Raw genomic sequence first — 41,195 nt, 5'->3', positions numbered from 1 at the left:
GAAGTTTGAAAAATCAGCGCGAACATGCTTCACACTTCACCCTTCCAACTTCTTTTGTCCCACCGAAGTGAACCTTGTGTTCGCTTCGTAGCTCAGTTGGTAGAGCATCGAAATGTCTGATTAACAAACTTCGTCGATCGTTTTTCAAACAACCCGTGGGATAGGCATCCTGCCTGTCATCAAGCATTCGACAAGCTGGAAGCTTATCCCACATCCAATACACGACTAACTGCCGCATCGGAGTACACGGATGAAGTTTGAAGTAAGGAAGGTGAAGTGTGAAGAATGCAGACACCCGACTTCAAACTTCTAACTTCTCACTTCAAACTTCCAAACGTCGTCTCGAGAGACTGAACTATGCGTGTTTTCCATTCCTGTTTCGCCATTGCGACCGGCCACGAGTAATCCAAGCTCGCGGTCGGGCAGAGAACACACATGCACAATTCGATCTTTCAACGATTACGGAAATATGAAAACCACAACCGAATCCCGATCCCAAACCGTGACGACCGTCGCGGCCAGGATCGCTGGCGAAGACATCAAATGAAGTTTGAAGGGTGAAATGTGAAGAGTGAAGGAAGTATGGTGTTCGTCTTTCAAACTTCACCCTTCACTATTCAAACTTCAAAAAATTGCTTTCGACACACGACAGCAACAACTCGTCCGGCTCGACCGAGACAACGGCCGTTCCCTTTGGAAACAAATGGGAAAAACAAAGAAGAAGTGAGAAGAGTGAAGAGTGAAGTTCGAACAAAGCCGCGAACCTGTTTCAAGCGTCACTCCTCTTACTTCGGACTTCCAAATGACTCGTGGGTGTGCTGGACAGCATGGCAGTCTTCGAAACTGTCGGACCAGGTTCGATTCCTGGGCGGGTTACTAATGAGAAGTGAGTCCTGAGGGACCAGTTTTGAGGAAGAACGCTCAGGACTCAGGACTCGAGACTCACACCTGGCTTCTGTTCTCGAAGTGTGCCGGAATAGCACGCGACGTCGATCTCATGGATCGCTCTGCGACGGGGCGAAGGTCGTAGACCAGGTTCGATTCCTGGCGAGAGCACTTGCTACACCTTGATGAGGGAGCAAACTGATGAAAGACGCGCCCAACGAAACTCTGGCTGCAGCAACCGGCCCCGGTTCTCTATCCAGCCGAGAACGACGCAACTGGGGAAGCGGACGAGTTAAGTCAGTCAAGATTTAATGATCTCCAATCGCCAGAGAGCTGAAAGACAGCCCAATGAATCGGTGACTTATAATCATTTCTGAGCAATGATAATTGAGATGATCGAATCGCCTCCGATCGTGACTGCCCGTTTTGCAGATTCTTATAGAACTGTTGCATCAACACAGACGTTGATTGATCATCGATATTCCACAAGCTGATTACCTGGGTGCGAGCGCCCGCCAGAACTAAGGCTCGTCGCAAACCGAATACGCCTTCTCCGTCGTATACTTCACCAACCGCCGTTTGGCACGCCGACAATACCGCAAGTTCGGTCCCAGAGAGATCGACATTAGACAGTTCTAACGCTGTCAGGATTCCGTCATCCCCATGACCACCACAGAAATGATCAGCGCCGGCCATCACTAGACCGCTACGTACCAACGGGTTTTCGTTCAACAAAGGTTCAGGCAACAAAAGCTTCATAGTTTTCCCTCCACCGTAGTCAAAAAACACTTCGCGTCGAATTCGAGGCAGGAAGAATCCGTGGGAGGCAACATGAACCATTTGCGGCGATTTTAGTGACTTGACAATGTACTCTGAAGCTTCTTTGCCGGAAACGAGACTGGCTGCTGGAAACATCCGCTTGATTGCTTTGCCTTCCGCTTCTGCACCAGGAAGGCTCGTAAATTCTCTCGTTTCATGATGACGCGAACGACGTGCAGTGCTTTCTTCACCCAATTCGGCGTCAGTTGCAGGATTCGCGACAATGAACATCGGCGAGACTGCCTCTCGCTTGGTAGGCTCACTCGATAAACGAATTAAGTCGCGTCCACACCCCAGATAGGTCAACTCGAAGTCTTCAATCAAGAATCTGTCGCGATCGTCAATCAGTGCGCAGAAAGGCAGCAGATTGAGAAAACTGTCTGGTGAAATCAAAATCTGCCGTTTGTCGGCAAGGTGCCGGTGCAATGGAAAAACAAGTAGCTCGTACAGTTCCTTTCCTAAACGACGGGTTTCAGCCTCAGACCGATCTGCGATGGCCTTGCGAAACTCAATGATCTTCGAGTCAATTCGATCGGCTTTACCGAGTAAGGCGAACTCGAATGTCTGATCCGACCGTAGTAAATAGACTCCATAACGACGTGGAATGGATGCTCGAGCGCCTTGCGGAACACTCAGATCTTCGTCCCAATACTTCACGTATTCCAACAGAACCCCCTTTGTCGGCAGCCCCTGCGCGACTGATGCTAGCGAAGGCTCCTGGTAGTCAACCCCCAGAGATCCCAGACTTGAAACTAACTGTCTCTCAAGCTGATCTTGTTTGTCCTTCAAGCTATGAATGCGAAGCTTGGCTTCATGCGAAACACCGCCAGTTTGGAGCAGTGACTTCGAAAGCTCTGCTTTTACCGTTCCAAGTTGCTCGACTAGCCCTTCGTCAACATGTTTGGTACGACTGAGATGTCGACGACGATCTCGAAGTACCTCCATTACCCGTCCTTTTCTTTGCAAGATTGTTTCTAGAGCCAGTCGGGCCGCGTTTTGATTGTTCGGTGCGAATTGGAAGTGCAAACAGTAGGCGAGATTCGTTTTGCCCTCCAAGCTTCTGAGAAAGTTTAACTTCGCTTTGTCCGAACCAACGTCTAGCGTTAGGCGAATGATGCGTTCGTAGATCTTCGTTGCTTGTTTCAAGTCAGCGATTGCACCATCTAGTTTGCCCGCATGCGCCTTTAGAACAGAGCGAGTCGAGAGAGCGTTTGCAGTTTCGGAATGCTCGCTACCATGAATCTCCAAATAGAGCTTCAAGGCTCGATCGAGCTGCTTCTCGCCTTCCCCAAAATTGCCCTCTCGTAAATGACTCCAAGCCAAATTGTTTAACAGTGTCGCCATAAACGGTGTTTTGCCAGCATTGACATTCTCATACAGCTCAATCGCTTTGAGATCGCAATCAATCGCGGCTTTGTTTTCTCCAGAAGCCGCCATGACGCCCCCAAGCATGTGCCAATCGAAAGCGATGTTTGGGTTCGTCTTTCCCAAACGATCTTCTTCGATCGCAAGTACCCTACGGTAGTGAATCTGGGCCTCGTGCAGTTGTCCCCGCTTCTTCAACAAAAACGCGTACTCTTTCAAAGCATCGGCAAAGGGAATGCTAGAACTACCGTGCAATTGTTCGGACTGCTTTACCGATTGCAGTAGATACTTTGATGCCTTGTCATAGTCTCCAATATCACGATAGAAGGCCCCGACACTGGTTAAAATCATTGAATACACAATGGGCTGGTCGATGGGGTTGGGGTTCACTTTGGCATCAAAGTGATGAAGAGCTTCCATGAAGTGCGTTTCGGCCTGTGGGATATTACCAATGGCATCGTACATCGCGGCTAGCGAACTCGTACTCATCGCGATGTCAACTCGGCTTTCGGACCCAGCGTCTTCAAATACACAGATTGCACGATTCAGCGATTCAATCGCCGATGTTTGATCTCCTAGTTGACTTTCAATCATCGCAAGCGTGTAGAGAAGGTGGCCCCGTTCGGTAGAGTCGTCGTCAAGCACCAAATCAGCAAGACTTATTGCGCGTTTTGCGTACTTGAGAGCGTCTTCTAATCGACCGAAAACGCGTTCAAGAATTGCAAGTTCACCGAGGACCTGGACCATCGCCGGATCGCCAGCTTCATTGGCATTCTGGAGGATCTGTTCGGCCTTAACGACAGCGTTTCGAGCCTCTTGCATACGGGAATGTCCCCTTAACCAACGAGCCCGATTCACATATTTAACTGCTTCGTTTGCGGCACTCTCTTGGGCTGTGCAAACAGCGTTCGGGAGTGACGCTAGCAGTAGGATCGTTAGGACAATACGCATTGCAATTGGATCAATCTCAATTTTCTGATGGAGCCGCCGAATGTTGGCGATTATAGCTGAAGCGATAGCCGTTTGCTCGTAGGTGGGCGAGTGTCAAAGTCAGTAGAAGGGGGAACGAAGCCTCGTAAACATATCTTTGGCGTTCTCGGTATCCTGGCCTGTATAACGGGTCATCTTGCCAGCGGGTCGTGGATGAACAGCGTGAAGTCTTACGAGATTATCCCTTCTTCTGGTTTCTAACGAGACGTTTTTTTTCTAACGAGACGTTTTTCGTGCGAGGCGCGATTCGTGGTTGGGCTACATTGAAAACCACGCCGACGTGGCTCGACTGAGAAAGGCACCGCTCTTGGCAGTGTTTCTTTTTTGGCTCGCTTATGCGGGTGCCCAGTCGTCGGCTCTGATTTTCTTGTCCTTGGAGTGTGCCGGATTCGCACGCGACGTCGATCTTGTGGATCGCTCTGCGACGGGGCGAAGGTCGTAGACCAGGTTCGATTCCTGGCGAGAGCACTTGCAGGCAGTTGTCACAAAACTTGCATGTCAGAAAAACCGATGGCCGTTCGTTTACTGTAGAATCAAAATTCGGTCTGGGAGCGAATGTCTGAAACTGTAAATTGGCTTGGGAGCTGATAGGTATGAATGAGAATTCTCACGACGAAGAACGCGTTGATTTTTCTGTCGGCGAGGATCCCGATTTAATCTGCATCGCTGATGCATGCCACCAAGCAAACCTGAGATCGGTAAAGGACCGCATCGAGGCCGCCTTGCGCGGCGACGCGTTTATGCTCTCACTTCCAGAGGACTTCGGAATCACAGGGCGACTCGTTGTCGGTGAACTGGACTGCCTCGAACAAGAAACCTGGGTCGCGCGAGCAAGTCGTTCTATTCAATTAGAGACTGGCAAACTCGTCGTCGATGGCGGCGGGTTCTTTGGACGTCAAACCGACCCGCAGGTCACGCAATCGGTCGATTATTCGATCTTTCAATTTCCGCCAGGTCGCTACACATTGACATGCTATGCCTATCTCTGCTCGGACGTGGCGACCGACTTGTTTCGCCGTCGCAAACTGTCCTACATCGAACTGTTCCGGCGCAGCCATCCCAGCGAGCCGATTCCGGTGTGGTTGTTCGAACTGGCGGCGGATCGTGATAATGATCTCGAGGAAGAAGAGCTCGAAACGGTAGACGAAGCGACGCTCGACGATTCACAAGTCGAAGTCATGATCGAATACGTACTTCAGCTGCAACCGGCTGAAAGTGGTACGCAAGAATCTGGGTTATCAGCGAAGGGAAAACTCAGATGGGAAAAGCGATGGCCGAAGACTTTTCCGCGTCCGCTGCTCTCAGCGGAGCATCCACGCGCCGCAGGAACCAAGGATCTAACCAAAACGTTGATCAACTCGTTTGCTCAGGGGGATTTCGAAGCGTCGAGTGACATTTTTACAAGATTCCTACGGGGGCAAGTGGGCGAGTTTCTGGCGACGCAATTCGCAGCGATCACCAAGAAGATGTCGATCCCAACGAGAATCCGGCGGCAGGAATCGCTCGCGCTTGCCAGCGACTGGCTAGAGAAGACAGGGCTCCCTAATGCTCTTGTCGATACAAGGGCGATTGAAAAAGAGCGGTTCATCGGAAGCACCTTTTTTCAATTAGTTGGCGACGGACGCCATCGACACGAAGAAGTATCGGTCAGTTTCAACTTGGCGTTCGTCAAGACCGACGCGGGCATACGTGCTGCGGGCATCAAGATGGAATGGTGTGCCCCGAGACCAGCCAAGCGTCGGAAGCGAGTGCTCACGGGACCTCCCTGCCCGAAGTGTGGTGAGCGTCTTGCGTCGGAGCATGCAAAGCAGTGCATCCATTGCGGTGCGGATTCGCACTAGGCTTTCCTGCCGCCATGGATTTGGGTGTAGGGTTTAAAAAATTGGAAGCTGAGTTTTGCAGGACTACTTTTGTCACCAGGGTTGATACTTCGGCTTGGCAAGAAATTCATGCGAACCCCAGCGTCGGCAATGAGGTCTGTTCTAGGATGACAAAAAAACGCTGGATCCAGATGGCCAGGTAATCCGCTTTCAGCGGATCGAAGTGGGTTCGACTCCCACCGGCGTTTCTGACCGATCGACTGCCTGCTTGGATTACATCTTTTTGTGAAAAGGAAACGGTATCTGAGTGACCCTTTCGCCGATTGGTCATTTCTCGATTCAACACTCTTACTCTCAAACCCGAGCAGAACGATGCGATACGAACACATGTATGACGACGACAACGCCCAATGCTTTCAAGCCGATGAGCAAACGTCGTAGGGGCTTCCCGTCGGAGACGAAAGTCAAACGCGGAGTCCGAATCATCCAAGGCAAGCAACTCGAGGAAAAGCTCGGCCGCAACGACCTATGCCCATGTGGCAGCGGCCAGCGGTTCAAACGTTGCTGCCTCCGATCGGGACGTCTGTGATGGCGTCAATCGTGACGACTACTTTTAGAGAATGAGTCCTGAGGGATGAGTCTTGAGCAGTGAGGGAATCAGGAAGACGAGCGAAGTGAGCGGATGAGTCCAGCGAGCACCCTTGCTGTTTCATCCGCTTGGCTTGCAAGTCGTTCGGCGGTCTCGCCGCTTGTGTACTCGAACCGCCTTGCGATGGTCAATTGATATTCAACTTCACGTATTGAGCCGAACGCCATATCGAGAAAGCGAACGAAGTCGGCCTGCGAATTGCGGGCACAGCCTTCGACAATGTTTGACGCAACTGAAACGGAAGCACGACGAAGTTGCGACGTCAGCCCGAACATTTCGTCCTTCGGAAATGTCCTCGTTGCTGAGTAGACCGACATAACAAGCTGATCGGCCAACTCGAACGCTCGTAGTTTTCGATGATCCCGCATGCTTTCCTCTTTCTTTTCTCAGGACTCACAACTCAAGACTCACCCCTATCTTAACGCTGGAGCCAGATGGCTAGGCGGCCGGCTGCAACCCGGTTCAAGTGGGTTCGACTCCCACCAGCGTTTCTTGATCGACCAACTGACGAATCGGACTACATCTTTGCCAAAGGCCCGTCTGATTCAAAAGGTTCGCTGGTCGATCTTTTGAAGTTTGAATGGTGAAGTTGGAAGTTTGAAAAATCAGCGCGAACATGCTTCACACTTCACCCTTCCAACTTCTTTTGTCCCACCGAAGTGAACCTTGTGTCCGCTTCGTAGCTCAGTTGGTAGAGCATCGAAATGTCTGATTAACAAACTTCGTCAATCGTTTTTCAAACAACCCGTGGGATAGGCATCCTGCCTGTCATCAAGCACTCGACAAGCTGGAAGCTTATCCCACATCCAATACACGACTAACTTCCGCATCGGAGTGCACGGATGAAGTTTGAAGTAAGAAAGGTGAAGTGTGAGGAATGCAGACACCCGACTTCAAACTTCTCACTTCAAACTTCCAAACGTCGTCTCGAGAGACTGAACTATGCGTGTTTTACATTCCTGTTTCGCCATTACGACCGGCCGCGAGTAATTCAAGCTCGCGGTCGGGCAGAGAACACACATGCACAAATCATACTTTCAACGATTACGGAAACATGAAAACCACAACCGAAACCCGATCCAAAACCGTGACCACCGTCGCGGCCAGGATCGCTGGCGAAGACATCGCCAAAGGTGACTATGTCACCATCCTCAGCGAGATCATCGAGCTTCCGTCCTACTTATGGAACTGCTCGGGCATCTCGCAACCCATCGACGAACTCGTTCGACTTCGCCACTTGCCAAACGCGGCCGGCGAACCGCACAAAGTCGTTGCCGTTTGCTTGCCGTTTGTTTACGCGAAGCGACCCAAGGGAAACCTGATCGCTTTCGACACACGACAGCAACAACTTGTCCGGCTGGACCGAGACAACGGCCGTTCCCTTTGGAAACAAATGGGAGAGACCACCAAGAAGAAAACGAAATAGAAAACGCACACGACCTTTGGAAGTTTGAAGTGAGAAGGGTGAAGTTTGAAGGGATCTGATTCCTACTTTTCACACTTCTAAGTTCTTACTTCACCCTTCCGCCGCTTCGTCGATCGCGTTTTTTGCATCACTACCCGTGGGATAGGCATCCTGCCTGTCATTCAAGCTAGTCTGCATCGACATTCAACCCTACGGAACCAGCCAGGCACCCGAGCGAGACGACATTCTGAACATCGGCGGCTTCAGTGACGCCGTGTTCAACGTTGTCTCATCGTTCCTAGAAAACGACGCATCCCGCTTCGTCCGCGAAGTCGAATCCGTCGAACTGTAACGTGGGATAGGCATCTTGCCTGTCGAAATGACAAGCTGGAAGCTTATCCCACTTCAAACGCCCGCGGCGGAGCAATCTCCCGCGGGCGTTTTCGATTTCTGCTCTGCATTCGCCCTTATTCGGTCTCTATTTCGCTTCGGCGTGGTGCAGGTATAATCGGAGGCGAGGGAAATGATGAACACAGCACAAAAGGTCTACATGATGCTTGGCAACGAATCGCTTTGGGATGTCGCTGCGCGTTGCCATGAATTGCTCACCGAAGCCGGAATCGCTTATTCTGTGTGTGGAGGCGTTGCAGTTTGCTTGCACGGTTACCAACGAAACACAACGGACCTGGATCTGGTGATTCGATCCGAAGACAGCGATTCAGTACGAAGCGTCTTGACCGAGGCCGGATTTGCGTGGGATTCAGAGAAAGCGGAGTTTCGCACCGAAGACGGGATCGCGATTCAGTTTCTAATCGCGGGTCACAAGGCTGGCAAGGGAACCGAGGTCTCGGTGTCCGAACCGATTGGCGACCTGAATGTCGAGCAGATCGAAGGGCTATCTGTGGTTCGCCTGTCACGTTTAATCGAAATGAAGATCGCATGTGGGATGAGTAACCTGCGTCGGACCCATAAAGACTTCGCTGACGTGGTGGAACTAATCGCGATCCGCAACCTGGACGGATCGTTCGCTCGTTTCTTGCACAAGTCACTGCGACCAACGTTTCGCGAACTTGTTCGCAATGCTGCTGGATCAGACGAAGCATGATTGCCGGAATCGACATCCGATCCCACTGAACTAGGCTGACGAGTAGTGAGCGTCACTGCAATCGCATATTTTCGCACTTCACCCGTCACCCTTCAAACTTCATTGACGCATCCCGCTTCGTCCGCGAAGTCGAATCCGTCGAACTGTAAGTCGAAAGGCGAACTACAATCCGAAACGCCCGCGGAGGAGAAATCCCCCGCGGGCGTTTTTATGTAGCGTGAAGCCATGTGCTGCTGATCTTTTGTGCCTTTTCGAGGTTTTCCTGGAAAGCTGCGCCCCGAATCCAGCGGTTTAACGCCTAGTATTATCAGTGCGAGTCAGTGTGGCTTGCCCTTTTTAAACATGAAGAGTAGGGCTCACGCCCTTGCCAACCTGCCCGGTCCGGGCAAGGTGGACTCGGTTTCTATACCGACATGCGGCTGTCAATCGGCAATCAAGCGGACCGATCAAGCAGAGTCGTCGATGCGTGAGTCTTCGTGCCTTTCCGCTGGAGACATTTCCGATGACTCAACGACCGACTGCCCACTGTCCACTCGGTGATCTTAGAAAAGCATTTGACATTGCAGCCGAAAGCCATCGCCGTAAAGATGACTCCCCAGATCCAGATCGCAGCCAAACCGCCTGGGGCGATGGACCGCATCCAGGCATCGATGAGCTGCGAAAGATCGAACAAAATGAGTTGCCTCTATTGACAGTTGGCGACATCACATGGCAACGAATTCCGATCCCCAACCACGTCTGGTCGCCTGCCTATGATGACGCAAATGTGCTCAACCCATCTTACGTTGGGCGTATCCAGCAACCGCAACATTTGCACACAACATTGGTGATCAATCAATCCAAGGTCATTCACGTTGACGTGATTAAGCATCGCAGTTACGGCCCGATGAGCGAACTGCAAGACTTCATTTTCTTTGTGAGCAAAGAGTTCGTCTCACGCGGTGGAGTGAAAGTGATGCCGCCAGGAGCATGGCACAACGGATGGCCACCGGCTGCCCGCTTCGGCAAACACCTGATACTCGCGTGCAAAACCTTCCCCAGCGGTGTGCTCCCCCAATACGACGGGTTGTCGCTATGGAAGCAACAAGGAGATCAAAACAATAATCAATAATTTCGAAACGCAATATCGCTTCACTGCCCAGAAGTTCAAAAAACGCTAGGTCGATACGGCATCGCCGATCCGAAGCTGGTTTGCATCGACCATCAGTTTTACGGAACAAGCCAGGCACCAGAGCGAAGTGACATTCTAAACATCGGCGGCTTCAGTGACGCCGTGTTCAACGTCTGCCAATCGTTCCTAGAAAACGACGCATCCCGCTTCGTCCGCGAAGTCGAATTCGTGGAACTGTAAGTCGAAAGACGAACTGAAAACCGAAACGCCCGCAGAGGAGCAATCCCCCGCGGGCGTTCTTTGCATTTTCGGTTACAATTCGATCACAAACCCATTGTTCTTCAACTTCGCTGCGAGATTGCAGCATGAACAATTGATGTACTGCGTTGCACCGCGAGTGAACATCCCGTAGTTGCTGATACCTTTTTCGTCGTGCAAATGACCGAAGGCGTGTATCTTCGGCTTGATCCGTTCTTCGACGTGTCGTCGCAGAGCAGCACAGCCGACCTGAACGAGTTCCTTTGACTCGATGTCGTGCGTGATATCCAAAACACCCTTTGGCGGACCATGCGTAATGAAAATGTCCACATCATCGGGAACTGATTGCCAAACGAGATCAAGTTGCCCACGCTTCTTCATGTACGCCCAATCGTGAAAACGAGGCGTGTATGGCGAACCGAACAACTTCAGCCCATTCCTTTTCCGCATGGTACGACCACGAGGATGCGATTCACACGGGACTTGTCGGCTGACATTTACGCTTCCTGATGCTGGATGAAATCTCTCAGCGAGAAATAACGCTCAGTTCCTTCGACGGGACGCCAGAGGAAACCATTCTTGCCGTCAAAGCGAACTCGGTCGCCAGATTCAAAGTGAAACCAAGCTCGGCCCCTTGGGTTTTGAGCATCTTGGCTTCTTGCCGAAGCGAGACGAATCGAAAACGTTTTCTTGGTCGCATGCAGCCATTCCAACAATCGCCATTCCGGCTCGGTCTCCAACGCGACTTCAGAAACGGACCTTGCTCGTTCCAGTCCCAAACGCGTGGTCCAGCGTCCCTGAGGTGGCATGTAGTCCTGAGAGGTGAACTTAATCTCACGATTCATTGGACGGATGGGACTCAACCGATACAGCACCATGGGTTCGTTGCGTCGTGGTTGCCATGGGGTCGCAATCTCGGTGCGATCCACGAACTCGAACGATCGAACATCGGCCACATGTCGGATGCCCGGGTTGCCTAAGCTGGCCGGCGTGTAGATCGCCACTTGGTTGACGTGATGTTGGCGCGGCTGGGTTTTGGCGTAGGGCTGGTAATACACTCGCTCCGACATTATCCAATCGAGATGCTCCTGCGTGCCAGGCGAACGCAGCGTTCCGATCAAAACCGCTTCGCTTGCCGCGATTCGCCAGTCCCTTGATCGCTCATCCGCGGAGTTCGCAATCGCACGGTCCGCCATCGACCAACCGCCTTGGCGAACGGCCGAAAGCAACCATTCTTTCAAGAACGCAGTGTTGCTGGGCAGCACCGGGATCGCCCCCACACCAAGTCGCTCCAGCGATTGCCACAAGCGGCTATCACGAAAGTCGGAGTCGGGCGAGAGGTTCATCGGAAACAAAGCCGCTGCTTGAACGACAGATCGCTTCAACCCGAGTGCATCTGATTCCGTCTGGTCGATCTCCAAGATTGCATCGCGGTACCGGTGCAAGACATTGATCGCATCCGCGGGTGGGCCAAACGACTTGAATTGCTGACGGTACTTATCGGTCGCGTCGATTCGGTATTTGGCATCCGCCACCAATTGGATAATGGGCCAACCGTCCTCTTCAAAGCGAATCAAGATATCAGGCTTCTGCGGGATCAGTGTGGTGTCTTGGTTGGCAAACTGCGGGTTGTACTTGACTCGAATTTTTCGATGCTTACCAGCCGCGAACGCGACCTGCTGCGTCTCGCCCTGCTTCAACTGAACCGACAGGCCCGACGAGCGAACGCGGAACAGCGATTCGAGATTCTGCGGAGGACCATGTTCGTCTTGGATGATGCGAACGACAGTCAAGTAAGTCCAGTACTCGTACAGCACCTCCAGATCCTTGACAGCCAACTGAATCAAATCACCTTCGAGCCGCAAACCCATCTTCAGAAACATCAGCAGCCGATAGGCCTCTCGGTAACCCGGTGCCGACACTAGTTGCAGTGAAGCAAACCCCATCGGCGGATCGCCTTCCGCTTCTTTGATCGGTTCCAAGTTCAATAGCCGCGAAACTCGACTCTTCAAACGGGTGATACCTTCGGACGTTCGCTTGCGGCGCGAGGACAATTCGGCTTCGCAGTCGTAGATGTTCGCGATCTGCCCGAGAGTTCGCTGAATGTCGACAAGTTGATTCCGGAGCCAACGGTGTTCCATCGTGTCCAGCGTCAACTCCGCGGGCCGCTCGGTGATCTGCTCGCGCAACGAGAACCCATCAAGTCGAACCAACGCCCCCTTTCCCCGACCGCGTCGAACCTGGGACCTCACACGTGAATCCACTCTGCGGATCCGTTCCAGCTGCGTCGTTCGCTCGCGTCGAACCAGACCTCGGGTCGGTCGCTGGGCAATGTGGTTCATTGCCTCGTCGAGATCGTCGAATATATGTTCGATCAAGATCAGCCACTCAAGCTGCGATGGCGGGCGATCACGCGATCGTTTGCCCATCTGGTGAGTCGACCGCAGGTATTCGTAAGCGAGGTTTGTCAGAATCGACTGTACATCGGCGACGATTTCCTGGTAGTCCGATTCGTAGTCGATCTTCGTTGGAAAGACTTCGACCTCAAAGTCGAGTGTTCGATTTCCGTTGACGTAGATCGAGAACAGGCTGCGCCCTATCTGCCCACGGAAGTTCACGCTTCCGTGAACCACGCGTCCGTTCTCTTGCGAGTTCAACGCCCGAGTGATAACGGGATCGCGATGCCGTATCTCGACCGTGTCACCGTCATTCGCGCCGCGAAGGTAAAGCTGGTATTCGGTCTGTTCATAAAGTGGCGGTCCATTCGGATCGCTGGCATCCGATGCGAGTGCATCCGGTACACCGTTTCGCATCATCAGGTCACGCCACTGAAGACCGTCGTCGTGCGGCACCAACCGTAACCGTCCCATGACCGGCATCGACTGTGCCAGCACAGCGTGTTCGTTCTCGCGGACACGATGCCAGTCGAGAGTGAAACGATTCGTTGCGATGCGGAACAAGTGCTTCATGGCTACAACCAGAACGAGGTGTAGCCTTCGGACTTCAATCGCTCCCACATCAGGCAAAGCCGCGAAGCTGTTCGTGGAAAGGCGACACCCTCGATTGCGTCCGGTCGGTCTGCGTCGGCCCAGCTCTTAACCGCGGTTTCAGCATCATCCGATTCGTTCATGGACTGCCCATGTGCCAGCCCCAACAGCCCGATCATTGTTCGGTGAATCGCATTGCTGCCGCCAACTAGCCGCGGCAACACCTTCATCATGAGGGCAAGGTCGAGCGGATCGACCTGCTTACCGTCGCGTGTGCGAAATGAATCTTTCACCTTTTCTGAATTCAGCAGAAAGAGGATGACCTCGTCACGGGTCCGGTATCCCACTTGCAACTGACTATGCACCAAGCATTTGTTCGCCTGTTGAAGAACTTCAGTGGCTCGTTCGGCTGGTGCGCGGAACGCTGGCGAGTCTTGGTCACACTCGGACAGTCGTGTTGCGTTGCAGTGCCAGAACGCAGCCGGCCAATAGACGGGATCCATTGATCCAACCGATGAGGTTGACTGATCCAAGTCGAGATCGACTTCAGACAGTTCCAATGTGAAAGCGCGGTCAAGTACTTTCCGGCTGAACCCGTGAGAGCTCTCGTCCATGTTCACAGTACCAACGATCCCAAAGTTCGCTGGCATTATTTGCTCTTGCCATTCCCTGTACTCTGCGGGCAGCGTTTGAGCGACTAACTTCGTCGTCTGAAATCCGCCAGTCGTCGCTTTTCGACGATCTTCAACTGAACTCAGCACTTCGGCGAAGTAATGCTCCACACGGGCCAAGTTCATTTCGTCCAGCAAGCAAACGTGATATCGCTCAAGATCGGTCGATGCTATCCGCGCGGCCTTCAACACGACACCGGGACGGAAACGATCCTGCAGGTCAACGTAGCCGAGAACGTCGGAACTGTCCGTCCAATCGGGCCGCACAGAGACTCGATCCATCTTTCCTGTGGTCAAATCAGCAACTAACGCTGGTAACTTTGATTTTCCTGTCCCCGACACACCAGCCAGGATGACAAAGGGCTTGGTGCGCAGCGCAGTGATATACGTTGCAATCTGCCACGGATGAAAAATGAACCCTTCAGCTTCGATCGCGTCGATCAGGTTTTCGGTTGCCTCTGCCAAATTGGTTTCGGCGATCAGCTCAATTTCGTCGTCATCATCATCTTCCTCGTCGCAGTCGATCGCATCTAAACCAGGGATGCCGTCGTACGCACCCTTCATCTCACAAAGGAACGGGATGTTCGTATCCATTGGAGTCAGGGTTTGCATCGGCAGCAACATCGTTGACGGCATTGGATGCTCGTCAACACCCTTCCAATCAATCGTACGCGATGACGGATGCGGTTCTTGATCTTCGTCGTATTCATATTCTCCCGTGACGATCCCCCAACCACAGATCGCGCTGCGGCCGACTTTCGCAAAAACGACGTCGCCAGTTTTCATCGTCTTGTAGAACAGCCATAGCATCCTCGCCGCCGCTTTGCTCTCGGCGTACTCTTCCAGCTCAGCCTGCGACGAATACTCCGACAGGTCACCCGTGTCACGCCATCCGATTGTACCGACGCCTCGTTCTTGCCAGTCTTCCCAAAGAGTAGCCTTCTGGCCTGGCGCTAATATCCAATACTTCGGCATATCAATCTCCACCGGCTCGGCCGGCCACCATTTAGATTCAATTGCATCCAAAACCCTCGACTGGCAATCTACGTCCTGCAGCATTTCCCAATACGCTTCCTGTAACCTCGCGTGTGAGACTCGTTCTCTGATTTTCGCTGGCGTGGGCGCGGACACGTCAAGCAATTCGCTCGGGTCGTGATGAGCATGCATCCAAAATAAATCGCTCGCCAAACGACCGAATCCCTCCGCTAATTGCTGCTCGCCGATTTCCTTGCCATGTTCTCGCATTCGCGACACAAATCGGGGCAGCAACCAGTCAAACGAAATGCGATTATCATCCAGCTCCCCATCACGAATCGCTTCAATCACCAGTGTCAGGATCACGGGTTTGTAAAGCGTCACCGCGTGCATGGATTGAATCAGCGAGATCAAGTTGTCAGCACGCTGTTGATCGTTCTCAAAGATGAGTGCTGTTCGCCGATCTGCCTTCAGCCCTAACTCGGGCATCAGCAAGTAGCAAATCTGTACTGCAGTCGTGTTATCAATCTCTTTCCTTGGAGCCTGTCCGCCTTGCTCCTTCAGCCAAGCCAATTTCGACTGATAGGCCGACAGAGTCACGCGAGCCGGACTCTCCGAATCCAGACGCTGAACCGTACAGCCGCGGTCATCAACGTCAGTGATGATGAATCGTCGGTCACGCTTCGGACTTAGAAATACGACTCGTTCGTCAGCGTACTCTCGCATCAGGGTCAGAAAGTCAATGCCGACGTCGTCGGTAGGCTCTGACGATTCGATATCAACCCAATGCCGATAGCTGGTCAGCAGTACTTTCAGAGCCTTGGTCAACTCCGCGGGCGATCGTTTCAACTCTTCGAGATTGACGAACCTCTCGAACACCATGCCTTTGTCGTAACGCCGTGCCAAACCGCCCGAACCGATTGGTGTTCGCTGTGACGAACCGCTGACCACATCCACGAACCCGACATCAATCAGTTCCTGTCGGCGATCGCTGCCAAGTTCGTCCCAAACCGCTGCCGCCTTTTCGTCCTCTCGACCTCGATAAGCCTTCGCAGCAATCCCAAGTCCAATGCGAATCCCAACGGGAGCTTCCGGCGAAAGATGGATCACGGGGTAAACGCCTTTTTGTGCGCTGGTCGTCTCGCGGCTATCAAAGAACGCCACCCAGGGAACTGCAGCCCAGTTGCCCTTTCCGACCGACGCATCGCCAACCCAGTGATCGCCCTCGCAGAGCGCCGGCAGCATTTCTTCGGCAACCGACTTGAGTTGTCGCTCCAGTTGCTTCACCTCTGCATCTCGGTCCACCGTCGCAGGACGGTCCGGATAAATCGTCAGTAAACGCGCGCAAGAGTCCCAGAATTCGGGCCATAGAGTCGACTCGCCGCCATTACTTGATTCCGAATTCATGCGTCTGCGTTCTCTGTTGCTTTTTACTCAATCCAAGTTGGTTGATTTGTTCTCTCGCACCACTTCACTCCACGACAAATCCTCTACGAAAGATGAAGTCACGCATCACGTCGCCTTCACACTGGTTTTACAAATTCTAACAGCAGTAGATCGCGCAGACTATCCGTGAGCTGCAGGGTTTGGTACCCTAAACGAATTCAACAAGATGGGGCGAAACCAGCACACGAAGTTTCGATGACTGGAATTCGACAATGACCAAACTATCCGACTATGCGTTGACGTCCGAGGCAGCGGAAATACTTGGCGTTTCTCAGAACACCATTCGGACTTGGGCCAAGGATGGAAAAATCCCTGTGCATCGGAATCCGGCCAACGGCTACCGATTGTTCAAACGGAGTGACTTAGACAAGTTTCTCAAGAGCATTGAACGCTCCGCATCAAAGCCCAAACGATCGAAATAGGACGACCACAAACCGGATTGCAACGAAGCATGACGACCACCATCGAAACACTTCAGCCCGGACAGATCGCTCGGATTCGGCAACGAACCTACCTGGTCGAGCAGATCGTCAAACCCAAGCGAGTCGCGGACAGCACGCTAGTAAAGTTGTCCTGTGTTGATGACGACAACCAAGGCGCTCCACTGGAGGTGCTTTGGGAAAAGGAACTGGATCCCCATGTCTTGACCAGTGAAGCGTGGGAAACGATCGCCGCGAAGGGCTTTGATGAGTCGAAAGTGTTCGCCGCGTATTTAAACACACTCAAATGGAACTGCGTCACGTCGACCGACCCGAAACTATTTCAGTCGCCGTTTCGTGCCGGCATCCGTTTGGACGCCTATCAATTGGAGCCACTTCGCAAAGCGTTGTTGCTTCCTCGAGTCAATCTATTCATTGCAGATGACGTGGGCCTGGGCAAGACGATCGAAGCCGGTTTGATCGCTCGGGAGCTTCTGCTTCGCAAAAAGGTCCGCGAGATATTCGTTTCCTGCCCGCCGTCGATGCTTTTGCAATGGAAAGAAGAACTAGAAGCTCGATTCGGCTTGACGTTTGAGATCCTCGATAAGGATTACATGAAGCGAGTTCGGCGTGAACGCGGATTCAGCGTCAATCCTTGGAGCACGCACACGCGATTTTTGATCTCCCATCGGTTGTTGATCGACGAAGCTTATGCTGGCCCACTGCGGGACCACCTTGGCACGTTCCGTAGCGGATCGTTATTCATTCTTGACGAAGCACACCACGCCGCACCTTCTAGCGGTCAGAAGTACGCGATCGACTCTCAAATCACGCGGTCGGTACGTGACTTGGCTCCGAGGTTTGAGCATCGGCTGTTCTTATCGGCGACGCCACATAACGGCCACTCCAATAGCTTCTCCGCGTTGCTCGAAATCCTTGATCCCCAACGCTTCTGTCGTGGCGTCCCCGTAGCGGCCAAGCATCGCGACGAAACGATCGTTCGCCGAATCAAAGAAGACATTCGCGAGATTCAGGGAGGCTTCCCAAAACGCCGCGTCGTTCAGGTGACGATCGACGGGCTGCCGGAAGACGCACCGGAACTGAAGCTTTCTCGTTTGCTGAATGAGTACCGACAAACAAGGGAAGAGCGTCTAAGCAACGAAACCAAGCGGAAACAGGCCGCCTCGGGTTTGCTCATCACCGGACTACAGCAACGATTGCTTTCATCCATCGAAGCTTTCGCTAAAACGTTGAAAGTCCACCGTAAAACCGTCAAGCGTCAATGGGAAAAGATGCAGGCCGAAGCGATTGCCGAGGCGGAAGCACCGCGTCACGCCGACCTCCTGGCCGGCAGCGTCGGCAGCGATGACGATCGCGCATCGCTTTCCGAAGAAGAAATGGACAACGAAGTCGCTTCACAGGTGGAAGCGGTGTCAGCGAGCACCCTGGGGCCGACCATCGATGCGGGCTCCAAAGGACTCTTTTCTCGCGAGCAACTACTGCTCGAAGAGATGACCAACATTGCCGAGCAATCGCGCGGCAAGACGGATACGCGAACGGAGAAACTGATTCAGTGGATTCGCGACAACATGTGTCCTGACCTTGGAAAGAATGATGCACAGTGGAACGACACTCGCGTATTGATCTTCACCGAGTACGACGACACCAAACGCTATCTGGTCGGTCGCCTAGAAGCAGCCATCGCGGGCAGCGATCGAGCTGACTCTCGTATCAACATTTTTCACGGACCCACGCCACCGCCCAAACGCGAAGAGATCAAACAGGCATTTAACACCGACCCCAAGAAGCATCCGGTTCGGATTTTGATCGCGACCGACGCGGCACGTGAAGGCCTGAACCTGCAAGCACACTGCAGCAATCTGTTTCACTTCGACGTGCCTTGGAACCCTAGTCGGATGGAGCAACGTAACGGACGGATCGACCGCAAGCTGCAGGCCAAGGAGGAAGTCTTCTGCCATTACTTCGTTTACAAGCAACGACCTGAAGACCGCATTCTGCAAGTGCTGGTCCGGAAGACTGAAACGATCCGAAAAGAACTCGGCAGTCTGTCGCAAGTCATCGACGCCAAACTCACCAAATCGATGAGCCTCGGTATTCGTCACGGTTCGATCGACGACATGGAAGCCGAGATCGACGCGGCCGACATCGAAGAGAATCAAAGGACCGCGATTGAAGACGAACTTGAAGCGACTCGGATGCGTCAAACTGAGCTTCGCGAACAAATCGACCGTCTTCGAACGCTACTTGAAAAGTCTCGCAAGAGCATTGGGCTTAGCGATGAACATTTTCAGTCCGCAATCTCTTGCTCGCTGGCTCTGCTTGGCACCGAGACGCTCGACGAAACCAAAGACGAAGACGGGGCCACGTGTTTTACCTTCCCCGCCATCGATCAGCGATCCGGTGCTGATCCCACATGGGCCGAAACGATGGACACGTTGCGGATTCCGCGAAAACGAGACCAGAAACTATGGGAGTGGCGACGATCGTCGCCCATTAGGCCCGTCGTTTTTGAAGACCCTGGCGTTGTCGGTGACGACTTCGTTCACTTGCACCTCGAACAGCGCGTCGTCCAACGTTTGCTCGGACGGTTCACGGCTCAAGGATTTGTTCATCACGACCTATCGCGGGCTTGCTTTGCCCAAGCGACCGACTCGATTCCGCGCGTCGTGCTTCTCGGACGCCTGGCTTTGTACGGCGAGGGTGCCGCTCGATTGCACGAAGAGCTCATTCCCGTCACTGCACGTTGGGCTGACCCCAGTATCCGCAAAGGCCCATTGTCGCCTTATGCCAAAGACGCCGAAGCAAAGACGATGGGTTTGTTGGGCGACGCGCTGCTTGAGGGCGGTGGCATCAAGCTGACCCCCGAAGTCATCCAACAACTCCAGCAATCTGCCGCCGCTGACATCGGCGAACTGCTGCCACACCTGGATACCCGCGGCGAAGAATACGCGGCCGATGCGGAAAAGAAACTCGCCGCCCGTGGAGTCGTAGAGGCCAAGGCGATGCGTGAGATTTTGGAAACGCAGCGCAAACACATTTCCGACACCATCAAACGAATTTCCAAACTCGACCCCAATCAAATGCGGTTTGATTTCGGGGACGTCGACGACGAACTGCTGCAACTCGACGCCAATAAGCGTTATTGGGCAAAGCGTCTCGACGAACTTCGCGAAGAACTCAAAACCGAGCCAGATCGCATCGCAAGTATCTACGAAGTCCAAGCGAAGCGAATCGAACCGGTCGGGCTGGTTTATCTATGGCCGGTGACGGGGTAATTGCGCAATGGACTCGGTACAAGAACAGACAACACGTTTGATCCGTCCTCTCATTCCACCGGATGCAGAGGAAAGGGTGGTTCGCGCAGTAAAGCAATGGAATGGCACGCTACGGAAGCACATTCGAGATTCGACTGGGTTGCGATTGAACGACCATGACTCGAATCAGTCAATTCCAATTCGAGTTGTCGAGGGCTTTTCAAGCGAGTTGGCGAACCTTATCAATCATTATAACGACCCTGTTCTTTGGAAGCTTATCGTCGGCCAGCCAAAAATTGGCGGGTTGGTTGCAGGCGCTGACTACCTGCTTAATTTTTGGGAAGAGGTACAAAACTGGGACAAGCTTCCCAGAAAATGGCAGGCTTCGGAACGCTCGCTTGCTCGCTCTCGTGATCTTGGTCTCGTCCTACAAAAACTTGCCATTGCTGAAAAGGTTCGGAAGGAAATTCGAAATATCAGTGAGGACATTCTCGGTGCCTACTTTTATGGCTCGGAGAGCAAGATTGAGATCTACTGGATCGCGATTGCAATGACCGCTGCGATGGCAGATGTGCGAATCGAAGACTTGACGATTGTCGTGCTTATACATGAACTCGCTCATGGCTATACACATCTAGGCAAAGATATTGACGGTGGTGAATGGCCGACCGATGGCTTCCGCCATTCTGATGCCGAAGTCAAGGAAGGTTTGGCCCAGTTCTATACGCATGCAATCACTGAATCGTTAGCGATGCGCACGCCGGGACCGCGTCTTGCCTACAAGGCGTTTCTTGAGATGCAAGGTGGTCCCTATTTATCTCACTTGAAATGGTTGAAGCAACATCCCGATCGAACTGGCGAGATTATCCGATTCTCGATGGTGTCAGCTCGCTCATTGGGTGAAGTGAAGCATGTGGAATGGCTTAAGCAAATGCGAAAATCGGGAAGTTCTCTTGGTAAAAAGAAGAAGCAAACGAAAGAGCTTTTCTAAAGCAAGATTCATAGAAACAACATCATGCCAAAATCACCCGAAGAATTCGCGCACATCGAATGGCTGGGCTATGTCCAGCCCATCGGCCTTGTCGTTTCGATTCCCGCGATGCTCGAGGCTCAGTGTTACGTCAACAAGAACATCATGGGCCAGCACGCCCGATTCTTGGAGTGCTTGGTGCAAGACGACGCTGGCGTTATCCATCCAGAGGTGCGTGACCTGCGTGAATTTGTCCAAGCCGTCCTGGGCTGGGAAGTCGAAGACCTCGTCGATGTGCCTGCACGCCAAGTGCTCAGTGGCGACATGGCGAAGTTGGAAGTCGTCTTGCCGCAGTACAACGAGACACTGCGTCCGACGCACGCGGTGCCCGTTTTCAAGCCCGAGGAAGGTCAGAACCCTTGGCTCCTGCTGATCCAAGAATTGCCCACCGGTACCGACCTCGATGATGCGGGGGCTGCCGATAGCAGTCGCCACTGGAATGCCGCGCCGCAGGCTAAGTTCGAGCGATTGCTGCGCGAGACCGAAGTGCCGATCGGTCTGCTGTCCAACGGGCGATCGTTCCGGCTCGTCTACTCGCCTCGTGGCGAAACGAGCGGCTACGCGACGTTCAACGTTGACGAAATGGCACAAGTCGCTGGGCGGCCTATGTTTGCCGCCCTACACATGCTTCTGTCTTCCGAGCGCATGTTTTCGATGGGCGACAACCAGCGGTTGCCCGCCATCCTGACCAATAGCCGCAAGTATCAAAACACGGTTTCGACACAACTGGCGGAACAGGTCATGGCTGCCCTGTTCGACCTACTGCGTGGGCTTCAAGCTGCCAATGATCATCGCAACGGAGAACTGCTAGACCGCATTCTTGAAAATGATCCGCAACACGTTTATCACGGATTGTTGACCGTCCTGATGCGGCTGGTGTTCATCCTGTACGCCGAGGACCGAGGGCTAGTTTCTAGCGATCCGATCTACTCCAACCACTATTCCGTGTCCGGGCTGTTCAATCGAATGCGCAGTGACCATGGTCGATTCCCCGATACGATGGACCAGCGTTTTGGATCATGGGCACAACTGCTGACACTGTTCCGATTGATCTACGGTGGTGGCCAGCACGACGAGATGAAAATCCCACCTCGGGATGGATATCTGTTTGATCCCAACCGGTATCCGTTTTTGGAGGGACGTTTCGATGACAACGACGTCAACATCTACTCGGACCCTGAGCGGCGATCCCCGGTCAATGTTCCTCGGATCAGCGATGGCGTCGTCTTTCGAGTGCTGCGAAACCTATTGATCTTGAATGGCGATCGGCTCAGTTATCGAACGCTGGACGTTGAACAGATTGGTAGCGTTTACGAAGCCATCATGGGATTTGAAATTGAGGTCTCTGGCGGCAGGTCGATTGCCATCAAGCCGCAGAAAAAGCATGGTGCGCCGGCAACGATCAATCTGGACGCAATGTTGGATGTGGCGGGCAAGGACCGCGCCAAATGGCTGAAAGAACATACCGACCAAAAGCTCGGTAAAGCGGACGCCAAAGCGATGAAGGACGCCAAGTCGATCGATGAAATCTTGGTTGCATTGGATAAAAAGATCGCCAAGTCGGTCACTCACAATGTCGTTCCCGACGGATCGATCGTCTTTCAGCCCTCCGACGAACGCCGCCGCAGCGGATCGCACTACACGCCCCGATCCCTAACCGAGCCGATCGTTGCCACGACTCTGAAGCCGATCCTCAAACAGCTCACCGACCCGGAGGCCGATCTTCCCACCGTCTGGGAGCCCACCAAAGAAGACCGCAAAAAGAAATTCACCAAAGGCGAAATCGAACTCCGCATCAAAGCCTCCGAGCGGAAAGTCAAACACGCCCAGGCCGCCCGCCAGATCGGCACTCCCCATCCCTCGCAAATCCTCGACCTGAAAATCTGCGACCCGGCGATGGGCAGCGGAGCCTTCCTGGTGGAAGCGTGCCGCCAACTGGGCGATGAACTGATCAAAGCGTGGTACGCGCACGATGCCGTCCCGACCGACATTCCCCCCGATGAAGACGAAGTGCTTTACGCCCGCCGTCTGATCGCCCAGCGATGTCTGTACGGAGTGGACAAGAATGTGATGGCGGTCGATCTGGCCAAACTCTCGTTATGGCTGGTGACGCTGGCCAAAGACCACGCCTTCACGTTTCTGGACCATGCCCTGCGTCACGGCGATTCGCTGGTGGGTCTGACGCGCGAGCAAATCATTGGCTTCCATTGGGAAGTGAAAAAGCAGAAGAAGTTTGGCGAAGAGCTGATTCAGCGTCGTCTGGACCGAGCGACCGAAGCGCGAGCCAAAATCCTCAACGCCCGCGAAGATGTGCCGTACCGCGATCAGCAGCAGCGGATGGCCAGTGCGGATGAGGCGCTGGACCTGATCCGTCTGGTGGGCGATGCGTGTGTGAGCGGTTTCTTTGCGGGTCAGAAAAAGAAGGAGCGTGAAGAGCACGCCGAGCGTCTGTTTGGAGTCGCCAGCTCTTATTTAGAGAGTTTGACCGCGGGGCGTGGGAAGCAGGTCGATTTCGAGTCGCGTCGCGTTTTGGGCCAGGCCGCCGCGCGGCTGCGCGCAGGCTCGCACCCCATCCCTGCGTTTCATTGGGAGATTGAGTTTCCTGAAGTGTTTGCGAGGGAGAATGGCGGGTTCGATGCGTTTGTGGGGAATCCGCCGTTTATGAGCGGAGCCGACATATCTCGCGCATTTGGCTACACGTACAACGATTACCTCTTCGAGCATTTCGATGGGGCTTCGAGAAAGGCTGACCTCTGCGCGTTTTTCTTTCGACGTGTTTTTGAGTTGCTAAATCGTGGGGGAAGTTTCGGCTTAATCGCAACGAACACAATCGCTCAAACCACAACAAAGAAAGTCGGTATTGCATGGATGGTGGCCCACGGAGGCACCGTTTATGCCGCTGAACGTAGTAAGACTTGGCCCGGCGATGCGGCAGTGATCGTTTCCCACGTTTGGATGATGAAAGGCGACTTTAAGGGCCAATTAGTCGCAAACGGAAAGCCGTGTACGCTGATAAGCAATGAACTTGAATCGACACGTCCCGAACTCAACATCAAACCAGAGAAGCTGAACGCCAACACAGAATATTGCTACGAGGGGTCAAAGCTCGCCGGAACAGGATTCTTCCTCGAAATTGGACAGGCTGCTGACATGTTGAAAGCGGACGCCAAAAACTCGGAAGTAGTCAAGAAATGCGTCGGTGGTCGTGAGCTTAATGAGATGCTCGAAATCAAAGAGCCACGTTGGGTCATTGACATGGAAGAGCGCACCGAAGAGGAAGCCAGATCGTTTCCAATTCCGTTCGCACATTTAGAAGAGCATGTAAAGCCACAACGAATAGCGAGAGATGCCGATCGGTATCCGCGGATGGTCGAACAATGGTGGAAGTACTTTCACGCGCGTCAGGGACTCTATCGTTATATTCGCGAAACGCGAATCGACCGAGCATTGGTGCGCTCACGTGTCTGCGGAATGCACATGGTTCGCTTTATCCCGACTGATTGGGTATTCACCGAAGGAGTTGTGGTTTTCTGCTTTGACGACTTTGCGTCATTCGCAGTAATGCAAGGGAATGTCCACGATGTTTGGCTGACAAAGTATGCATCGACGATGAAGTTAGATGTGCGCTATGTACCGCTTTCCTGCTTCAGACCCTTCCCTTTTCCTAAATCGTGGCGGGACAATCAAGACCTAACAACCGCCGGTGAAACGTGCTACTCGCGCAGAGAAGCATTGATACTTGAGAATCGCCAAGGACTGACAGATACGTACAACCGTTTTCATGATCCGCATGAGCAATCGGAGGGCATCTTAGAGCTTCGTCGTCTTCACGGTTTGATGGATGGAGCGGTGCTGCGGGCCTACGGCTGGGACGACCTCGCCGAGAGCGCTCGCTGTGAGTTCCTGCTCGACTACGAAGAGGAAGAAGACGATGCTGACGCGGGGCCGCCCGCAGCGGGAGCGCGGAAAAAGTCCAAAAAGAAAAAGCCCTGGCGTCTCCGCTGGCCCGACGAATTCCGCGACGAAGTCCTCGCCCGCCTCCTCGAACTCAACGAACAACGCCATCAAGAAGAGCTTCTTCTGGCGAAGAAGAGAGATGGGGAGAAGGGGAGTAAGGGAGATAAGGAGAGGCCGAAAAAGCATGGAAAGCGAGTCAGCAAGAACGATTCGGACCAGCCGACGTTGGAGTTTGGAGGCGAAGATGAATAGGCACAATCGCAAAGGTGTGACCAAACGTGTCCAATGTTGGCCTACAATTGGTTCTTTTGATCGAATGATCGACAGAGGCAGTCCATGCAATTAATTGAACAAACACTACGACTTCATAGTACCGACCATTTCGGCACGCGACTGCCACCGCAATACATAGGGCATTTGTTCGTTGAACTACCAAAGGTGATTCGACAATCCGTTTCGATGGCGGTCCAGAATCGCAGCTCCACCAAAGGACGCGGCCCGGAGTGGCTTAAGCGAGCGGCTGACATTCGATTTGTCGACCATCGCGATGACGATGGTATTTCGCTGCGGTTCGAGGCCGCTCGACTCGGCGATGCTGCCCCCGAACTATTCAAGCAGCAGAGTCTTTTCCCTGAGCTAATGCCGGACGCGGACACGACAGGTTTCGATATGTTCGGCGACGTTCTAACAGACATTCGTGTTGGGGAAAAAGACAGTCAACACTTCGACACGACTCTGCTTCGTAGTGTGGGCCGCTTTCAAAAATTCTTCAATAAGGGACCGTTCACGAGTATCGAGTTTCAGAACCAAAAGAAAGCTGGTCTGGCAATCGAACTGACTGCGGACTTGGTTGCCTCAGCCAAGTCGCTGTGCGGTATGACGCCGGTGCCCCAACGGGTGAGACTGGTCGGCGAACTGGACGGCATCGAAGCCAGTACGCAGCGGTTCACGTTGGTTCTAGATACCGGTGACAAGGTTTCCGGCGTTTTCGGCGACGCTCAGATGGATGAGATGCAGCGACTATGGAGGCAGCGCGTGCTTGTCCTGGGGTCCGCGGTCTACCGTCCTTCGGGAAGACTATTGCGGATCGAAGCTGATGAGGTCCGTGACGGCAGCGGTGAACCGTCGATATTCAGCCGGCTTCCCACGTCGCGGCATGATCTCATTGACACGTCCAGGCTGAAACAGAGGCAGGGACCACGCAGTGGCATGGCCGCCATCGCGGGCGCTTGGCCTGGTGACGAAACCGACGAAGAGATCGAGGCAGCATTGGAGCAGTTGTCTTGAGTATCTCGACCAGCGATATCGTAGTTTTGGACAGCAACGTGCTGATTCATTGGGCTCGCCAAGATCGGACGGGGCAGTTCTTGCTGGCAACATACGCATTGGATCAACGCGTCGATCGTCCGTTGGTTCCAACGACCGTTGAGGGCGAGGTTCACGGGCTTGCCAAGCACGGTGGCTGGGGCAAAGCAAAGATGGAGCGGTTGGATGACATCTTTGGAGAACTAGTGCGCATCGAGGCCGGATTGCCAGAGGTGATCGACGCCTATGCGGAACTTTACGACCTCGATCGTCGCGGCGGCCACAACACCGGCCAGAATGACATGTGGATCGCCGCAGCAACCAAAGCTGTCGGTGGTGTCCTGATGACCTGCGACAACGATTTCAACTGGATGCACTCAGGTCTCGTTCGTGTCGAGCACGTGGAACCACAGAAATAATCGTCACCAACACCAAAGCCCCACCAAGTTAACTGCACCGAAAACGAACCCCACACCCCGCCTTATCCTCCACGGCCGCGAGGTCGAGGGACGTCTCCGGAAGCGGAGGTTCTAGGATATATTTTCAATCAATAAATTCTAAACAGTAAAAACAATGGCAAAAAAGAAAGCTTCAAATCTACCGTTCGAACCAGTTTCTGAGGACAACGAGTTCAAAGGTGCAGCGTCCCAGAAAAAGATTGTTGCCTTCCGTGGAGACTCAAAGCTGGACGAGGAGGCGCTCCGTGCTCATCTCGCCGCTGTGTTACGTCTAGAGCACATCGGCGTTCTACTAGGTGCTGGTGCATCCGTCGGCATGGGCGGAATGACAATCCAAACTCTCTGGGAAAAGTTCACGACAGAGTTCGAGGATTCCTTCGAGACTTTGAAAGATCACGGTTTTGTTGATGGTAAGACGCCGAACCTTGAGCAGGTAATGGACGACCTGCAAATTGCAATACTCGATGCCGCCCGGCGCGATGCTGACGAAAAAGAAGATCTTGTTGCGGCGCAACTTGATTTGCGTCGGACGGTTGTTGCAGCATCGCTCCTGCAACAGGATTACTGGGAAGATCCGCTGAAGGTTCGCGACATCCCGACGAAGCTTCAAGACCACTGTCAACTACTGCAAAAGATACGTGGTGCTCGACAGCCGGGGCAGGCCGCCCCATGGATATTCACGCCAAACTATGACCTGGCGATCGAATGGGCTGCCGAAGCCGTTGGGCTAGAAGTAATGAACGGGTTTCGGGGTTTGCACAACCGCACCTTTTCTCCTCACGCTTTCGATCTGGGTCTGCGTAACACGCTTGCTCGCGGAGAAGCCAGATTCGGTTGCTATGAGGTCTACCTTGCAAAGCTACACGGTTCACTGACCTGGATCGCCTCGAATGATGACTGTGTTGTCGAAAAGTCCGGTGAGGCTCTGTGGCAAAAGATTCGTGAGTTTCGCGATGGCTCGGAAGACGACTTTGGGCAAGAGATGGTCTTCCCAAGTGCGGCGAAGTACATGCAAACCGTGGGATTCGTGCTCGGCGAACTTTTTCGGCGTTTTACCGAGTTTCTCAATCGGCCTCAAACTGCGTTGATCGTAAACGGATACTCGTTTTGTGACGACCATTTGAATCGGATCATTCTTTCTGCGTTGCAGAACCCAACGCTTTCACTGGTGGTCTACGCACCGGTGGCTGACATAGGTGAAGACGGCCCTGAAGTCTCCGACGAATACAAGTCGTTGCAACGTCTCATTGCGTTGAAATCACCGCAGGTGACGATTGTTGGTGGGTGTCCGCGTGCCTGCTTCAATAATCTCGTTGTCGATCTTCCAGATCCAGCAATCTTTGATGAGCGATCAGCGGAAATTGCGAAGATGATCCGTGAGATGAAGGGCGGCACAAATGCTTGATCGTGCAGTTTTCGGATATGTCGTGTCGATCGACGGCCCGGCCGTTATTTTGAATCTACGTAGTGAACATCGTGGATTCGTTGCCTCACATCGCCAAGGAATATCGGGCTTGCTCGAGAACGGAAGCCTTTTTGGTGTTTGTAGCGGATCTTCAATCTTGGTGCTGCGAGTGTTGAGCCTTCAGTTCGCTGAGCCTAAAGAAGTCCACTTGCATCTTCGTGAGGCGGCAGCCGATCGGGATGAACCGCTTAGGAACTTGAAGGCAATTTGCGTTGGTCGACTTAGCAAAAAATCCAAAGAGCTTCAGTTCGACGGAGATGCACTGGCGTCGCCAGCGCTAGGAGCAGAGGCTTTTCCATTGACGGACATGGAGCAACGAGCGATCCATTGCCTCCCTGAGGATAGTAGCCCGCAGATAACACTTGGCACGACAATTCGTGGTTCCGGCAGTCTCGATGTTACGCTCAATCAGTTGCTGCCTCGCCATATTGCGGTTCTGGGAGGGACTGGGCAGGGAAAGAGCTGCTTTACCGCTGCGATGCTTCAGCAAATGTTGCCCTGCAATTCTGCAAGGATCGTTGTGTTCGATATTAATGGTGAATTTGAGCGCGCATTGCGGCCTCATTGTAATGAAAGCGATTTCAAGATCACGCGATTGGGTGGGGATCCAGAAAACGATGGCTATCGGCTGCCCTATTTCGCACTTGGGCGTGCAGGCCTTTCGCGTCTCTTGCTGCCGAGCGAGAGGACACAGCGACCCGCACTCAACTTTGCTCTTGAGTCACTTCCGTATGTGGAACACTCGGACGGTGGTGCATATCTCGCTGGAGAAGAAGAGGCTTGCTTATTTGAAGATTGTCGTCCTGGAAAGGAAAATGCGGCAGTGCGAGCTATCGAGAGCTTGCGAGATCCGAGCAATCTAGACACAGCGGACACTTGGCCTGCGATGGCGGCATTGAGTTGCCTGATAGCAGATAGTCAGTGCCTAAGAAAGAACAACCAGCAACGATGGGAAAGGCAAGCATTTCATTATTCCAACGTCTCCCCATTAATTGATCGCGTTCGACGCAAGATAGATGACCCAATGTTTACGCAAGTTGTAAATGTTGAGGGTGGAGATCTGGTAAGAGGGAGCTGGGGAAAGCATTCGACGGCCCTCGTTAAGCGTTTTTTCGGCTCGGCGAACTCTAGGTGGAAAGTTCACGTTGTAGACCTGAGGCTAGTGACCCACGATTTACTTCCCGGTGTACTGGGGTCGTTGCTGGAGCTTTTCGCCTATGACTTATTTCGGAAAGGTCAAGATGAGACGTTTCCTACCTTGCTCGTCCTTGAGGAGGCACACCACTATCTGAGGTCAGTAACGCTCGAAGACGGTTCCACAGCTGACGCTTTAGCTTACGAACGGCTTGCCAAAGAAGGACGGAAGTTTAATCTCTCTCTCTGGATTAGCACGCAGAGACCCTCTGAAGTCTCAAGCACAGTATTGTCGCAATGCGGCACATGGGCGTGCTTTCGTTTAACTGGGCAAGCTGATGTTCAGGCGGTAGGCACCGCAACGGAATGGCTTGATCGACGGGAGATTTCGGCGATCTCAGGGTTGCCGCGTCAACAAGCGTTGTTGTTCGGATCAGCAATTCCGCTTCCGACACGCGTCCGCATTCCAAACGCCAATCCGACGCCGAAGTCAAACGATCCGCAGTTCGAGCGATGGAATGTTGTGCGAAGGACAGTTAAGAAAAAAACCGCGAAAAGAAAAGGTTCTTGATAAACTACGTTTACATTTCGAGAAACTTTCATTCGAAAAGAAACCTAAAACCCGCGAGAGCAATGTTGTGCCCAATCGAATAGAGCTGTCATTTTTCCTGCTGTCGCAAGCTACTCCGCTTGGCCAACCACCGACCGAGTCTCGGTCTTGGACAAACGTGGAAGTCTGGCTGGCGATCGCTTTGCTTGCGTTTGGCATCACGCTGTTTGTCTTTCAGCATCTTCACTTGAAGTCATCCAAGGCTGAATGGACGTCCGAAGCGACGATTCGATTCTTTGGTTTTCCGCTCGTTATCATTGCAGCCCTATTTTTGATCGTTGCTGGCTATTCTGATCAACAGGTTGCTCCCGTGTTCGGATTATTGGGCGCAATCGCGGGATACTTGTTTGGCAAGACTTCCAGCGGATCGTGAATGCATCAAGATGGTCATCTGTTGAGGGACTGCTGGGCTGATACAATTCATCCTTCCAATAAATGTCTGATGTACTCACCCTCGAGGAAAACACATGGATTCCGCTGAAGTCCGTTCGTCTCTGCTCGACGCGCTGCGTCTTGACTTGGTCGGCCCCGGACTCGGGTTGGGGGATTCGCTTGAAGTCTTGAATCAGTTTCCGTCTCGCTGGTACATGACCGGCTTTCTTGTGCCCACCGAAGCGAACGAAGAGCAGAAGATTGACGATGACGGCGATGACGAAATGGAGGACGCAGGCGATACGGGTGGAGCGGACGATACGATCGAGCCGGACAAGCCGGCAGCGCGGCGTGCCAGCTTTCCATCATCAATTGGCGTCAGTCTTCTTGTGTCCGCCCAGACACAGTCGCTTGACATCGTCGTCCGGTGGGGTGACTACAAACTTCAGCTTCCCGACGCCGACGTTGGATACAGTCCTTGGATACGCAAAGATCGCAAGGAAACTGTCTCAATAGAACTCCCCGTCGGCAAAAAACGCTGGCAGAAAACGTTCGAGGTCCCGAGGAGTTTGGGACTAGAGATTGTCGTTGCGGTTCGCAGCGTAGAAGGGGATGCGATTGCAGGCAACCTACCCAGCGGTACGCGAAGTGTGTCTCTGTTCCTGGTCAACCGCCGCACGCCTTCCCCCGATGACACTCGCGACGAAGCCTTTGCATTTCAAGCAGCGATGCAGATTAGTTCCGACCAGCCACTGGTCCCACGTCCAGACCTCCGCAGCGCAGAAAACGAATGGGACATGCAAGTTGCCGATCTGCAGTACCGCGATGCATTCGAGTTTGCAGTCGGTCACAGCATTTCGACGTACGCGGAGGTCGAAGATGGATCGTGCAGCGTGGTACGGACTAGCTGGATTCCTGAGGCTGAGGTCGACAAAGTATCGCCGACCATAATTGATGGCGTCGAGTTGCGAATGGACAACTTGGCCCTGATTCGAGATTTTGACGATGCCCAAGAAAAGCTATCAGGTTTTGTGTTGGCTTACCGTCAGTGGATCCAGGATCAACGAAGTCAACTGGACGGACTGAATGAAAAGCGATCGGAGGTCGCCGAGGCACTTCTCGCTCGGGCCGGTGTTGCCGCGAATCGAATTGAAAAGGGCATCTCACTCCTTGAGAACAAGGACGTCCACAAGGCGTTCTGCATCGCGAATCGAGCGATGGCCGCCCAGGCAAAGAAGAGGCTTGCCACACAATGGAATGTGCCGGAAAAGACGGTGATCCCCGAGTGGCGTCCGTTTCAGCTTGCATTCGTGTTGATGAATATGGAGGGAATCGTTGACCCGAAATCGGCTGACCGCCAAGTTGTCGATCTGCTCTTCTTCCCCACCGGTGGTGGCAAGACGGAAGCTTACCTTGGACTCGCGGCCTTCACTCTGGTTCTGCGGAGACTGAAGAATCCCGGCATCTCATCTGCGGGGCTCTCGGTCTTGATGAGATACACGCTCCGGCTCCTAACGCTCGACCAACTTGGACGTGCCGCAGCGTTGATCTGTGCGCTGGAACTCGAACGCGAGAAGGATGTTGTGACGCTTGGGGAATGGCCGTTTGAGGTGGCCCTGTGGGTAGGCCGTGCAGCAACGCCGAATTTCATGGGCAAGATTGGTGATGGCAGCAAAGACTCCGCACGCGCAAAGACGATAGCCCACAAGAACGACGATCGAAAACCTTCTCCCATACCAATCGAATCTTGTCCCTGGTGCGGCACCAAGTTCACCAAGCACTCTTTCACGCTCAAGCCAAACCCAGACTATCCGACCGATCTGCGAGTCCATTGCATGAATCGTCATTGCGATTTCAGCGGGGCGTCAAAAAGGCATCTGCCAATCGTCTCGGTCGACGATCCCATCTATCGACGATTGCCATGCTTCATGATTGCGACGGTCGATAAGTTCGCGGCGATGCCGTGGACAGGCGAGGTGGGGAAATTCTTTGGCAAAGTACAACGCTACGATGAAAAAGTCGGATTCTATGGCCCGTGTAGCCCCGGAATCGGACATCCGTTGCCCAGCGGCGAGTTGCTGCCACCCGATCTGATCATCCAGGACGAACTTCACCTGATCTCTGGTCCTCTCGGGACTGTCGCAGGACTCTACGAGACCGCCCTTGATGAACTGTCGCACCGCGAGATCGATGGAAAGAGAATCGGACCAAAAATTGTCGCTTCGACTGCGACCGTCAGACGTGCCGAAAGCCAGATTCGCGCGTTGTTCAATCGCAGTGAGGTCGATATCTTTCCGCCTCCCGGACCGGACCGCCGCGATTCGTTCTTCGCCCAGACGGACGATCCATCCATAAGCAATGCAAGGCTTTACACAGCGATCGCTGCACCGGGCCGGAGCTCGAAGAAAATCTACCTGAAGGCACAGCTCTGCTTGATGGCAGCAGCGGCGAAACAATACCGTCTTCACAAGAACGACGATCCGGACAAGCCACGGCCTGCCGATCCCTACATGACTGTGTTGGGATACTTCAACAGCCTACGAGAGCTGGGCGGCGCCAGACGTATCGTTGAAGATGAAGTTACGAACGCACTCTTGGGATATGCAAGCCGAAAACGCGTCGGAGAGGACGAGGGACTCTTTATCAATCGAAAGCTTAAATCCGATGTGGTCGAACTGACGAGTCGTGTCAGCACAGCGAAAGTGGCCGAATCAAAGCTTCGACTCGAATCCGAATTTGGGCAGAAGGAACCTAAGCCAGTCGATGTTGCTCTGGCAACCAATATGATCTCGGTCGGATTGGACATCACTCGATTGGGATTGATGCTAGTGTTTGGTCAACCCAAAACCAGTTCCGAGTACATTCAGTCGACAAGCCGCGTTGGTCGCGATGAAAAGCGTCCCGGTTTGGTGGTGACGGTATTGAACCTAAATCGCCCGCGTGACCGATCGCATTACGAGCGTTTTGCTGCCTACCACGAATCCTTTTACCGTCACGTTGAGGCGACAAGCGTCACGCCGTTTTCCCCGCGAGCGATGGATCGTGCTTTGGCGGGAACCCTTGTCGCGCTGGCCCGTCATGGAAATCCAAACATGACGCCTCCTCTTGGTGCGCAGGAGATTCTCACCGAGCGTCCGACTCTTGATTTTGCCGTGGACGTTCTTGCAACACGAGCAGAGAACCACATGAAATTCGACGACCCAGACGATGCGAACCATCTTCGCGCTCGCGTGCGGCAGCGGTGCTTGGATCTGCTGGATGAGTGGTCGAAGATTGTTGACGACTATCGAGACAAGGGAGTCTCGACTCAGTATCAGCGTGAAGTTGGATCCGCAAAACAGCTGCTCTATGAGTTCCTAAACCCAGATCTTGTCGGATTGCACGAACGACACAGCAAGTTCCGAGCAAATCGTTCGATGCGTGACGTTGAACCTGAGGTCAATCTTTGGTTGCGCAATCTAGACAATGTTCCGTTGGAGTCACAGGATGAAAGAAATGGCTAATCGAAACACATCACGACCACATGGGCAGACGCGTCGTAGCCAAATCATCACGACGTTCGGTCCCGGATCCATGATGGATCTTCCGGACCATTCCGTCTTGATAGGTGGATTGGATCACTGGACTGGTGATAAGCAGGAAATCGTCGAGCCACGCCTTTTGGAGAAGCTGGAGAAGACGCTCGATCTCGGCCAGTTGCAGATGTTTGCGCCGCCACACGACCTCGGTGATCCCACGCAGCCAAAGACGGGGATCGTTGCCTGGCAATTCCCCGAGTGGTTTATCACTCAGGATGCGATCGTCGATCCAGACGAAAAATCAAAGATCCGTTCGCGACGCCTGGTTCATCGGTCAGCGCTAACGAGTGGCAGATTCATTGACGACAACAGAAAACGACAGAACGTTGTCCCCATTCGTTTTGTGCGTGCTTGTCGCAACGGACACATTGGAGATATCGACTGGTACCCCTTCGTTCACGAATCGTTGGATTCCGAGTGTAAACGGCCGCTATGGATCGATGAACTGGACACGAGCGGAGATATCAGTTCGATCATTGTTCGTTGTGAATGTACAAAAGACCGTCCGTTGAAAGAGGCGGTGGGCTACGTGAGCAAGGCACTTGGCAAGTGTGATGGTGGCCGACCTTGGCTCGGTCCCTATGCAAACGAGCGATGTGACCAAATCAGCCGACTACTCATCCGCACTGCGAGTAACGCATACTTCTCGCAGAAGATGAGTGTGATTTCATTGCCGAAACGAAACGAAACGGTCAGTAAAGCTGTCGACCAAGCTTGGCAGTTTTTGGAGATCGCTCAATCAATTGAAGACGTAGGCTACGAGCGGCGGCGAACGCAGGTGAAATCGGTCATCGAGGATTTCACTGACGAAGAGATTTGGGGAGAGATCGAGGCTCGACGTGGAGGTACAGGAACGGAAAAGTCGGTTAAGCAAGCCGAAATTGAAACACTCGTTGCCGCAAAGGATGGGCTAGGCAACGATAAGCCAGACGGCGACTTTTTTGCGAGAGCACTTCCGCGAGCGCACTGGGACCAGCCGTGGATGAAAGACATTGTACGAGTCGTGCTGGTGCATCGACTACGAGAAGTGGTGGCTCAAATAGGATTCACTCGGTTTGAAGCATCTACGCCAGACATCGAAGGAGAGTTGGATATTGGGGTGAATCGGGCCGCGATCGCCAGAGAAATGTCGTGGGTTCCTGCAATCGAGAACCGTGGCGAGGGTGTCTTTATCCAATTCAGCAAAAATGCCGTCGACTCATGGGCAGCTCGAAGTGACGTGCAGGCCTATGGACGAAAGCTGCTGAATGGATTCGACGTCTGGAAGGATGAGCACACGACGTCGAAACGCGAGTTCCCTGGTTTACCATTCATCATGCTGCACTCGTTTTCGCATTTGCTTGTGACATCGATGTCGTTGGAGTGCGGTTACCCCGCTAGCTCGATTCGCGAACGAATTTACGCGATTCCAGAGATCGGGTACGGTGTGCTGCTCTACACCGGGTCGCCCGATGCTGAGGGGACGCTTGGCGGACTTATTCAGTCTGGTCGCAAGATTCACGATCACACGCGACAAGCTTTGGAGTACGGCGAATTGTGCTCGAACGATCCGGTCTGTGCGAACCATGATCCCGAAAACGCTCATGAACGCCGATTCCTTCACGGTGCTGCCTGTCACGGTTGCCTGCTGATTTCAGAAACATCCTGTGAACAGTTCAACGATTACCTGGATCGCAACCTGGTGGTGCCAACGCTCGAAGGCGCCGGCGTCGAATTCTTTATTGATGGCTCATGAATTTTTGCTTCACCAAACTGTCGACGCGCGACCTCGAATCCCTCGCGGCCGCGCTCAGGTCGGGACGATTGCCGGCGCCGTTTAATCCGACGATGGTGCGGCAGTACGTGTCGACCGCGCAGGCCGAAGAAACTGTCGCCGCCCTGAGCGGTTTGCACGAGGAGGGCTTCAGCCCACCGCAGATCGCTCGGCTGATCGAAGCCTCTCACGCCGAGCGATCGGCACGGATGCGTCCGGATGAAATTATCGACCTGGTTACCTCCGGTCCCGATGCACCGGGCGCAACGAATCGAGACACCGGTGTCGTCGTCAGCCAGCTGTTCTCGAAAGCGAGGCAATCAGTATTAGTGGCCGGCTACGCTGTCTATCAAGGCGATAGGGTTTTCAGTGCCCTAGCCGACCGGATGCGAGCGAACGAGTCACTGGACGTAAAGTTCTATTTGGACATCCGACGCCGCGACAAAGACACGACCGAATCATCGATCCTGGTTTGGCGATTCATGCAGCGACTGCTCAATGAGCAATGGCCGGAGGATTGTCGACTGCCGGAGGTGTACTACGACCCGCGGTCACTCCATCTCAACAAAAGGTCCAGTCTCCACGCAAAGTGCATTGTCGTGGATAAAGAAATCGCATTCGTTTCATCGGCAAACTTCACGAACGCTGGGCAAGAACGAAATATTGAAGTAGGAACACTACTGCGTACCCCAATTATCGCCAGACAACTCGCAAGTCACTTCGAGAAACTCCGCGAGCGAGGTTTCCTGCTAAGGGCGGATCCACCGCGATCCTGAGTCCAGCGGCGACAAGCCGATGCGACTGGGATATCTCTCGACGTCACGAAGTGTCTAACAAATGGTGTGTTGTGAAAGTTGGGTTAAGTTCCTAGATGATCGCATCTGCCTCGTCGCGGGTTGTTACTGATCGGTGTTTTGATTGAGGGAGAGTTTGCCGAGCTTATTCTCCCTTCTGTTCCGTGGCGATGACGATCGCGGCACGGGATATGACGTGGTACTGTGGATCGAGGAGCAAATGGCTTGTATGTTTTTTTGCCACCGGCGATGAAAGTTCATTCGGCGAACGTTTCGGCACGCACCAAAATGGAAAGTGGGATCCGGGCGATCGAGTCAATGGTGAGGAGACGCAATGGTTTTCGATAGTGCGAATGACGATACTTTCGTTGGAGAGATAGAGACACCGACATGACTAACTTGCGTTTCACAGATTGCATTGATTCGGATGAATTGGCCCGTAAGAACCGGCGTGCTCTTGAGATTCGATACGAGATCGCGGAGTCGCTTGGGCGTTCTGCTCTTGAGGCAATGGACAATGGCGAATACCTGACCGACAACGGGTTGGTCGATTGGTCGGCGGAAATCAAGGCGGCTGAAGCAGCGAAGGTTTCCATTGCACCCGATGCCAGTCTGCCGGATGCGACACAGCGATCGCAAGACGATAGGCAGGCTGAGACTTTGGTGACCGTCGCTAATGAAACGACGTTGGCCGCCGCGCATGCTCTGGTCGCAGAAGGGCATCGCCCATTGGCTCTCAATTTCGCAAATGGCGTTGAGCCTGGCGGTGGTTTCTTGCGGGGCGCGACCGCTCAAGAAGAAACGCTCTGTCGCAGTAGTGCGTTGTATGCGACGTTGTTTGGCGATCCGATGTACGAGTTTCACCGCGACAATGATCCCGCTGCTTCGAGCGACTGGGCGATCCTATCGCCGGATGTACCTGTTTTCCGTGACGATGCGGGAATGGAATATGACACGCCGTGGCTGCTTAGCTTTTTGACCTGTGCCGCGCCGTACGCACCTGCGATCGGTCGACTCGATGCAGAGCCAATGCTTCGCCAGCGGATTCACCGCGTGCTTTCAATCGCGAGAGCCTATCAATACGAGTCCCTCGTGTTGGGTGCGTGGGGATGTGGCGTGTTCGCGAATGATCCGCTGCAAACGGCAAAGGATTTCCGAAGTGCTCTGGAAGGTGAATTTGCCGGAGCATTCAACCGCGTGATCTTTGCCATCACCGATTGGTCGGAACAACGAAGATACTTACGTCCGTTCTGCGACGTCTTTTCGGAGGTTTGATGTTCTGGGACCATAGGATTCACCATAACGCGAAAAGGAGGATGCGAAACGATGCAGAACGATTCCGAAGAACAACCGCTAAAACAGACTTCTTCGGCGTCTTGTGATCCGGCATGTCCTGTTTGCGGTGGCAGCTTGATCGACATTCGAGGCAAGTTGCAGTGCACGAAATGTCATCGGATTTGCGAGACGTGCTGCGAGGGTGGTCGCGGATAGTGACGAGGTCATAAACGGGATGAAGTTTGAAGAGTGAGGGGAGAAGTTGTTGAAAAAGTCGGGGTGCGGTTTCCGGGTTATGAAGTCGTCGTATCGCTTGCCAAGCAGCTAGTTGCGCAGGGACTGCGCTGGTTTACTGCTTCAAACACCTCCGGTCGCATGGCAACGGTCCTAGCGATTGAAGCGATCAGGCCATGCTTCATGGTCCGATAAGGATCGGCTATGTAGCGAAGAAATTCACATTGTGTGGATCGATCCGTCTGACTGGCCCGCGTTCTGATCGTACTTGTGAGCTTGTTCTATTTGCTCGCTTCTTGCACTGGCTCGATGACATCAACGATCAAACGTTCGGCGGTCACTGTCAAATTTTGGGGTGTGACGTTCATGCCGCTGAGTAGGCCAATGTCAGTCGTCTTATGGGCGTCCTCAAGTGCCGCTGGATCTCCGATCATTTCTCGAAGCCCGTCGCCCAACGACGATATCAATTGTCCTTTGCTTTTCGGAAAGCAGGTTTCGATGGCGCTGATCCACGGGGCTACCCAATTTTCAGTTTCATCCCGACCGGCCAGATGCGCCAGTGCAATCACTCTTCCTAGATCTTTTGCCGAACGCAGCAGGCCCGTCATGTTTCCAGATTCAATCCGGCTATTTCCGATTGCTGGATGTGCAAGCAAGTTTGCGAGCGCCATCATGGCTGGGTTTGCATATTCAATACCGACTTTCGACTTGAGTGGACCCAAAGCTACGACACCCATGTAACGAAAGCTCGGCAAGCCATACCAGCCATCGGCGAGCTGAAGGGGAATCCATTTCTTCGCTGGCTCTTGGCCAATCGCGGGTACGTTTAGAAACTCGATGAAGTATTCGGAAGAGTTGGGGGGATAGAGGCGAATAGCACGGAGATCGTCGATCGGTTCGGGATCAGCATGCGGAAAGCATTGCTCGGTTCGAGTCCAACCGAGATTGAGAAGGTTCTGCGTCATTTCCGCGCAGTTCTGCTCTTCGCCAGCTGGGTGCACGACCAAGTCAGCGTCTTTCGTATTGACCGCCTGCCCCTCGAGTTGTGCGTGAAATTCGTATGCGGCCGCCAGGCTTCCGGTGACAATCAAATGAGAATGCAGGGACTCAGGGATATCGCTGGCTATGCGATCGAAGAGTTCAACAGGATCCAAGCGTGTCATGCGAAGCGTACTTCCGTGCGAAAATGGGCGAATAGATCGTTGGCCTGTGCGTTTAGGCCCATATCAATGAGGTCCAACGCGGTTTCCACAGGATCGGCGATGGGTAAGCCAACATTGGGTTGTGTAGTGAAGTCGGGTTCCAGTCGCGTTATCGGATGAACAACGAGGGTCGGTGAATCATCGGATCTTTCGTCGGTGGTTTCTTTGAGCGCCGGGTCCAACTTTTGAATAAAGCTAATGTCGAGGATTTGATTTGGGCAGTGTACTAATAGATCGATCCGAGGTGTTCCATTCAGGTCAAAATCAGCGTGCCAACGCCTTGCTGCAACCACGCCGCCAAACGCAACATGTTTTGGTTGATTTCGATCGAGGCGTTTGATGAGTGATTCCGGATTCGGTCGCTGGCCGGAGCGGTCAACGAATTGGATTGATTGTCGGTCAGACTTTGTCAGTGTTAGTACGTCCTGCCAAACGTTTTTGGGAAAGTGGCTGATGTCACCTTCTCTCAATCCCGATTCAGATGCTGGTATAGAGTCGAGTGATTTCCGAACCGTCGGATACGAGCAGCCGACGTGTTTCCCCAACTCACCGATGCCTATCGGTCCCTTGGACATGAGCCAACGAACAATTAGTACTTTGAAAATCTCTGCTTTCTTGCTGGCCTGCTCAATCTTTCGAAGTTCGCTTGACTTCCTGAAGCCCAACTTTTCATCTGCCAATATCCCCTCCGCCAATTGGTCGAGCGACGGATTGTCCCGTTGCTTCCAATGTTCTCCGTCGCGAATGACGATCATCGAAAGACGCTTCGATATCTTTGGAGCAAACAGCTCACGCAGTTCATCCCATTCGTTTGATATCCGCTCTTTCGATATCCGCGAACCGTCCATGACAAGTACTCCCGTCCGGGCTTCCGGCCGCTGGCTCAGCGACACTGCTAATTGCATTAGCCCGGAGTACAGTCCTCGCATTCCTTGCGGCTTGGCTTGTACTTCTAAGATCGTCGCCCCGTCGCGGCTGACGAAGTCCACGGGCGAGTCGGCTGGCTCGTGCTGGTAATGCTCAGAAAACCAGTGTTCGTCGATCTCGCTACCCAAATCCGCACCTCGTCCATTTAAAAGTTGCAACTTATATTTAATGTTGCAACTAAATTTCAATGTTGCAACTAAAAACACTCCGAATCGCAGGTTTTACTGTCTTTTCAGGCCTGATTCCGGCAAATTCCGAAGTTTGCGAGGCCTTCGCACAAGGAAGCTCCATTACTCGCCGACGTCGCATCATCCTGCGATACGCCGTCGTCGTATCAATCATGCCGCCCCGGACACCCAGTTTTCGATAGGCTGAACTGATGAGTAGGAGCCGCCTATGACGCAGCAGGAGGCCGGCCACTGGACTACATCGCAACAATGGGAACGTGTACGCGAATAGACGCTAGGGGATGAACAATGCCTTGGAAAATGATCACTCGTCAGGAACTGTACGACGAAGTCTGGTCGATGGCCGTTTCCAAGCTGGCTCCGAAGTACAACCTTTCGGATGTCGGATTCGCAAAGTTCTGCAAACGATGCGACATCCCACGACCACCTCGCGGGTATTGGGCGAAACTTGAGGCAGGAAAGAAGGTCAAGAAAACGCCGCTTCCGAAGCATGACGAGGAAGACGAGATTCGCGTTTATGTGCCGGAGCCCGGGGAGGTCGAGGCTCAAGAGGAAGCGAAGTCTAATGTGGAGAAGGAAACGGAGGCACTTCCGAAGATCGAAGTCGCCAAAACCTTGCGTGGATGTCACACAACTGTTTCCCAAACCCGACAAGCTTTTGAAGACGCCAAGAGTCGGGACGATGGTATCCTTCAGTCACCAAGCGACAGCAAGCTCGATTTGATTGTTATCG

General features: G+C 53.3%; 27 protein-coding genes, 2 tRNA genes and 1 riboswitch (1 of these 30 running past the window's edge). Of the genes, 22 read left to right on the top strand and 7 right to left on the bottom strand.

The window, feature by feature from the left end:
* The first annotated feature begins 804 nt into the window (after positions 1-804).
* Positions 805-876, top strand: a tRNA-Arg gene (locus CA13_RS34900).
* A 306-nt stretch (positions 877-1,182) separates the two neighbouring features.
* Here CA13_RS34900 and CA13_RS08700 read toward each other — a convergent pair.
* Entirely contained in the window at positions 1,183-3,891 is a 2,709-nt protein-coding gene (locus CA13_RS08700; protein WP_419194104.1) for a CHAT domain-containing tetratricopeptide repeat protein, read from the bottom strand.
* Between the two features lie 761 nt (positions 3,892-4,652).
* Here CA13_RS08700 and CA13_RS08695 point away from each other — a divergent pair.
* Both CA13_RS08695 and CA13_RS08690 read left to right on the top strand, forming a co-directional pair.
* A complete protein-coding gene (locus tag CA13_RS08695; RefSeq protein ID WP_146395582.1) occupies positions 4,653-5,900 on the top strand; it encodes a zinc ribbon domain-containing protein in 1,248 nt (415 codons plus the stop codon).
* 370 nt (positions 5,901-6,270) lie between these two features.
* Positions 6,271-6,468 (top strand): SEC-C metal-binding domain-containing protein, encoded by a 198-nt coding sequence (locus CA13_RS08690; RefSeq protein ID WP_146395581.1) that lies wholly within the window; start codon positions 6,271-6,273, stop codon positions 6,466-6,468.
* Positions 6,469-6,536: 68 nt separating this feature from the next.
* On the opposite strand, the gene CA13_RS08685 is transcribed toward CA13_RS08690, so the two are convergent.
* Positions 6,537-6,896 (bottom strand): four helix bundle protein, encoded by a 360-nt coding sequence (locus CA13_RS08685; RefSeq protein WP_146395579.1) that lies wholly within the window; start codon positions 6,894-6,896, stop codon positions 6,537-6,539.
* Positions 6,897-6,948: 52 nt separating this feature from the next.
* On the opposite strand from CA13_RS08685, the gene CA13_RS34895 reads away from it, so the two are divergent.
* From CA13_RS34895 to CA13_RS08665, 4 genes are all read left to right on the top strand, one after another.
* A tRNA-Cys gene (locus CA13_RS34895) sits at positions 6,949-7,019 on the top strand.
* A 563-nt stretch (positions 7,020-7,582) separates the two neighbouring features.
* On the top strand, positions 7,583-7,954 hold the full coding sequence (locus CA13_RS08680) for a hypothetical protein (protein WP_146395577.1): 372 nt from the start codon (positions 7,583-7,585) through the stop codon (positions 7,952-7,954).
* Positions 7,955-8,456: 502 nt separating this feature from the next.
* Positions 8,457-9,038 carry a nucleotidyltransferase domain-containing protein gene (locus CA13_RS08670; RefSeq protein WP_146395575.1) on the top strand — a complete coding sequence of 194 codons (582 nt, stop codon included), beginning with the start codon at positions 8,457-8,459 and terminating at the stop codon, positions 9,036-9,038.
* 335 nt (positions 9,039-9,373) lie between these two features.
* A riboswitch (SAM-I-IV-variant riboswitch) is annotated at positions 9,374-9,485 on the top strand.
* 55 nt (positions 9,486-9,540) lie between these two features.
* Positions 9,541-10,149, top strand: coding sequence for a hypothetical protein (locus CA13_RS08665; RefSeq protein WP_146395573.1), 609 nt, complete (start codon positions 9,541-9,543; stop codon positions 10,147-10,149).
* 312 nt (positions 10,150-10,461) lie between these two features.
* Here the strand turns inward: CA13_RS08665 and CA13_RS08655 are convergent, their stop codons facing one another.
* Genes CA13_RS08655 through CA13_RS08645 form a run of 3 tightly spaced genes read right to left on the bottom strand, consistent with a single transcriptional unit; the run spans position 10,462 to position 16,447 of the window.
* Positions 10,462-10,857, bottom strand: coding sequence for a metallophosphoesterase family protein (locus tag CA13_RS08655; RefSeq protein WP_146395571.1), 396 nt, complete (start codon positions 10,855-10,857; stop codon positions 10,462-10,464).
* A gap of 47 nt (positions 10,858-10,904) precedes the next feature.
* Positions 10,905-13,376, bottom strand: coding sequence for a DUF2357 domain-containing protein (locus CA13_RS08650; RefSeq protein WP_146395569.1), 2,472 nt, complete (start codon positions 13,374-13,376; stop codon positions 10,905-10,907).
* 2 nt (positions 13,377-13,378) lie between these two features.
* On the bottom strand, positions 13,379-16,447 hold the full coding sequence (locus tag CA13_RS08645) for an MrcB family domain-containing protein (protein WP_146395567.1): 3,069 nt from the start codon (positions 16,445-16,447) through the stop codon (positions 13,379-13,381).
* Positions 16,448-16,698: 251 nt separating this feature from the next.
* Here CA13_RS08645 and CA13_RS08640 point away from each other — a divergent pair, with 251 nt between their 5' ends.
* The 14 genes from CA13_RS08640 (at position 16,699) to CA13_RS34890 (ending at position 38,127) form a co-directional block, all read left to right on the top strand.
* Entirely contained in the window at positions 16,699-16,908 is a 210-nt protein-coding gene (locus tag CA13_RS08640; RefSeq protein ID WP_146395565.1) for a MerR family transcriptional regulator, read from the top strand.
* A 29-nt stretch (positions 16,909-16,937) separates the two neighbouring features.
* A complete protein-coding gene (gene drmD / locus CA13_RS08635) occupies positions 16,938-20,201 on the top strand; it encodes a DISARM system SNF2-like helicase DrmD (RefSeq protein WP_146395563.1) in 3,264 nt (1,087 codons plus the stop codon).
* Positions 20,202-20,208: 7 nt separating this feature from the next.
* Complete coding sequence (locus CA13_RS08630; RefSeq protein WP_146395561.1) at positions 20,209-21,171, top strand: hypothetical protein; 963 nt, start codon at positions 20,209-20,211, stop codon at positions 21,169-21,171.
* 24 nt (positions 21,172-21,195) lie between these two features.
* Complete coding sequence (locus tag CA13_RS08625) at positions 21,196-25,419, top strand: Eco57I restriction-modification methylase domain-containing protein (protein WP_146395559.1); 4,224 nt, start codon at positions 21,196-21,198, stop codon at positions 25,417-25,419.
* 84 nt (positions 25,420-25,503) lie between these two features.
* Positions 25,504-26,454 carry a hypothetical protein gene (locus tag CA13_RS08620; RefSeq protein ID WP_146395557.1) on the top strand — a complete coding sequence of 317 codons (951 nt, stop codon included), beginning with the start codon at positions 25,504-25,506 and terminating at the stop codon, positions 26,452-26,454.
* Positions 26,451-26,891: a type II toxin-antitoxin system VapC family toxin gene (locus tag CA13_RS08615; RefSeq protein WP_419194103.1), complete on the top strand. Its 441-nt coding sequence runs from the start codon at positions 26,451-26,453 to the stop codon at positions 26,889-26,891. Before CA13_RS08620 ends, CA13_RS08615 begins: the two co-directional genes overlap by 4 nt.
* Positions 26,892-27,045: 154 nt before the next feature.
* On the top strand, positions 27,046-28,335 hold the full coding sequence (locus CA13_RS08610) for an SIR2 family anti-phage-associated protein (RefSeq protein WP_146395553.1): 1,290 nt from the start codon (positions 27,046-27,048) through the stop codon (positions 28,333-28,335).
* A complete protein-coding gene (locus CA13_RS08605; protein WP_146395551.1) occupies positions 28,328-30,100 on the top strand; it encodes an ATP-binding protein in 1,773 nt (590 codons plus the stop codon). Before CA13_RS08610 ends, CA13_RS08605 begins: the two co-directional genes overlap by 8 nt.
* 67 nt (positions 30,101-30,167) lie before the next feature.
* The gene (locus CA13_RS08600; RefSeq protein ID WP_146395548.1) at positions 30,168-30,512 is read left to right on the top strand and encodes a hypothetical protein; all 345 of its coding nucleotides are present in this window, start codon (positions 30,168-30,170) and stop codon (positions 30,510-30,512) included.
* 94 nt (positions 30,513-30,606) lie between these two features.
* Positions 30,607-34,014, top strand: a complete 3,408-nt coding sequence (drmA, locus tag CA13_RS08595) for a DISARM system helicase DrmA (protein WP_146395547.1) — start codon at positions 30,607-30,609, stop codon at positions 34,012-34,014.
* Complete coding sequence (gene drmB / locus CA13_RS08590) at positions 34,007-35,824, top strand: DUF1998 domain-containing protein (protein WP_146395545.1); 1,818 nt, start codon at positions 34,007-34,009, stop codon at positions 35,822-35,824. The genes drmA and drmB overlap by 8 nt, the downstream gene beginning before the upstream one ends.
* A complete protein-coding gene (gene drmC / locus CA13_RS08585; RefSeq protein WP_146395543.1) occupies positions 35,821-36,618 on the top strand; it encodes a DISARM system phospholipase D-like protein DrmC in 798 nt (265 codons plus the stop codon). Before drmB ends, drmC begins: the two co-directional genes overlap by 4 nt.
* 408 nt (positions 36,619-37,026) lie before the next feature.
* The gene (locus CA13_RS08575) at positions 37,027-37,911 is read left to right on the top strand and encodes a TIGR02452 family protein (protein WP_146395541.1); all 885 of its coding nucleotides are present in this window, start codon (positions 37,027-37,029) and stop codon (positions 37,909-37,911) included.
* A 51-nt stretch (positions 37,912-37,962) separates the two neighbouring features.
* On the top strand, positions 37,963-38,127 hold the full coding sequence (locus CA13_RS34890) for a hypothetical protein (protein WP_419194102.1): 165 nt from the start codon (positions 37,963-37,965) through the stop codon (positions 38,125-38,127).
* A 299-nt stretch (positions 38,128-38,426) separates the two neighbouring features.
* Here CA13_RS34890 and CA13_RS08570 read toward each other — a convergent pair whose 3' ends face one another.
* Both CA13_RS08570 and CA13_RS08565 read right to left on the bottom strand, forming a co-directional pair.
* Positions 38,427-39,308: a hypothetical protein gene (locus tag CA13_RS08570; RefSeq protein WP_146395539.1), complete on the bottom strand. Its 882-nt coding sequence runs from the start codon at positions 39,306-39,308 to the stop codon at positions 38,427-38,429.
* Positions 39,305-40,432: a hypothetical protein gene (locus CA13_RS08565; protein WP_146395537.1), complete on the bottom strand. Its 1,128-nt coding sequence runs from the start codon at positions 40,430-40,432 to the stop codon at positions 39,305-39,307. The genes CA13_RS08570 and CA13_RS08565 overlap by 4 nt, the downstream gene beginning before the upstream one ends.
* Before the next feature lie 318 nt (positions 40,433-40,750).
* Between CA13_RS08565 and CA13_RS08560 the strand changes: the two genes are divergently transcribed.
* A protein-coding gene (locus tag CA13_RS08560; RefSeq protein ID WP_146395535.1) for a hypothetical protein crosses the window boundary here: on the top strand, positions 40,751-41,195 show its 5' portion. Its footprint extends 29 nt past the window's final position; only the first 445 of its 474 coding nucleotides appear in the window; its start codon is at positions 40,751-40,753; the stop codon falls past the right edge of the window.

This window comes from Novipirellula herctigrandis (assembly GCA_007859835.1).
GTDB classification, from domain to species: domain Bacteria; phylum Planctomycetota; class Planctomycetia; order Pirellulales; family Pirellulaceae; genus Novipirellula_A; species Novipirellula_A herctigrandis.
Note: the sequence above shows the minus strand (reverse complement) of the source record. Positions and strands in the feature narration are given on the sequence as shown.

Coding starts and splice junctions, on each gene's coding strand:
- CA13_RS08700 (WP_419194104.1), bottom strand. CDS start 3,891: ATGCAAGAGGCTCGAAACGCTGTCGTTAAGGCCGAACAGATCCTCCAG.
- CA13_RS08695 (WP_146395582.1), top strand. CDS start 4,653: ATGAATGAGAATTCTCACGACGAAGAACGCGTTGATTTTTCTGTCGGC.
- CA13_RS08690 (WP_146395581.1), top strand. CDS start 6,271: ATGACGACGACAACGCCCAATGCTTTCAAGCCGATGAGCAAACGTCGT.
- CA13_RS08685 (WP_146395579.1), bottom strand. CDS start 6,896: ATGCGGGATCATCGAAAACTACGAGCGTTCGAGTTGGCCGATCAGCTT.
- CA13_RS08680 (WP_146395577.1), top strand. CDS start 7,583: ATGAAAACCACAACCGAAACCCGATCCAAAACCGTGACCACCGTCGCG.
- CA13_RS08670 (WP_146395575.1), top strand. CDS start 8,457: ATGATGAACACAGCACAAAAGGTCTACATGATGCTTGGCAACGAATCG.
- CA13_RS08665 (WP_146395573.1), top strand. CDS start 9,541: ATGACTCAACGACCGACTGCCCACTGTCCACTCGGTGATCTTAGAAAA.
- CA13_RS08655 (WP_146395571.1), bottom strand. CDS start 10,857: ATGCGGAAAAGGAATGGGCTGAAGTTGTTCGGTTCGCCATACACGCCT.
- CA13_RS08650 (WP_146395569.1), bottom strand. CDS start 13,376: ATGAAGCACTTGTTCCGCATCGCAACGAATCGTTTCACTCTCGACTGG.
- CA13_RS08645 (WP_146395567.1), bottom strand. CDS start 16,447: ATGAATTCGGAATCAAGTAATGGCGGCGAGTCGACTCTATGGCCCGAA.
- CA13_RS08640 (WP_146395565.1), top strand. CDS start 16,699: ATGACCAAACTATCCGACTATGCGTTGACGTCCGAGGCAGCGGAAATA.
- drmD (WP_146395563.1), top strand. CDS start 16,938: ATGACGACCACCATCGAAACACTTCAGCCCGGACAGATCGCTCGGATT.
- CA13_RS08630 (WP_146395561.1), top strand. CDS start 20,209: ATGGACTCGGTACAAGAACAGACAACACGTTTGATCCGTCCTCTCATT.
- CA13_RS08625 (WP_146395559.1), top strand. CDS start 21,196: ATGCCAAAATCACCCGAAGAATTCGCGCACATCGAATGGCTGGGCTAT.
- CA13_RS08620 (WP_146395557.1), top strand. CDS start 25,504: ATGCAATTAATTGAACAAACACTACGACTTCATAGTACCGACCATTTC.
- CA13_RS08610 (WP_146395553.1), top strand. CDS start 27,046: ATGGCAAAAAAGAAAGCTTCAAATCTACCGTTCGAACCAGTTTCTGAG.
- CA13_RS08605 (WP_146395551.1), top strand. CDS start 28,328: ATGCTTGATCGTGCAGTTTTCGGATATGTCGTGTCGATCGACGGCCCG.
- drmA (WP_146395547.1), top strand. CDS start 30,607: ATGGATTCCGCTGAAGTCCGTTCGTCTCTGCTCGACGCGCTGCGTCTT.
- drmB (WP_146395545.1), top strand. CDS start 34,007: ATGGCTAATCGAAACACATCACGACCACATGGGCAGACGCGTCGTAGC.
- drmC (WP_146395543.1), top strand. CDS start 35,821: ATGAATTTTTGCTTCACCAAACTGTCGACGCGCGACCTCGAATCCCTC.
- CA13_RS08575 (WP_146395541.1), top strand. CDS start 37,027: ATGACTAACTTGCGTTTCACAGATTGCATTGATTCGGATGAATTGGCC.
- CA13_RS34890 (WP_419194102.1), top strand. CDS start 37,963: ATGCAGAACGATTCCGAAGAACAACCGCTAAAACAGACTTCTTCGGCG.
- CA13_RS08570 (WP_146395539.1), bottom strand. CDS start 39,308: ATGACACGCTTGGATCCTGTTGAACTCTTCGATCGCATAGCCAGCGAT.